The 57671-nt window shown below is 69.0% G+C and carries 48 protein-coding genes, 1 pseudogene and 1 riboswitch (2 of these 50 cut by a window edge); of the genes and pseudogenes, 27 read left to right on the top strand and 22 right to left on the bottom strand.

Annotation, left to right across the window (positions count from 1 at the left end):
* From ACYVKA_RS01780 to ACYVKA_RS01755, 6 genes are all read left to right on the top strand, one after another.
* On the top strand, positions 1–509 hold the end of the coding sequence (locus tag ACYVKA_RS01780; RefSeq protein WP_460702515.1) for an aminoglycoside phosphotransferase/kinase family protein. Its footprint begins 718 nt before the window's first position; the window shows 509 of its 1227 coding nt (coding positions 719–1227); the start codon falls outside the window, past its left edge; the stop codon is at positions 507–509.
* Between the two features lie 142 nt (positions 510–651).
* A complete protein-coding gene (locus ACYVKA_RS01775) occupies positions 652–1770 on the top strand; it encodes a BMP family lipoprotein (protein ID WP_460702513.1) in 1119 nt (372 codons plus the stop codon).
* Positions 1771–1928: 158 nt separating this feature from the next.
* Positions 1929–3488, top strand: coding sequence for an ABC transporter ATP-binding protein (locus ACYVKA_RS01770; RefSeq protein ID WP_460702511.1), 1560 nt, complete (start codon positions 1929–1931; stop codon positions 3486–3488).
* Complete coding sequence (locus ACYVKA_RS01765) at positions 3485–4714, top strand: ABC transporter permease (protein WP_460702509.1); 1230 nt, start codon at positions 3485–3487, stop codon at positions 4712–4714. The genes ACYVKA_RS01770 and ACYVKA_RS01765 overlap by 4 nt, the downstream gene beginning before the upstream one ends.
* Positions 4711–6069 (top strand): ABC transporter permease, encoded by a 1359-nt coding sequence (locus ACYVKA_RS01760; RefSeq protein WP_394276101.1) that lies wholly within the window; start codon positions 4711–4713, stop codon positions 6067–6069. Before ACYVKA_RS01765 ends, ACYVKA_RS01760 begins: the two co-directional genes overlap by 4 nt.
* Positions 6069–6491 (top strand): cytidine deaminase, encoded by a 423-nt coding sequence (locus tag ACYVKA_RS01755; protein WP_460702507.1) that lies wholly within the window; start codon positions 6069–6071, stop codon positions 6489–6491. The genes ACYVKA_RS01760 and ACYVKA_RS01755 overlap by 1 nt, the downstream gene beginning before the upstream one ends.
* A gap of 9 nt (positions 6492–6500) precedes the next feature.
* Here ACYVKA_RS01755 and ACYVKA_RS01750 read toward each other — a convergent pair whose 3' ends face one another.
* Entirely contained in the window at positions 6501–8633 is a 2133-nt protein-coding gene (locus ACYVKA_RS01750; protein ID WP_460702505.1) for an acyltransferase family protein, read from the bottom strand.
* 107 nt (positions 8634–8740) lie between these two features.
* Between ACYVKA_RS01750 and ACYVKA_RS01745 the strand changes: the two genes are divergently transcribed.
* Positions 8741–9805: an adenosine deaminase gene (locus ACYVKA_RS01745; protein ID WP_460702503.1), complete on the top strand. Its 1065-nt coding sequence runs from the start codon at positions 8741–8743 to the stop codon at positions 9803–9805.
* A 34-nt stretch (positions 9806–9839) separates the two neighbouring features.
* On the opposite strand, the gene ACYVKA_RS01740 is transcribed toward ACYVKA_RS01745, so the two are convergent.
* Entirely contained in the window at positions 9840–11162 is a 1323-nt protein-coding gene (locus ACYVKA_RS01740) for an LCP family protein (RefSeq protein ID WP_460702501.1), read from the bottom strand.
* Between the two features lie 83 nt (positions 11163–11245).
* Between ACYVKA_RS01740 and ACYVKA_RS01735 the strand changes: the two genes are divergently transcribed.
* Both ACYVKA_RS01735 and ACYVKA_RS01730 read left to right on the top strand, forming a co-directional pair.
* A complete protein-coding gene (locus tag ACYVKA_RS01735; protein ID WP_460702499.1) occupies positions 11246–12151 on the top strand; it encodes an RNase H family protein in 906 nt (301 codons plus the stop codon).
* 114 nt (positions 12152–12265) lie between these two features.
* A complete protein-coding gene (locus tag ACYVKA_RS01730; RefSeq protein WP_460702497.1) occupies positions 12266–13483 on the top strand; it encodes a hypothetical protein in 1218 nt (405 codons plus the stop codon).
* Positions 13484–13588: 105 nt separating this feature from the next.
* On the opposite strand, the gene ACYVKA_RS01725 is transcribed toward ACYVKA_RS01730, so the two are convergent.
* Entirely contained in the window at positions 13589–14455 is an 867-nt protein-coding gene (locus ACYVKA_RS01725; RefSeq protein ID WP_460702494.1) for a hypothetical protein, read from the bottom strand.
* A gap of 93 nt (positions 14456–14548) precedes the next feature.
* Between ACYVKA_RS01725 and metG the strand changes: the two genes are divergently transcribed.
* The gene (metG, locus tag ACYVKA_RS01720; RefSeq protein WP_460702492.1) at positions 14549–16354 is read left to right on the top strand and encodes a methionine--tRNA ligase; all 1806 of its coding nucleotides are present in this window, start codon (positions 14549–14551) and stop codon (positions 16352–16354) included.
* Here metG and ACYVKA_RS01715 read toward each other — a convergent pair.
* Positions 16344–17258 (bottom strand): lysostaphin resistance A-like protein, encoded by a 915-nt coding sequence (locus ACYVKA_RS01715; RefSeq protein WP_460702490.1) that lies wholly within the window; start codon positions 17256–17258, stop codon positions 16344–16346. The genes metG and ACYVKA_RS01715 overlap by 11 nt on opposite strands.
* Positions 17259–17317: 59 nt before the next feature.
* On the opposite strand from ACYVKA_RS01715, the gene ACYVKA_RS01710 reads away from it, so the two are divergent.
* A complete protein-coding gene (locus tag ACYVKA_RS01710) occupies positions 17318–18187 on the top strand; it encodes a Sir2 family NAD-dependent protein deacetylase (RefSeq protein WP_394275837.1) in 870 nt (289 codons plus the stop codon).
* On the opposite strand, the gene ACYVKA_RS01705 is transcribed toward ACYVKA_RS01710, so the two are convergent.
* The 4 genes from ACYVKA_RS01705 to ACYVKA_RS01690 all read right to left on the bottom strand — a co-directional run bounded on the left by ACYVKA_RS01705 (position 18168) and on the right by ACYVKA_RS01690 (position 23220).
* Positions 18168–18794, bottom strand: a complete 627-nt coding sequence (locus ACYVKA_RS01705) for a uridine kinase (protein ID WP_394275833.1) — start codon at positions 18792–18794, stop codon at positions 18168–18170. The two genes, ACYVKA_RS01710 and ACYVKA_RS01705, sit on opposite strands and share 20 nt — an antisense overlap.
* A gap of 19 nt (positions 18795–18813) precedes the next feature.
* A complete protein-coding gene (locus ACYVKA_RS01700; RefSeq protein WP_460702488.1) occupies positions 18814–20664 on the bottom strand; it encodes a DUF2207 domain-containing protein in 1851 nt (616 codons plus the stop codon).
* 73 nt (positions 20665–20737) lie between these two features.
* Positions 20738–22393: a phospho-sugar mutase gene (locus ACYVKA_RS01695; RefSeq protein WP_460702486.1), complete on the bottom strand. Its 1656-nt coding sequence runs from the start codon at positions 22391–22393 to the stop codon at positions 20738–20740.
* 2 nt (positions 22394–22395) lie between these two features.
* Positions 22396–23220, bottom strand: coding sequence for a purine-nucleoside phosphorylase (locus ACYVKA_RS01690; protein ID WP_460702484.1), 825 nt, complete (start codon positions 23218–23220; stop codon positions 22396–22398).
* A 72-nt stretch (positions 23221–23292) separates the two neighbouring features.
* Between ACYVKA_RS01690 and ACYVKA_RS01685 the strand changes: the two genes are divergently transcribed.
* Positions 23293–24726, top strand: coding sequence for an NAD(P)H-quinone dehydrogenase (locus ACYVKA_RS01685; RefSeq protein WP_460702482.1), 1434 nt, complete (start codon positions 23293–23295; stop codon positions 24724–24726).
* A gap of 85 nt (positions 24727–24811) precedes the next feature.
* A complete protein-coding gene (locus ACYVKA_RS01680; RefSeq protein ID WP_460702480.1) occupies positions 24812–25912 on the top strand; it encodes a hypothetical protein in 1101 nt (366 codons plus the stop codon).
* Position 25913: 1 nt separating this feature from the next.
* On the opposite strand, the gene ACYVKA_RS01675 is transcribed toward ACYVKA_RS01680, so the two are convergent.
* From ACYVKA_RS01675 to ACYVKA_RS01665, 3 genes are all read right to left on the bottom strand, one after another.
* Positions 25914–26774 carry an alpha/beta hydrolase gene (locus tag ACYVKA_RS01675; RefSeq protein ID WP_394275827.1) on the bottom strand — a complete coding sequence of 287 codons (861 nt, stop codon included), beginning with the start codon at positions 26772–26774 and terminating at the stop codon, positions 25914–25916.
* Between the two features lie 36 nt (positions 26775–26810).
* Positions 26811–27650 (bottom strand): hypothetical protein, encoded by an 840-nt coding sequence (locus ACYVKA_RS01670; RefSeq protein ID WP_460702478.1) that lies wholly within the window; start codon positions 27648–27650, stop codon positions 26811–26813.
* A gap of 99 nt (positions 27651–27749) precedes the next feature.
* Positions 27750–29525 carry an acetyl/propionyl/methylcrotonyl-CoA carboxylase subunit alpha gene (locus ACYVKA_RS01665; RefSeq protein WP_460702476.1) on the bottom strand — a complete coding sequence of 592 codons (1776 nt, stop codon included), beginning with the start codon at positions 29523–29525 and terminating at the stop codon, positions 27750–27752.
* Positions 29526–29712: 187 nt separating this feature from the next.
* Here ACYVKA_RS01665 and ACYVKA_RS01660 point away from each other — a divergent pair, with 187 nt between their 5' ends.
* Together ACYVKA_RS01660 and ACYVKA_RS01655 are read left to right on the top strand one after the other, a co-directional pair.
* Positions 29713–30225, top strand: coding sequence for an NUDIX hydrolase (locus ACYVKA_RS01660; protein ID WP_460702474.1), 513 nt, complete (start codon positions 29713–29715; stop codon positions 30223–30225).
* A gap of 4 nt (positions 30226–30229) precedes the next feature.
* Complete coding sequence (locus ACYVKA_RS01655; RefSeq protein ID WP_460702473.1) at positions 30230–31156, top strand: magnesium transporter CorA family protein; 927 nt, start codon at positions 30230–30232, stop codon at positions 31154–31156.
* 78 nt (positions 31157–31234) lie between these two features.
* On the opposite strand, the gene ACYVKA_RS01650 is transcribed toward ACYVKA_RS01655, so the two are convergent.
* Both ACYVKA_RS01650 and ACYVKA_RS01645 read right to left on the bottom strand, forming a co-directional pair.
* Positions 31235–31969, bottom strand: a complete 735-nt coding sequence (locus ACYVKA_RS01650; protein ID WP_394275326.1) for a polysaccharide deacetylase family protein — start codon at positions 31967–31969, stop codon at positions 31235–31237.
* The gene (locus ACYVKA_RS01645) at positions 31966–33000 is read right to left on the bottom strand and encodes a glycosyltransferase family 2 protein (RefSeq protein WP_460702471.1); all 1035 of its coding nucleotides are present in this window, start codon (positions 32998–33000) and stop codon (positions 31966–31968) included. Before ACYVKA_RS01645 ends, ACYVKA_RS01650 begins: the two co-directional genes overlap by 4 nt.
* 17 nt (positions 33001–33017) lie before the next feature.
* Positions 33018–33146: riboswitch (cobalamin riboswitch) on the top strand.
* Positions 33147–33175: 29 nt separating this feature from the next.
* On the opposite strand from ACYVKA_RS01645, the gene ACYVKA_RS01640 reads away from it, so the two are divergent.
* From ACYVKA_RS01640 to ACYVKA_RS01630, 3 genes are read left to right on the top strand one after another with little or no spacing between them, the layout of a single operon-like run.
* Positions 33176–34324, top strand: a complete 1149-nt coding sequence (locus ACYVKA_RS01640; RefSeq protein WP_460702469.1) for a CbiQ family ECF transporter T component — start codon at positions 33176–33178, stop codon at positions 34322–34324.
* Between the two features lie 13 nt (positions 34325–34337).
* Positions 34338–35942, top strand: coding sequence for an ABC transporter ATP-binding protein (locus tag ACYVKA_RS01635; RefSeq protein WP_460702467.1), 1605 nt, complete (start codon positions 34338–34340; stop codon positions 35940–35942).
* Positions 35935–36744 carry an ECF transporter S component gene (locus ACYVKA_RS01630; RefSeq protein ID WP_460702465.1) on the top strand — a complete coding sequence of 270 codons (810 nt, stop codon included), beginning with the start codon at positions 35935–35937 and terminating at the stop codon, positions 36742–36744. Before ACYVKA_RS01635 ends, ACYVKA_RS01630 begins: the two co-directional genes overlap by 8 nt.
* Positions 36745–36794: 50 nt before the next feature.
* On the opposite strand, the gene ACYVKA_RS01625 is transcribed toward ACYVKA_RS01630, so the two are convergent.
* Together ACYVKA_RS01625 and ACYVKA_RS01620 are read right to left on the bottom strand one after the other, a co-directional pair.
* Positions 36795–38003, bottom strand: coding sequence for an IS110 family RNA-guided transposase (locus tag ACYVKA_RS01625; protein WP_460702463.1), 1209 nt, complete (start codon positions 38001–38003; stop codon positions 36795–36797).
* 536 nt (positions 38004–38539) lie between these two features.
* A complete protein-coding gene (locus ACYVKA_RS01620; RefSeq protein WP_460702461.1) occupies positions 38540–40471 on the bottom strand; it encodes a DUF4209 domain-containing protein in 1932 nt (643 codons plus the stop codon).
* On the opposite strand from ACYVKA_RS01620, the gene ACYVKA_RS01615 reads away from it, so the two are divergent.
* From ACYVKA_RS01615 to ACYVKA_RS01605, 3 genes and pseudogenes are all read left to right on the top strand, one after another.
* Positions 40470–41180 (top strand): helix-turn-helix domain-containing protein, encoded by a 711-nt coding sequence (locus ACYVKA_RS01615; RefSeq protein ID WP_460702714.1) that lies wholly within the window; start codon positions 40470–40472, stop codon positions 41178–41180. The two genes, ACYVKA_RS01620 and ACYVKA_RS01615, sit on opposite strands and share 2 nt — an antisense overlap.
* Before the next feature lie 715 nt (positions 41181–41895).
* Positions 41896–44526, top strand: a complete 2631-nt coding sequence (locus ACYVKA_RS01610) for a hypothetical protein (RefSeq protein WP_460702459.1) — start codon at positions 41896–41898, stop codon at positions 44524–44526.
* A gap of 492 nt (positions 44527–45018) precedes the next feature.
* Positions 45019–46018: pseudogene (locus ACYVKA_RS01605) on the top strand (ISL3 family transposase); the annotation flags it as partial.
* 78 nt (positions 46019–46096) lie between these two features.
* Here ACYVKA_RS01605 and ACYVKA_RS01600 read toward each other — a convergent pair.
* The gene (locus ACYVKA_RS01600) at positions 46097–46786 is read right to left on the bottom strand and encodes an SDR family oxidoreductase (protein WP_460702457.1); all 690 of its coding nucleotides are present in this window, start codon (positions 46784–46786) and stop codon (positions 46097–46099) included.
* 54 nt (positions 46787–46840) lie between these two features.
* On the opposite strand from ACYVKA_RS01600, the gene ACYVKA_RS01595 reads away from it, so the two are divergent.
* From ACYVKA_RS01595 to ACYVKA_RS01580, 4 genes are all read left to right on the top strand, one after another.
* Positions 46841–47269: a hypothetical protein gene (locus tag ACYVKA_RS01595; protein WP_460702455.1), complete on the top strand. Its 429-nt coding sequence runs from the start codon at positions 46841–46843 to the stop codon at positions 47267–47269.
* Between the two features lie 271 nt (positions 47270–47540).
* Positions 47541–48389 carry a MetQ/NlpA family ABC transporter substrate-binding protein gene (locus ACYVKA_RS01590; protein ID WP_460702453.1) on the top strand — a complete coding sequence of 283 codons (849 nt, stop codon included), beginning with the start codon at positions 47541–47543 and terminating at the stop codon, positions 48387–48389.
* On the top strand, positions 48386–49378 hold the full coding sequence (locus ACYVKA_RS01585) for a methionine ABC transporter ATP-binding protein (protein WP_394275317.1): 993 nt from the start codon (positions 48386–48388) through the stop codon (positions 49376–49378). Before ACYVKA_RS01590 ends, ACYVKA_RS01585 begins: the two co-directional genes overlap by 4 nt.
* Before the next feature lie 28 nt (positions 49379–49406).
* Positions 49407–50078 (top strand): methionine ABC transporter permease, encoded by a 672-nt coding sequence (locus ACYVKA_RS01580; RefSeq protein ID WP_460702451.1) that lies wholly within the window; start codon positions 49407–49409, stop codon positions 50076–50078.
* Positions 50079–50088: 10 nt separating this feature from the next.
* On the opposite strand, the gene ACYVKA_RS01575 is transcribed toward ACYVKA_RS01580, so the two are convergent.
* From ACYVKA_RS01575 to ACYVKA_RS01560, 4 genes are all read right to left on the bottom strand, one after another.
* The gene (locus ACYVKA_RS01575) at positions 50089–50703 is read right to left on the bottom strand and encodes a Maf family protein (RefSeq protein WP_460702449.1); all 615 of its coding nucleotides are present in this window, start codon (positions 50701–50703) and stop codon (positions 50089–50091) included.
* 60 nt (positions 50704–50763) lie between these two features.
* Entirely contained in the window at positions 50764–51423 is a 660-nt protein-coding gene (locus ACYVKA_RS01570) for a DUF937 domain-containing protein (protein WP_460702447.1), read from the bottom strand.
* A gap of 162 nt (positions 51424–51585) precedes the next feature.
* The gene (locus tag ACYVKA_RS01565) at positions 51586–51825 is read right to left on the bottom strand and encodes an acyl-CoA carboxylase subunit epsilon (RefSeq protein ID WP_394275964.1); all 240 of its coding nucleotides are present in this window, start codon (positions 51823–51825) and stop codon (positions 51586–51588) included.
* A 28-nt stretch (positions 51826–51853) separates the two neighbouring features.
* A complete protein-coding gene (locus tag ACYVKA_RS01560; RefSeq protein ID WP_460702445.1) occupies positions 51854–53437 on the bottom strand; it encodes an acyl-CoA carboxylase subunit beta in 1584 nt (527 codons plus the stop codon).
* 81 nt (positions 53438–53518) lie between these two features.
* Here ACYVKA_RS01560 and ACYVKA_RS01555 point away from each other — a divergent pair, with 81 nt between their 5' ends.
* Positions 53519–54313 carry a biotin--[acetyl-CoA-carboxylase] ligase gene (locus ACYVKA_RS01555; protein WP_460702443.1) on the top strand — a complete coding sequence of 265 codons (795 nt, stop codon included), beginning with the start codon at positions 53519–53521 and terminating at the stop codon, positions 54311–54313.
* Between the two features lie 25 nt (positions 54314–54338).
* Here the strand turns inward: ACYVKA_RS01555 and ACYVKA_RS01550 are convergent, their stop codons facing one another.
* Together ACYVKA_RS01550 and ACYVKA_RS01545 are read right to left on the bottom strand one after the other, a co-directional pair.
* On the bottom strand, positions 54339–55238 hold the full coding sequence (locus ACYVKA_RS01550; protein WP_394275967.1) for an extensin family protein: 900 nt from the start codon (positions 55236–55238) through the stop codon (positions 54339–54341).
* Positions 55239–55294: 56 nt separating this feature from the next.
* Positions 55295–56590 (bottom strand): MFS transporter, encoded by a 1296-nt coding sequence (locus ACYVKA_RS01545; RefSeq protein ID WP_460702441.1) that lies wholly within the window; start codon positions 56588–56590, stop codon positions 55295–55297.
* 262 nt (positions 56591–56852) lie between these two features.
* Here ACYVKA_RS01545 and ACYVKA_RS01540 point away from each other — a divergent pair, with 262 nt between their 5' ends.
* Positions 56853–57671, top strand: the 5' portion of a protein-coding gene (locus ACYVKA_RS01540; RefSeq protein ID WP_460702439.1) for a metallophosphoesterase family protein. 684 nt of this gene lie beyond the right edge of the window; only the first 819 of its 1503 coding nucleotides appear in the window; its start codon is at positions 56853–56855; the stop codon falls past the right edge of the window.

The raw sequence follows: 57671 nt of genomic DNA, 5'->3' as shown, positions 1-57671 counted from the left end.
GCGAGCTGGAACTGCGCCCGTCGTGGAGTGAGTCGGTGGAGCACTATGCCCGGATCATCGGCGAGAGCCTTCCCGAGCAGGAACAGCGGCTGACCTGGATGGCCGCGACCATCACCCAGGGGCTGGCAGGCCTTCCGGCCGGCGACGAGCCCACCCACGGGGATCTTCACGAGGGGCAGCTGCACGTGGCCGGCGGGCGCATCGTGGGGCTGCTCGACGTCGACACCCTGGGTCCCGGCCGCCGGGCCGACGACCTGGCCTGCCTGGTGGCGCACCTGACCACCGTGCAGCGCATGGATGCCATCCAGACCGGGCGGGTGCACCACCTGATCCGCACCTGGGTGCCCGCCTTCGACGAGCGCGTCGATCCCGCCGAGCTGCGACTCAGGACGGCAGCGGTGGTCATCTCACTGGGCACCGGACCGCGCAGGGGCCTGGAGGACGACTGGGAGGCAGGCACCGTGGCGATCCTCGACGCGGCCGAGGCCCTGGTGCGCCAGGTCGGCTGAACGAGCCACCTTTTCCTAGCGGGTGGACGATCGCGGGGCCAGCCCGGTCCCGGCGGCGTGTCGCGGGTGAACGGCAGGTTACGATGTGCGCGCGCCCTCACCCCAGGAGCATCCACAGTTCAACTGCTCAGGAGGCAGTCCAGTGAAGAAGTCCCTCGTTGCGCCGGCAGTGCTGTCGGCCCTCGCCCTTTCCATCGCCGGGTGCGCGAAGGCCCCCGATGCCACCAGCACCACCACGACCACCGCCACCAGCACCGCCAGCGCCGGCGGGTCGGCCGCCGCCGGTGACTTCAAGGCCTGCATGGTCTCCGACGAGGGCGGCTTCGACGACAAGTCCTTCAACCAGACCTCGCACGACGGCCTGGTCAAGGCGGTCAAGGACCTGCAGATCCAGACCGGTGAGATGCAGTCGGCGACTGCCAGCGACTTCACCAAGAACCTGAACCAGATGATTGCCGCCAAGTGCGACATCGTCGTCACCGTCGGCTTCATGCTGGGCGATGCCACCGTCTCGGCCGCCAAGGCCAATCCCGACGTGCAGTTCGCCATCGTCGACTGGAACGACCCGTCCAAGACCGCCGGCCTGAAGAACCTCAAGCCGCTGATCTTCAACACCGCCGAGCCGAGCTTCATGGCCGGCTATGCCGCGGCCGCGATGAGCCAGAAGGGCTCGATCGGCACGCTGGGCGGCCTGAACATTCCGACCGTGACCATCTTCATGGACGGCTTCCACCAGGGCGCCACCTACTACAACACCCAGAAGAAGAAGAACGTCAAGGTGCTCGGCTGGGATCCCAAGAACCCCAAGGGCGGCCAGTTCGTCGGCAACTTCTCCGACGTCGCCGGCGGCTCGCGGATCGCCCAGACCCTGACCAGCCAGGGCGCCGACATCATCTTCCCCGTCGCAGGCCCCGCCGGCGAGGGTGCGCTGCAGGTGGCCCAGAAGTCCGGCGGCAAGGTCAACGCCGTCTGGGTGGACACCGACGGCTGCGTCTCCTCGGCCAACTACTGCAAGTCGATCATCACCTCGGTGGAGAAGGCCATGGACGTCGCTGTCTACGACGTCATCAAGGCGGCCAAGGAGGGCAGCTTCTCGGCCGATCCCTATGTCGGCACCCTGAAGAATGACGGAGTGAAGCTCTCCGGCTTCCACGAGTTCGAGTCGAAGATGCCCGCCGAGCTGGAGGGCGAGCTGGAGACCATCAAGGCCGACATCATCTCGGGCAAGATCACCATCGAGTCTGCCTCGCAGCCGAAGTGACCCCCTCCGGGACCGCGAGTCCCGGCATGCAGGACCCCAGGACCGCCCCGACGCAGCCCGGCTCCGTCGGGGCGGTCCTGTCACGAGAATGTGGCACCATCCTTCTGGGAAGGTCCCACCACGACCAAGGACAGTTCTGTGGAGAGCAGGGAATGCGCGTGACCACCACCGACAGTGCCCCGAGCGGGGCAGGCCTGCAACTGCGGGGCATCACCAAGCGCTTCGGCAACCTCGTCGCCAATGACGGCATCGACCTCGACATTCACCCCGGCGAGATCCACTGCCTGCTGGGCGAGAACGGCGCCGGCAAGTCCACCCTGATGAACGTGCTCTACGGCCTGCTGCAGGCCGACGAGGGGACCATCAGCGTCGACGGCAAGCCGCTGGCACTGGGCAATCCCAAGCAGGCGATGGCCGCCGGCATCGGCATGGTGCACCAGCACTTCATGCTGGTGGAGGTCTTCACCGTGGCCGAGAACATCGTGCTGGGCCGCGAACAGGGCCCCGCCGGCACCGTCGACATGAAGGCCGCCCGCGCCAGGGTGCGCGAGCTCTCCGACCGCTACAAGCTGGCCGTCGACCCCGATGCCGTCATCGAGAACCTGCCCGTCGGCGTCCAGCAGCGCGTCGAGATCCTCAAGGCGCTGGCCAATGACGCCACCTACCTGGTCTTCGACGAGCCCACCGCCGTGCTCACCCCGCAGGAGATCGACGAGCTGATGGACGTCATGGTCGCGCTGCGTGACGAGGGCAAGGCAATCGTCTTCATCACCCACAAGCTGCGCGAGGTGCGCGCCGTGGCCGACCGGATCACCGTCATCCGCCGCGGCAAGGTGGTGGGGCAGGGCAGCCCCGAGATGAGCGAGGCCCAGCTGGCCGAACTGATGGTCGGGCGCGCCGTCCGGCTGCACGTCGACAAGGGAGAGCCCACCCTCGGCGAGGAACGCCTGCGGATCGAGGACCTCGTGGTCGCCGCCCCCTCTGGCGCGGTCATGGTGGACCACGTCGACCTGTCCGTGCGCGGCGGGGAGATCCTCTGCCTGGCCGGCGTGCAGGGCAATGGGCAGACCGAGCTGGCCGAGGCGCTGCTCGGCACCACACCGGTCACCAGCGGCACCATCACCGTCGACGGCACCGACATCACCCGGATGGACCCGCGCCAGAGCCTGGCGGCAGGCATCGGCTTCGTGCCCGAGGACCGCCAGAAGGACGGTTTCGTCGGCCCCTTCAGCGTCGCCGAGAACCTGGTGCTCAACCACGTCGACCAGTTCTCCAAGGGCCTGGCGCTGGACCTGGGCAAGATCCGCGCCAATGCCACCAGTCGCGTCGAGGAGTTCGACATCCGCACCGCCTCGATCGACCTTCCGGTGGCCAGCCTGTCGGGCGGCAACCAGCAGAAGGTGGTGATGGCCCGCGAGCTCAGCCGGCCGCTGGGCGTCTTCGTGGCCAACCAGCCCACCCGCGGAGTCGATGTCGGCGCCATCGAGTTCCTGCACCAGCGCATCGTCGACGAACGCGACCGCGGCACCGCCGTGGTGATCGTCTCGACCGAGCTCGACGAGGTCGACGCCCTGGCCGACCGCATCGCGGTGATGTATCGCGGCCGCATCGTGGGCATCGTGCCCCCCGACACACCCCGTGACGTACTCGGCCTGATGATGGCCGGCGTTCCGCAGGCCGAGGCGCTGGCCGCGGTCCAGGAAGGAGAGCGGGCATGAGCACCGCAGCACCCGAACAGCCCCGGCCCGCAGGCACGGGCCCCGCCCGTCGCCACGCGGTCCCGTGGGGAGAGGTGACCACCACCGTGGCCGCCTTCGTCCTGGCCTTCCTGATCGGCGCCATCCTGATGGTGGCCGCAGATCCCGAGGTCAGCGGCAAGTGGGCCTACTTCCTCGACCGTCCCGGTGACGCCCTGGGCGCTTCCTGGGAGAAGGTCGCAGGCGCCTACGGTGCCCTCCTGCAGGGCTCGGTGGGCAGCTGGAAGGCCATCACCGAGACCACCGCGGCAGCCGCCCCGCTGATCTGCGCCGGCCTGGGCATGGCACTGGCCTTCCGCGCCGGACTGTTCAACATCGGCGCCCAGGGCCAGGCCATCGTCGGCGCCACCCTGGCCGCCTATGCCGGCTTCGCCATCACCGGGCTGCCGCTGGTGGTGCACCTGCCGCTGGCGCTGGCGCTCGGCGTGCTCGGCGGCGCCCTGTGGGGTGGCTTCGCCGGCTGGCTGCGCGCTGCCACCGGCGCCCACGAGGTGATCGTCACGATCATGCTCAACTACGTCGCCTCCCTGGGTCTGGCGTGGCTGCTGTCCACGCCCGCCTTCCTGCGCCCGGGACGACAGGACCCGATCGCCCCCGAGGTGCAGTTCAGCGCCACCTTCCCGCGCCTGGAAGGTGGCCAGCTGCACCTGGGCTTTGTGCTGGCGCTGCTGGCCGCAGCCGGCGTGTGGTGGCTGATGGAACGCTCCACCGTGGGCTTCCGCATCCGGGCTGTCGGTGCCAATCCCGACGCCGCCGCCACCGCTGGCATGAGCGTCGGCCGCACCACGGTGGTGGCCATGACCCTGTCGGGTGCGCTGGCCGGGCTCGCCGGGGTGCAGGCCGCGCTGGGCCCCAGTGACTTCGGGCTGCCCACGCCGCTGTCGGCGGGCCTGGTGGGGTCGATCGGCTTCGACGCCATCACCGTTGCCCTGCTGGGACGTTCCAAGCCCTTCGGCGTGGTCCTGGCCGGCCTGCTCTTCGGCGCCATGCATGCCGGGGGCCTGGCCATGCAGTCCCAGGCCGACACTCCGCTGACCCTGACCACGGTGCTGCAGGCACTGATCGTGATGTTCGTCGCCGCACCCATGCTGGTGCGCACCTTGGTCCCCTTCCTCAAGGCCCGCAAGGCGCGCCCCGCCGCGCTGGTGGGCGAGGCCAGCGTCGTCGAGAACGGGGCGACGGCATGAGGGCCACATACTTTCCACAGCAGCAGCCGAAGGACCGCGACGTGACCGATGACAGCCCTTCCGTGCTGGGCAGCGCTTCTGGCCAGGAGGTGGTGCTGCGCACCACCGAGAGCGCCGAGGCCCGTCGCACCCGCCACACCACCGGCGCCCTGGTGACCCTCTTCGGCCTGGCCCTGCTCGCGCTGGCCTTCACCACCCACGGCACCGCCCGCTTCGCCCTCTCCGATGCCTTCGACCCCGTCGTGCTGCCCACCATCTCGCTGCCCGGCCTGGCCACCGTCCTGCTGTGTGGCCTGGTGACGCTGCTGGCCGGCCTCGGATACCTGTCGGGTCGCCTGCACGGCAAGGCGCCGGCCCTGGCCGGTACCGCCGCGGCCCTCGCCGTGGTCGTCGGCTTCTTGGCCTGGGCCGTGGCCGGACGCGACCTGCCCTTCCCGGTCAGCAACCAGCTCAACGGCATGATCGCCATCGCCACCCCGCTGGTGCTGGGTGCGCTGGCCGGTGTGATGTCTGAGCGCGCGGGCGTGGTGAACGTCGCCATCGAGGGCCAGTTCCTCGTCGCCGCCTTCGCTGCCGGCCTGGTCGGCTCGATCACCAAGTCGATCCCGATGGCGCTGCTGGCCGCCGTCATCGCGGGGGTGTTGATGGCCGCCCTGCTGGCGCTGTTCACCATCACCTACCTGGTGGACCAGGTGGTGATGGGCGTGGTGATCAACCTCTTCGCCGCCGGCATCACCGGCTTCCTGTTCGACCAGTTGGTGCAGCCCCGTTCGACCACCTTGAACCAGGCGCCGCAGATGAGCCCGCTGGAGGTGCCGGGCCTGTCCCAGATTCCCTTCTTCGGCCCGGTGCTCTTCCGCCAGACCGCCCTGGGCTACCTGGCGATCGCCTCGGTGGTCGTGGTCTGGTTCCTGCTCTACCGCACCCGGTGGGGCCTGCACGTGCGCGCGGTCGGCGAGCACCCCAAGGCCGCCGACACCGTGGGCATCAATGTGGCCCGCACCCGCTGGTCATCGGTGCTGGTCGGCGGCATCTTCGCCGGCCTGGGCGGCGCCTTCTTCACCGTCGGCTCCACCGGCGCCTTCGCCAAGGACATCACCGTCGGCAATGGCTTCATTGCCCTGGCCGCGCTGATCATGGGCCGCTGGCACCCGGTACTGGCCGCGCTGATGGCACTGTTCTTCGGCTTCGTGAAGCAGATGGCCTCCAACCTGTCGGCGCTCAACACGCCCGCCCCCAGCCAGCTGCTGCTGATGCTGCCCTACCTGGCCACCATCATCGCCGTGGCCGGCCTGGTCGGCCGGGTGCGTGCCCCGGCGGCCGATGGCGAGCCCTACGTCAAGGAGGGCCACTGATGGCTGGCGTGCACTCCCAGGAGGCGATCGACTGGGACCGGCTGCGCTCCACCGCCCGGGAGGCCTGCGCCCGGGCCTATGCGCCCTGCTCGCGCTATGGCGTGGGGGCGGCGGCCCTGGTCGACGACGGCCGCGTGGTCAGCGGCTGCAATGTGGAGAATGCCGGCTACGGGGTCACCCTGTGCGCCGAGTGCGGCCTGGTCAGCGAGCTGGTGCTCGGGGGCGGGGGCCGTCTGGTGGCCTTCACCTGCTGCAACCACACCGGCGAGGTGATCATGCCCTGTGGCCGCTGCCGGCAGCTGCTGTGGGAGCACGGCGGTGCCGAGCTGCTCGTCGAGACCCCGGAGGGCATCGTGCCGATGGACCACGTACTGCCGCAGGCCTTCGGCCCCCAGCACCTGGACCGTCCGGCAACGGCCTGAGCACCTGCCTCAGCGCTTCGGTGTGCGCGCCAGCTCGTCGGCCAACACCGGCTGCAGGATGCGGGCCGTCGCCGAGGTCACGTGCGTGTAGTCGCGGTAGAGCACGTTGTTGAGCGTCGACATCGGGCACTGCTGCTCCGTGCACAGGATCGCCGACAGGTCGACGTAACGTCCGCCGAGGTCCTCGACGGCCTGCCGGCTGGACGTCTCCGCCCGCGCCACCTCGGGCACCCTGGAGGGAATGCGGCACTGCTGCGGATCGTCCACGTGCCGGGTCAGGCAGGAACCGGCCGGCGGCATCTCGCTCTGCTGGGCCGAGTAGGACGGCGAGTCGCCCAGGTAGAGCAGGCGGGAACTGTCAGGAAGTCCGGCCAGCGCGGTGCGGATCGAGCCCTGCCAGCGATCGGTGAAGCCGGCCTGGTCGGGGGAGAAGACGAAGTACTGGTTGATGGTCTGTGCGACCACGACCACATCGGGGTCGAGCTCCTGGATGGCGGCGCCAGCAGCCTGCCGGAAGGCGGCGCACTGCGTGGCATGGGCCTCGGAGAGGTCACTGGGGACCTCGCCCAGGTCATTGACGGTGCAGGCATTGCGCGTCAGTGCGAGCACCCGGTAGTGGTCCTTGCGACCGATGGCGTCGAAGGCCGGCCACCAGTGACTGGCGTGGGAGTCGCCCAGCAGCACCAGGACCTTGTCCGCTCCTGGGTCGCCGCCCCAGCAGCGGGCGGTGGCGGCAGCCTCGCGGTTGCCGCTGCACCCATTGGTCTGGACCGTGCTGAGGTCGGACTCGAGTGCGTCCAGCGAGGGCGTCAGGTGTGCAGGCTCAATCACCTGCCCCGTGGCCGAGACCGACTCGTTGGCATGCCGCGCCAGCAGTTCGGAGGGCACCTGCTGCAGCCGCTCCTCCAGGGCGGGGATGCGGGTGCTGGTGGTCTGGTCCTCCATGGCCCGGCGCGCGGTGGCCGCGCTGCTGTTGGCGGCCAGCACCAGCGCGGCCGACATCATCAGGCTGGTGGTGAAGACCATCGCCCTTCGTCCTTCCACCGCCATGTGCTGGAAGCCTTCCTCGATGGTGGCGTGGCTGAGCCAGGCCAGCAGGATGGACGCGGCGGCCAGGGCAATGTTCGTGCGCAGGTCCAGACGGTGCCCGGCCAGCGCGGCGGGCAGCACCAGTACCGGCCAGTGCCACAGGTAGAGCGAATAGGAGATGTCCCCGAGCCAGACCATGGCGCGGTTCTCCAGCAGCAGCCGGGAGAGCCGGCAGGTGGCGCCGTTGCCGGCCACCAGCATCGCCGCCGACCCCAGGACGGGGGCCAGGGCGGGCCAGGAGGGGAAGGGCGTGGCGGCGTCGTAGAGCAGGACGCTGCCGACGACTGCCAGGGACCCCACGGCGAGCAGGACCGTGCGCTCCCGCTCGGCCAGCGAACCGCCCAGCCTCGGCAGGCAGGCGAGCAGCGCCCCCACCCCGAGCTCCCAGGCGCGGGTGTGCAGCAGGTAGAAGGAGGGCGTCGGGAAGCGGGGCGTCAGGACCACCGCCAGGACGAAGGAGACCACGACGATGCCCGCCATCAGCAGGCCCACGCGTCGGCGCAGCAGGCCCTCGGCCCGGGGAAGGTGCCGTCGCCCCCAGCGCAGCACCAGGAGGACCAGGAACGGCCACACCAGGTAGAACTGTTCCTCGACCGCGAGCGACCAGAAGTGCAGGACGGGGGAGGGGTCGGTGCCCTCGGCGAAGTAGCCGGTGGTCCTGCCTGCGAAGACGACATTGGCGACGTAGAGGGCAGCGCCCACCAGGTCGGGCGTGAACCGGGCCACGTACAGGGGAGGCAGGAAGCAGACCATGAAGCCCAGGGTCAGCGCCAGCACCGTGAGGTAGACCGGCGCCAGGCGCTTGAGGCGTCGCGCGTAGAAGTCCAGGAAGTCGATCCTCCCGGTGCGCTCGGCCTCGCGCAGCAGCAGGCCGGTGATCAGGAAGCCGGACAGCACGTAGAACAGGTCGACGCCCACATAGCCGCCCTCCAGGCCCGGCAGGCCGGCGTGGAAGAGCAGCACGGACAGCACGGCGATCGCGCGCATCCCTTGGATGTCGGGACGAAAGCCGGTCCTGCGCCGGGAGCCGGGGGTGCGGGTGGTGTCAGTCACTGTGGCCTGTCAGTCGGGGAGAACCCTGCCCACGCTACCGATCGGGCACCCCGATCGCGAAGCGCCCGCCCGGGGATCCGCGGGCGGGAGCTGGATATCCTGTGCCGATGATGCTCGATCGCCAGGCGCTGGTCCGCCTGCCCAAGGTCAGCCTGCACGACCACCTCGACGGCGGCCTGCGCCCCCAGACGGTGGTGGACCTGTGCCGTGAGAACGGCCAGCCGCTGCCGACCTCGGATGCCAGTTCCCTGCAGGAGTGGATCTTCGAGCAGTGCGATGCCGGGTCCCTGGTGGACTACCTCAAGCCCTTCGAGCTGACCGTCGCCGCGATGCAGACCGCCGAACAGTTGCAGCGCGTCGCCGAGGAGTTCGTGCTCGACATGGCCGCCGACGGTGTGGTCCACGCCGAGACGCGCTGGGCCCCGCACCTGCACCAGCGCCTCGGGCTGGGGCTCGACGAGGCGGTGCTGGCCGTCGCCCAGGGCCTGGAACAGGGCATGGCCCGTGCCGAGGCAGCCGGAACACCGGTGGTGGCGCGGCAGATCCTCGCCGCGATGCGCCAACAGGACCGCTCCCTCGAGGTGGCCGAACTCGTGGTGCGCCACCGTGACGCCGGGGTGGTGGCCTTCGACCTGGCCGGCCCCGAGGACGGCTTCCCTCCCAGCAGGCACGCTGCCGCCTTCGCGCACCTGCGCGAGCACGACGCCCACTGGACCATCCATGCCGGCGAGGCCTACGGGCTGCCGAGCATCCGTGAGGCGGTGCACGGATGCGGCACCCGACGCCTGGGCCACGGGGTGCGGATCGTCGACGACATCGACCGCAGCGGTGAGGTCCCGGTACTGGGCCCGCTGGCGGCCTGGGTGCGCGACGAGCGGGTGCTACTGGAGGTGGCCCCGAGCTCCAACCTGCAGACCGGCATCGCGGCCACGATGGCCGAGCACCCGGTCGGGCTGCTGGCCGAGCTGGGCTTCCGGATCAACATCAGCTGCGACAACCGCCTGATGAGTCGCACCACCCTGTCGCAGGAGCTCGGCCACCTGGTGGAGGCCTTCGGCTGGGACCTGGCGATGCTGCGCCGCGTGGCGATCGACTCGATGCGTGGCGCCTTCCTGCCGCACCCCGAGCGCGAGGCCGTCGTCGAGCAGGTCGTGGTGCCCGCCTACGCCTGAGCGCCGCGGGCCGGGACGACTGGCGACGGCCCGCTCACGGCGCCGAGACGGGGATCTTGGGCGAGTTGTGGAAGGCCTCGGTGGGGGTCATCGGCACGCCATTGATCTCCACCGTCTTCTGCGTGCTCACCGCGGCGCAGCCGGTGCTCTCCGAGGAGACCTTCACCTTGCCCTCCTGGGCCTGCGAGGCCTGGTCCTCGGGATCGGCCGAGGGGGAGGCCGAGGTGCTGGGCGTCGTGGCCTGCGAGCTTGCCGAGGCCTGGGGGGCACTGCTGGCAGGTTCGGACGCGTCACTGGCCGACGCGCTGGGCGAGGGGGAGGGGTCCACCAGCGGCTGGTCGGCCCGCAGCTTGGCGAAGATCGCCTCCGCCTTCTCGGCCGGAACCACCGTGTTCGGATTGTTGGGATTGGGCGCGGTCGGCAGGGTCAGGAAGGCCGTCGAGGAGGAGGGGATGCGTCCCACCGTCGTGGCGACCTGCGCCAGGTGGCCGACGCTGTCCAGGCCGGAGTCGACGGTCAGGGCCTTGGTGGCGGCATCGGCCAGCCGGTAGACCTTCTGCGGGTTCAGCAGGGTGCCGGCGCTCTCCAGCTTGCGCTGCAGGGCCGACAGGTACAGGTGCTGGGCGACGGTGCGGCCCAGGTCGGAGCCGTCGCCGAAGCCGTGGCGGCTGCGCACGAACTGCAGCGCCGCCACCCCCTCCAGCGTGTGGTCGCCCTGGGCGAGCTTGAGGTGGGAGTAGGTGTCGTAGACGTCGGCATTGACGCACACGTCGACGCCGCCGACGGCATCGGACAGGCTCACCACGCCGCTGAAGTCGATCATCGCGAAGTGGTGGATCGGCAGCCCGGTCAGGTCATGGATGGTGCGCAGGGTGCAGTCGATGCCGTAGTTCAGGGTGCCGTTGATCCGGTCACGCCCGGCCTCGCGCTTGTGCCCATTGCCCTCGCAGGCCGGCAGGTCGACGGTGGTGTCGCGCGGGATGCTCATCACGCTCATCGAGTCGTGGTCTGCCGAGATGTGCACCAGCATGATGACGTCGGCGTTGGTGTCCCCGTCGATCTTGGCATCGCCGCAGGAGCCGCCCAGCTTGCAGTCATTGGGGTTCTGCCGCGAGTCGGTGCCGATCACCACGATGTTCTGCGCCACGCCCTTCGGCAGGCCCGGGAGCGCAACCTGGGAACCCTGGATGTCGGTGGGCAGCTCCACCGTCTCGAGGTTCTGGTTCAGGTGGCGGTAGAGCCCTACACCGCCGAGCGCCAGCACGAGCCCCAGCACCAGCAGCGCCAGCAGGATCCTTCGGCCTCGGTGCCGGGGACGTGCAGGATGCACCAACCTGTCGTCCACCTCGTGGGTCATGTCAGCTCGTCGCACCCGCCCCATGTTAGGCGCTCGGGGCGCAGAACCGCGTCGTGTCGCTGGGCGGCTGGCACACTGGGGGAGTGATCACAGCTTCTGCCGATGGCTCCTGCCTGTCCAATCCCGGCCCGGCGGGCTGGGCCTGGTATGTCGACGAGGGCAACTGGGCGGCCGGCGGGTGGCCCCGCGGCACGAACAACATGGGTGAGCTGATGGCCGTGCTCAACCTGCTGCAGCAGACGGCCGTGCTGCCCGACGAGCCGCTGCACGTGCTGTGCGACTCGCAGTACGTGATCAACTCCGTGACCAAGTGGATGGCCGGCTGGAAGCGTCGCGGGTGGAAGAAGGCCGACGGCAAGCCGGTCATGAACGTCGAACTGCTGCAGGAGATCGACAGGTTGCTGGTGGGGCGCACCGTCACCTTCGAATGGGTCAAGGGCCATGCCGGGCACGTGATGAACGAGGCCGCCGATGCCCGCGCCCAGGCCGCAGCCCGCGCCTACCGCGACGGCACCCAGGTGCCCGCCGGGCCCGGCTTCCAGGGGGCGGGGGAGCAGGCCGCCACCAGCCTGGACGTGGGCCCGTCCCGCCCCGCCCCGGTGGAGCTCGACCTGTTCAGCCTCGACGAGCCGGACGAGCCGGACGAGCCGCCCGAGGCGCAGGACGTCATCGCCCTGGAGGAGTCGCTGCTGCTCGACAGCGTGCGCAGCGATCCCCGGCGCGTCGAGGCCCTGCTGCACCCCGACTTCACCGAGGTGGGAGCCTCGGGCCGGCTGTGGAGCCGGGCGCGGATGCTGGCCAGCATCGCACCGCTGACCAATCCGACCACCCTCGAGGTGATCGGCACCGACCGGCTGGCCGAGGACGTGGTGCTGCTGCGCTGGCGTTCACGCAGCCGTGGCGCGATCGCCCTGCGCAGCTCGGTGTGGGTGCGCACCCCGCAGGGCTGGAAGCTGCGCTTCCACCAGGGCACCCCCGCCGACCTCTGACGGGGATGAAGTGACGGGATTCCTCCGTCCGATTGACGGAGTTCATCCTGTCGTCGGATCACTCAAGGGTCGTTGACGGCAAAACTGGTGCACATCCCACCCAGGAGGAATCCCATGCACCATGAGCATCCGACTCGCACCAGGACCGCTGCCCTCGCCGTGACCCTGGCGCTGGGCACCGGACTCGGGCCGGTCCTCGCCAGCCCCCAGGCGCAGGCTGCCCCGGGCCTCACCCCCACTCGGGCCAGCAGCCCCGCCAAGGCCGACGCCACCAGCACCCGCAGCCAGCAGGCCCTGCGCAAGGCCCGCAGCGCTGCCGTCAAGGCAGGCGTGGAGAAGAAGGTGCGTGCCTTCCTCGCCGAGCACGACGTGCCCCTGCCCGAGCGTCCCCTGCTGGCCGCAGACGGGGAGGCCTGCCAGCGCGAGACAGAGGTGACCCGCTATGTGGAGGGGCAGGCCGCCGGCATGACGTTGCTCGACCAGGTCTTCCTCACAGTGACCGCCGCCGACATGCTGCCGCTGCTGGAGGCCGTGCAGGCCCAGGACCCGAAGGCCAACAATGTCGACGTCACCGGCAAGGGCGACCAGCTGCGGACCTCCTTCGCAGAGCTGCAGCACTTCTGGGACATCGACGGCCCGTCGATCCAGCTCAAGGGCATGACGGGGCAGATGCTCGCCGATCCGGATCGGGTCCAGGCGGTCTACGAGGGTCTTGGCATTCCCACCGGCCTGGCATCGGTGCTCGGTCAGGCCGTTGCCACCTACACCCAGCTGAGCCCGGGCCTCGACCACGGACGCAACCCGCTGCTGACCTTCAATGCGGTGGCCATCCCTGGATCGTCGGAGGCAGGAACCGGTGACCGCATCGTGATGGGCGAGGGGATGCTGCGTGCCTATGACGCCCTGGGGCACGGGGAGATCGCGCCGCAGGTGGTGCTGGCCCACGAGTACGGCCACCAGGTGCAGTTCGCCACCGGGATGATCACCCCGGAGGACCAGCAGGCGCCCACGGCGCAGAAGACCCGTTACACCGAACTGCACGCCGATGCATCAGCCGCCTACTTCGTCGCCCATCCCCGCGGCGGGAAGGAGTCGAAGGCTGCGCTGTCCGAGGTGGACGACGTGCTGCTCGGCATCGGTGACTGTCAGGTGGACTCGGCCGGGCACCACGGCACTCCCGCCCAGCGCGGTCGGGCCGGCACCTGGGGGATGGCACAGGCAGCGGCCAAGCCGTCGAAGGTGATGCCCGCTGCCGACTTCCGGGCTGCCTATGACAAGACCCTGCCGACGCTGCTCGGGTCGGCGAAGAAGCCGCAGCTGGACCGTCGCTGAGCACTGCGGGGACGCTGCTGCTGCAGCAGTGGGCGCTGTGACGTGGCGCCTCGGGTGGGCCCGGGGCGCCACGTCACAGCGTCCTGTCAAGGCTCGGGCGCGCCTTCAGTCCATCTCCGCCAGGCGGGCGCGGATCGCGTCGAAGGCGGTGGCACCCATGTCCTCGCGACCACCCTCCAGCCAGGTGAGGGTGTTGGCGTCACTGGTCAGCACGATGCGGCCGTGGTCGGTGCCGTCGGCCGACTTCTGGGTGTACTGGGTCCAGCGCTGCTCGGACTTCGGGCTGTCGACGGGTGCACCCAGCGTGTAGTCGGAGACCGTGCAGCCGTCGAGGGCCGTGCGCAGGGACTCATACGCCTTCTGGGCGCTGGACTGGTCGGCGAAGCGCCAGGTGTAGGCGCCCCAGCCGCGGTCGCTGTTGGCCACGACCGCCTGGCTTGCGGGGGCGACCGCCGCGTTCAGCTTCGGAATGCAGTCGGTCTCGCCCTTGAAGACCTGGACCGGGACCTCGTCGGCGAACTGGTAGCCGGCCGCACCGACGGTCAGTGGCGGCTCGTAGAGACTCTTGGCCGAGGCCACCGGACCGGGAGCGGCGGCGGGCCCGAACCAGCGTTGGTAGCCGAACCAGCCGCCGGCGGCCAGCAGCGCCAGGGCCAGCGCGGCCGCGACCCAGGCCGGCCAGCGGCGCTGCGGGGGCAGGGAGCGGGTGGCGGGCTGAGGGGGAGCCAGGCCCGGCTCGGGCAGGTCGGGGTCCTCGACCGGCTCCACCTGCTGTCCCGTGCGTGACCAGTCGGTGCTGGTCCACGGCTGCCAGTACTGCGGCGGCGGGGGCGTGGGGTAGCCGTAGCCGTCGCGGTAGAACTGGAATCCCGGTGGGGCCGGCGGCCACGACGGGTCGGGTCGCCAGTCGGGCGTCGGCAGGTATCCCTCGGGCGGGTCGGGCCATCCGGGCGGGGTGTGGAAGGTGATCACCAGTGGGGCTCCTCGTCAGACGCCGCCACGATACCCGCCGCCACCGCGGCTGGCCGTTCTGGCCGGTGGTGGCGCAGGGATAGGCTGTGCCCCATGTGCGCTCATGTTCTCGCTGCCGTCGCGTGGCCCTATGCCAATGGTCCCCGTCACATCGGACACGTCTCCGGTTTCGGTGTCCCCTCCGACGTCTTCGCGCGGTACATGCGCATGAGCGGGCACGACGTGCTGATGGTCTCGGGCACCGACGAGCACGGCACCGCCATCCAGGTGAAGGCCGACAAGGAGGGCCTGACCGCGGAACAGACCGCCGACAAGTACCACCGCATCATCGCCACCGACCTGCAGGGCCTGGGCCTGAGCTACGACCTCTACACCCGCACCACCACCGACAACCACCGCCAGGTGGTACAGGAGATGTTCACCGTCCTGCACGACAACGGCTACGTGGTCAGCAAGACCGAGATGGGTGCCATCAGCCCGTCGACCGGCCGCACCCTGGCCGACCGCTACATCGAGGGCGAGTGCCCGCACTGTGGTTTCGGCGGCGCACGCGGCGACCAGTGCGACAACTGCGGCCGCCAGCTGGAGCCGACCGAGCTGATCAACCCGCACAGCAACATCGACGGCGAGGTGCCGAAGTTCGTCGAGACCGAGCACTTCTTCCTCGACCTGCCCGCCTTCGCCGAGGCGCTGGGCGACTGGCTGGAGACTCGCCAGGACTGGCGCCCCAATGTGCTGCGCTTCAGCTCCAACTTCGTGAAGGAACTGCAGCCGCGCGCCATCACCCGCGACCTCGACTGGGGCATCAGGATCCCGCTGGAGGGCTGGGAGGACAACGACCTCAAGCGCATCTACGTCTGGTTCGACGCCGTCATCGGCTACCTGAGCGCCTCCATCGAATGGGCCAGGCGCACCGGCGACCCCGAGGCGTGGAAGACCTTCTGGACCGGCGGGCAGGCCAAGGGCTACTACTTCATGGGCAAGGACAACATCGTCTTCCACTCCGTGATCTGGCCCTCCATCCTGCTGGGCGTCAACGGCGAGGGCGACAAGGGCGGCCGCACCTCGCAGTGGTTCGGCAAGCTCGACCTGCCCACCGAGGTGGTCAGCTCCGAATTCCTCACCATGGGCGGCTCCAAGGTGGCCAGCTCGCGCGGCGCGTCGATCTTCGTCGGCGACTTCCTGCGCGAGTTCGGCCCCGACGCCCTGCGCTACTTCATCGCCGTGGCCGGTCCCGAGAACCAGGACACCGACTTCACCTGGGACGAGTTCGTGCGCCGCACCAACTTCGAGCTGGCCAATGAGTGGGGCAACCTGGTCAACCGCTCCATCTCGATGGCGCACAAGAATGTCGGTGCGATCCCGACCGCCGCAGGGTTCACCGCCGAGGACCAGGCACTGCTGGACGCCGCCGCGAAGGGCTTCGAGACCGTCGGCGAGCTGCTGGGCCTGTGCAAGTTCAAGGCCGCCATCACCGAGGCGATGCGCATCGTCAGCTTCGCCAACAAGTACCTCTCGGACCAGGAGCCGTGGAAGCTCAAGAGCGACCCGGAGCGCCGCGACACCGTGCTGCACGTCGCGCTGCAGGCGGTCAGCGACTGCAACACGCTGCTGACCCCCTTCATGCCGCACGCGGCACAGAAGGTCCACGAGGCGATGGGCAACACCGGCGTGTGGGCGGCGCAGCCCGAACTGGTCGAGGTGACCGAGAAGAACGAGGACGGCCGCGAGAAGAGCTACCCGGTGCTTCAGGGCGACTACGCCAAGGAGGCCGCCACCTGGCAGCGCCGCGAGATCGTGCCCGGGACCCCGCTGTCCAAGCCCAGCCCGATCTTCGCCAAGCTCGACGAGAAGCTCGGCGAGACCGGACCCGAGTGGGCTCCGATCGTCAAGGCCTGACCGACTGCTCCTGCCAGCTGCGCTCCAGCGCGCGTCGACGCCACCACGGCAACACGACGCGTCCGCTGGGGCGCAGCTGCGTCACCAGCCAGGCGGAGAAGGCGCACCACAGCAGGACCGAGACCAGCGAGGCCTCCAGGCCGAAGGTTCCGCCCGAGAGCAGCTCCGGCCCCACCGGGTAGGAGACGACCAGGCCTTCGCCATTGGCCGTGGCCCCCGAGACCGCCGAGCCGAGCACCGGGCCCTGCACCACATTCCAGGCGGCGTGGACGCCGATCACCACCCACAGGCTGCGGGTCAGCGCGTAGAGCAGCGCGAACATCACGCCGGCCTCCAGGGCGATCGCCACCGCCCCCCACCAGGTACCGGCCGGATTGCCCAGGTGGACCAGACCGAAGAGCAGCCCCGACAGGCCCGCCGCCCCCCAGGTACCCAGGCCTCTCTCCACCAGCCTGAAGAGGATCCCTCGAAAGACCAGCTCCTCGGCCACCCCGGCGGTGAGGCCCATCATCAGGACCGGCTGCACCAGCGGCGCCCGCGGATTGGTGCCGGTGACCTCACGCAGCCCCAGCGCCCAGCACAGGCCGAAGACCAGCGCCATGCCGAAGGCTCCCAGGGTCAGGCCGTACAGCAGGCCACCGGCCCGATGAGGGTCCAGTTCGACGGGCGGGCGACGCCCCTCCAGCCCCATCGTGACCAGCAGGTAGGCGAGCACCACCGAGACCAGCTCCACCGCCATCAGCCACGGCCCACCCAGACCCAGCGAAGCCAGCGCCAGGCCAACCGTCACCGCACCTGCCGCCAGCAGCACCAGGAAGCAGACCAGCCGCGTCAACGGGTGGCGCCACCAGCCGGCCGGCAGTGGGGTGTCGGGGGTGTGGGGCAGGGGGGAGGCGATCAGCATGCCCCGGATTCTTGCACTCATGGCAGTTCGGTGCGGCCGCATAGAGTGGCGGGGTGCAGATGAAGATCCGGCAGGCCACGAGGGCGTGGGAACCGACCGAAGTGTTGCGGGGGAGCACCGCCGACGCCCGCGAACTGCTGGAGGAGCTGGATCGGGTGGTGGTGCTCACCGGCGCCGGGATCTCCACCGACTCCGGCGTGCCCGACTACCGCGGGCCACGGGCCCAACGCGCCACCCCGATGCTGTATGCCGAGTTCGTCGGTGACCTGGCCAACCGCCGCCGCTACTGGGCCCGCAACTACCAGGGCTGGGCCCACCTGGGCCATGCCGAGCCCAATGCCGGGCACCGGGCGCTGGCCCGCTGGGGGGCCGGTCAGGGGCCGTGCGAAATGGTCGGGCTGGTGACGCAGAATGTCGACGGGCTGCACGAGGCCGCCGGTCAGGACCCACTGGTCACCCTGCACGGACGCTCCGCCGAGGTGGTCTGCCTCGACTGCGGCGACGTGAGCTCCCGCGAGGCGCTGCAACCCCGCTTGGCCGAGCTGAACCCGCAGGTGGAGCCGCGTCAGGACATGGGCCATGCCGAGCTGCGCCCTGATGCCGACGCGGTGGTTGACGAGTGGGAGGACTTCGTCGTGCCGCCCTGCCTGGTCTGTGGGGGTGTGCTGAAGCCGCACGTGGTCTTCTTCGGCGAGCCGGTGCCCACGCAGCGCGTCGCACAGGCCTTCGCGTGGTGCGACCGCGCCGATGCCCTGCTGGTGGCCGGCAGCTCCCTGACCGTGATGAGCGGATTGCGCTTCGCCCGTCACATGGCAAAGGCCGGCAAGCCGGTGCTGGTGGTCAACCATGGCGCCACCCGCGCCGACGAGCTCGCCACGGTGCGGCTCGACGGCAACACCTCGACGGTGCTCAGCGCCCTGGTCGGCTGACGTGGTCCTCGCCCTGCAGCTGCTGGACGCCCTGCAGCTGCTGGACCAGGGCAATGGCCTGGCGCATCCCGATCGGCCGGAAGCCCAGCTCGACGGCCCGGCGGCGCTTGTCGGGCTCCTCGCGCCACAGTCGGCGGCCGCGTTCCAGCAGCACCCGCGGCGGCTTGCGCTTGCTGGCCAGGTCGCGGCGCAGCCGGCGCGAGAAGTTGGCATGGCGCGAGCGGTCGAGCCACAGCGCGGTCACCGCGATGTCGCGCTCCCGGCAGGCGGCCAGCAGGTCGGGGGCGAAGATGCCCTCGGCGATCAGGACCCGTCGGGTGCCCAGCTCGACGCGGTGGCTGCCCTGGGCGCGGCTCAACGAGATCGAGTAGTCGGGGGCGGTGCAGCCGCCGGTGCGCAGCACCTCGTCGAGGGCGTCGAGGGCGGCCTCGACGTTCCACGAGTCGACGTGGTCCCAGTCGACGAGCCCGTCGGGGCGTCGGGGCAGGCCCGGGGCGTCGTGGTCGAGGTAGAAGTCGTCGAGCCGCAGCTGGGCGGCACCGCTGGTCCTGACCAGGCGCGACTTGCCGCTGCCCGAAGGGCCGGCCAGCAGGATGACGGTACGCACGAGGGGTCAGTCTACCGACTCACCAGCCGCCGCCACCGCCACCGCCGAAGCCGCCGCCACCGGCGCTGAAGCCAGAACCACCACCCGAGCCCTTCATCGAGTCGGCCTCGGCGGCCTGCATCGAGGAGTTCATCGAGCTGGTCAGCGTCTCGCCGATGGAGTTCATGGCGCCGTAGAAGTAGCCGTGGGCGAAGGCCATGTCATTGCCGACGTACCAGGTGGGGTTCAGGTCATAGCGGCCCTCGGCGGCCAGCTGTTCGAAGAGCCTCGTCCACCGGTCGGCGACGCCGAGCATCACGGCCCAGGGCAGGTAGCGGCTGAAGATGTCCTCGCCCTCCTCGAAGCGCAACTGGTCGGCCTCGGCGGTGCGCAGGTAGAGCTCGAAACCCTTGGCCTGGGCCAGCACGGCCGAGCCTTCGGGGGTGCGGGCCGGGGCGAAGCTGGCGCAGCCCATGATCGCCAGGCCGACCAGGGCGAGGGCGATACCGGGCAGCGACATCCGGGCCAGCAGGCCACCCAGGGCGAGCACGATCCCGATGCCGGCCACCAGCACGCCCACCATGACCCAGGTGCTGCGGATCTTGTCAGGGTTCTGGCGGAACCAGCGCCGCTCGCCGGTGACCTGTTCGTAGAGTTTCTCCTGCGCGGTGGGCACCAGCTTGGCGTAGCGCTCCTTGCGCAGGTCCTTGGTGGTCACCGAGGAAGCCTTGTGGAAGAGGTCGGCCATCAGGCGCTCCTCCGGGAGGCTGAGGGGTGCGTCGTGGTCGAGGCGCACGAAGCGCCAGTGCTTGGTGCCCTGCTGCTCGATGCGGATGTGGCCGCGCACGGCCAGGTCGAGGATCATGGCGACGACGTCCTTCACGTCGGCCTTCTCGTCGATCAGGGTGCCGACCTCGCCCGGGCCGGTGCCGCTGGGCGGGGTGAACTGCACGGCCACCGGCGCCTTGCGACGGGCAGTGCGGACGGCGGGACTGTCGCCGCCAGTCGGGGTCAGGCCGGGGGTGATGCCCACATAGGCCTCGTCGCGCCCATGGCGCCGCACCTGGCGCAGCACCAGCGCTCCGCCGACCAGGGCCAGGGTGGCGGCGGCGATGCCATTGGCGCCGTCCCGGCTGGTGGGCGACAGCGATCCGAGCGGGTTCACGCGGGGTGCCAGGCGCGGCTCGGCGCCGGTGAAGGTGCCGGCGGGCAGGCCGGCGACGACGCGCAGCGGGGTCTCGGCCTCGAGCTGGTCCTGTTCGAAGGTGACGGTGCGCCCCTGCTGTCCGGTGGCGGTGCAGGGGTCCGACTCGTCGACGAAGCAGGCGATGCGCTCGGTGCCACCGGGCAGGTTCAGCGTGGTCCTGATCCCTGACAGCGGCACCTGCCATGCGCTGCCGACCACATTCCAGTTCACCTCGTCCAGGCCGCTGGTGGCATTGCGGGGGTCCACGATGCCGTGCAGCGTGTAGTCGACCACATAGGTCTGCAGCCCGCTCACCTCGCGGTCGGGGTCGCCGATGCGCAGCAGCATCGCCCCGTCCTCGGTCTCGGTCTCGAAGGGGGTGGGGGCGCCGGTGGGGCTGCTCACCTCGATCTTGCTGATGTCGATGGAGCGCCAGTGGTCGGGGTCGTCCTTGATGGCCTGGCGGGTGACGAAGGTGATGAAGGGTCCGTGGCCCGCCTCGCCGGCGAAGTCGAAGTCGATGGTGGTGCGCACCTTCGCCTCCCCATTGCCGGCGATGTGGGCGGTGGTCTCGTAGCGGGTGATGTGCCAGTCGGAGGGGACATCGTCGGAGGCCCGTGCGGGGGCGGCCGCGAACCCGACCATGCCCAGCACCAGGGCCAGGCAGGCCAGCAGGGACAACAGACGGCGGCGCAAGATCTCCATGCCCCCACTCTAGGAGGGGGACCCGCCGGGGCGGATCCCCCGTGCGACGGACTTGTGGTGCCGATCGTCGGGGTCAGACCCCCAGGGCGCGAGCCATCTCGTCACGGACCTGGGTGAGCATGCCGGCGGCCTGCTCCCGGGCCGACTTCAGGTCGGCGCCCGAGCTGGCGGCGTCGACGCGCACCTCCAGGTAGCACTTGAGCTTGGGCTCGGTTCCCGACGGGCGGGCCACGACGTGCACGCGTTCCCCGGCGAGCTCCACCGCATCGGTGCCGGGCAGTTCGTCGCTGCCCTGGGTGAGGTCGCGCACCTCGACCGGCGCGCCCAGCAGGGTCGCTGGCGGGTTGGAGCGAAGGCGCGCCATGGCGTCGCGGATCAGCTGCAGGTCGTCGACGCGCACCGAGAGCTGGCTGGTGGTGTGCACGCCGTGGGTACGGGCGATCTCGTCGAGGCGGTCGCCGATGGTGCGGCCCTCGGCCTTGAGCGCGGCGGCCAGGCGCAGGATGGCAAGGCAGGCGGTGATGCCGTCCTTGTCGGGGACGTGGGCGGAGTCGCAGCAGTAGCCGATGGCCTCCTCGTAGCCGAAGGCGAGGTCGGGCACTCGGCCGATCCACTTGAAACCGGTCAATGTGGTCACGTGCTCACGGCCGGCGGCCCGGGCCATGGTGCCCAGCAGCGTGGAGGAGACCACCGAGTTGGCGAAGCGGCCCGGCACCTGGCGACGGATCGCGTCGTCGCCCAGCAGGCTGCCCAGTTCGTCGCCGGTCAGCATCCGCCAGCCGACGCCGGGGAAGGGGGCGGCGATGGCGCACCGGTCCGCGTCGGGGTCATTGGCGACGACCAGGTCCACCTCGGTCTGCTCGGCCAGCTCCAGGGCCAGGTCAATGGCGCCGGGCTCCTCCGGGTTGGGGAAGGCGACGGTGGGGAAGGTGGGGTCGGGGTCGTGTTGCTGCCCGACGGGGATGGCGGCGGGGAAGCCGGCGGCCTCGACGGCCTGCTCGACGACCCGGGCTCCGACACCGTGCATGGCGGTGTAGACCCAGGCAATGTCGCGCGGGGCCTCGGCGGGGACCAGGGCGGCGGCGACGCGGCAGTAGTCGTCGACGAGTTCTTGGCCGACCATGCGGTACCTGGTGCTGCGGGGCAGCTGGTCGACGGGACCCGCGGCGGCCTCGGCGATCAGGGCGGCGATCTCGGCATCGGCGGGCGGGATGATCTGGGAACCGTCGCCCAGGTAGACCTTGTAGCCGTTGTCGGCGGGCGGGTTGTGGCTGGCGGTGACGACGATGCCGGCCACACAGCCCAGGTGCTTGATGCCGAAGGCCACCACCGGGGTGGGCACGTTCTGGTCGCACAGCAGCGGCTCGAAACCGGCACCGGCCAGCACCTCGGCGGTGTCGCGGGCGAAGACGTCGGAATTGGTGCGGGCGTCGTAGCCCACCAGCACTGTGCCCACCTGGCCCTGCTGGCGCAGCCAGGCGGCGAAGCCGGCGGCGGCCTGGCTGACCACCACGCGGTTCATCCGTCCGGGTCCGGGTCCCAGGGCGGCGCGCAGGCCGGCGGTGCCGAAGGTGAGGGGGCCGGCGAAGGCGTCGCTGATCTCGTCGGTGGCGGCCCGGTCCCCGGCGTCACTGGCGGCCAGCAGTGCAGTCAGGCGCTGTTGGGTCTCGGGGTCGATGTCCTGCGCGATCCAGGCGAGCACCTGGGCGCGGGTGGTCTGGTCGATCATGGTCACAGTCTTTCCAGCAGGGAGTTCAGCAGGGCCGCGAGCCGGGGTCCAGCCTGCTTGCCGGCCTCGATCACCTCGGAGTGGTCCAGCTGCTCACCGGTGATACCGGCGGCCGCATTGGTGACCAGCGAGATACCCAGCACCTCGAGTCCGGCCTCGCGGGCCGCGATCGTCTCCAGCGTGGTGGACATGCCCACCAGACTCCCGCCCAGCGTCGCGGCCATGCGCACCTCGGCGGGCGTCTCGTACTGGGGGCCGGCGAACTGCACGTAGACGCCCTCGTCGAGCGACGGCTCCACCTCGCGGGCCAGCGCGCGCAGCCTGGGCGAATAGGCGTCGGTCATGTCGATGAAGGTGGCGCCGCGCAGGGGAGTGGCTCCGGTCAGGTTGATGTGGTCGCCGATCAGCACCGGCGTGCCGGGGGCCCAGGCCGGGTCGAGGCCTCCACAGCCATTCGTCAGGACCAGGGTCGAGGCACCGAGCGCGGCGGCGGTGCGAACCCCGTGCACGACGGGCTCGACGCCACGGCCTTCGTAGAAGTGGGTGCGCCCGGTCATCACCATCGCCACCCGCCCGGTGCTGGTGCGGGCCAGGCGCAGCGAGCCGCCATGGCCGGCGACGACCGGCTTGCTGAAGCCTGGAACGCAATCCAGGGCTATGGTGACCACCTCGTCACCGAGGCTGTCCACCCCCTGGTTCCAGCCCGAACCCAGCACCAGGGCGATGTCGATGCCCTCCAGGCCGGCGGGTGCGAGCAAGTGCTCGCGCACATACTGGGCCGCCTGCTGCGCGGCTGAGGTCGGGTCGCTGAAGTCGAGGTTGCTCACCGACACACAATAGGGCAGCTGGGTGGCGGCACGTGACTTCGGCAACGGCGATAAGTCTGGAACAATGGCCGCGTGACCAGAGTCGTGATCATTGGCGGAGGCCCCGGAGGATACGAAGCTGCCCTGGTGGGAGCACAGCTCGGAGCGGAGGTGACTCTCGTCGAGCGCACAGGCCTCGGTGGAGCAGCGGTGCTCACCGACTGCGTGCCCTCGAAGACGCTCATCGCCACCTCCGAGGTGATGACCATGATCGAGCGTGCCGGCGAGTTGGGGCTCAAGATCTCCAGCTCGGGCGAGGATGACTCGATTGCCTCCTCGGTGGAGGTGGACCTGGCGCAGGTGAACAAGCGGGTGCTCGACCTGGCCCAGGCCCAGTCGGAGTCGATCTCCACCAAGCTGGAGCAGTCCGGTGTGACGGTGCTCAAGGGCAGCGCACGCCTGGACGGGCCGCAGGCGGTCATCGCCAGTCTCGACGGCACGGAGAAGCGCCTGGAGGCCGACATCATCCTGCTCGCCACGGGCACCACGCCGCGCGAGCTGGACACCGCGCCCTGTGACGGCGAGCGCATCCTGAACTGGAAGCAGGTCTACAACCTCACAGAGCTGCCCGAGCGGCTGATCGTGGTCGGCTCGGGCGTCACCGGTGCCGAGTTCGCCAATGCCTATGACGCGCTGGGCGTCGACGTGGTGCTGGTCAGCTCCCGCAACCAGGTACTGCCCGGCGAGGACCAGGACGCCGCGGCCGTGCTGCAGGACGTCTTCGAGCGTCGTGGCATGGAGATCTTGAGCGAGTGCCGTGCGGTGGCAGCCGCCCGCGAGGGCGACGAGGTCGTCGTCACGCTGGAGGACGGGCGCGAGGTGCGCGGATCCCACTGCCTGATGGCCGTCGGCTCCACCCCCAACACCGCGGACCTGGGCCTGGAGGAGGCCGGGATCGCCCTGAACGAGCGCGGCCAGATCGTGGTCGACAAGGTCTCGCGCACCTCGCAGCGCACCGTCTACGCTGCAGGCGACGTGACCGGCGTCTTCGCCCTGGCGTCGGTGGCCGCCATGCAGGGCCGCATCGCAATGTGGCACGCCTTGGGCGATGCCGTCTCGCCGCTGGACCTGAAGTCGGTGAGCTCCAATGTCTTCACCGCCCCCGAGATCGCCACCGTTGGCGTCACCCAGGCGCAGGTGGACGCCTCGGAGCAGAAGGTGGCCCAGATCATGCTTCCGCTGGCCGGCAATGCGCGGGCCAAGATGCAGAACGTCTCCGACGGTTTCGTGAAACTCTTCTGCCTGCCCATCACCGGCATCATCGTCGGTGGCGTGGTGGTGGCCCCGTCGGCCTCGGAGCTGATCCACTCCATCTCGCTGGCGGTCGCGGAGAAGATCACCGTCGACCAGTTCAGCCACGACTTCACCGTCTACCCGTCGATGTCGGGCTCGATTGCCGAGGCGGCACGCCAGCTGCACCTGCACTCGCATCCCGAGCAGGAGAAGGCCTCCAAGACGCAGGCCTGACGCGGGTGTGCAAGAGCCCCGGGCGCATGCAGATGCAGAGGCGGGTCCGGGGCGTTCGTATTGGAGGCTAGCAGGCGGGTGGCCAGTGGAACAAGAGCCGGTTCGCGCGATGTTGTCGGCCCTGCCGCGGGCACGGCTGTCGTCCTTCTTCGAGGAGGCACAGGGCGATCCCGACCTGACCCTTTCCCTCTACCAGTGGCACTCGGAGATGGCAGCGGCTGCCTTCGAGTTGGTCGGCCATCTGGACGTCCTTCTGCGGGAAGCGCTTGACCGTGTCCTGCGTGAACACACGAGGGAGGCCGAGCGTGGGATTCCCTGGTTCCTGTGCGACCCCTACCGGCATGTGGGGTCAGACGCTGTCGAGGTCGTGAGGGAGCGGCTGCGGCCTCAGGGCAGGGAGACGCGGGACCAGATCGTGGCCGGGCTGTCCTTCGGGTACTGGACTGGCTGGCTTTCGGTTCGCCATGAGGAACTTTGGCGCAGTGTCTTGCGCCATGCCTTCCCGAACGGGAATGGCACGCGCAAGCAGGCGGCCTTGTTGGCGGACCAGATCCGTCGCTTCCGAAACCGTCTGGCCCATCATGATTCGTTGTTGCGTGTCGACGTGCTCCTCGAAGTGGGCAAGGTACTCCAGCTGGCGGAGTTGATCGACCGCGGTGCTGTTGAATGGATCAAGACGGTCAACAGGACTCGCGAGGTCCATCAGCGGCGGCCTGTGCTGGCCAATGACACCGTGGTGATCCCTTCGGGGGATGCCTGGCCGTTCTACCAGAAAGCAGGCGCCTACATTTGCCAGACGGGTAGAACCTTCCGCCCAGTCGAGCATCTGGCCTTCTACGATTCCAAGCAGATCCATCCCGAGGTGCCGCAAATCCTCCAGCGGCTTGATCCAGTGATCTGGAATGAGGAGCGCGCTTCGCAGCTGTTGTCCAGCGCGGACCGAGATGAACGAAGGTTGGGAAAGGTGATGAATAAGGGCCTCGCGGCGGGATGGACCGCGGGCGTCTACCAAGTCTTCCTCTTGACCTCTCCGCAGGACCCTCGCACGCGACGGCTCGACCAGCCGGTTGTGCACGAGGCCACGGGAAAGGGTTCGGCGTACGTGAGGAGACAGCGTTACACGAGTCTGCATGAGCTCGTGGCGGCACTCACCACAGCAGACATGTTGGGAGCCAGCAAGGAATGACTCAGCGCCCCAGGAATCCCGCCACCCGGTCGATGTAGCCGGGCCGGTCGGCGAAGTAGGCGCCGCAGTGGTCGACACCCTCCACGATGCGTAGTTCGCAGCCGGGCCCGGCGGCCGCGGCGAGCCGGCGCGAGTGCTCGACGGGGATCACCGAGTCCTCGGTGCCGTGCAGGATGAGCAGGGGCCGGGGTGCGATCCGAGCGACGACGTCGAGGGGCTGCACGTCACCGAAGCGGTAGCCGTAGCGCCAGCCGGTGATGCGGTCCACCAGGCCCACCAGCGGTACCGGCGGAAGGTGCATCCCGCGGGCGGCGGCCTCGATCACGCCGTGCATGTCGGCGAAGGGGGAGTCGGCGACCACCTGGGCGACCCGCGGCTCGTCGGCGGCCACCAGGATCGAGGTGGCGGCGCCCATCGAGAAGCCGACCAGGTCGATCGGCAGGCCCGGCCGCAGCCCGCTGACCAGGTCGATGGCGGCCCGCAGGTCCTGCTGCTCGTAGTGGGCCAGCGACTGCGGTCCGTCGGCCGAATCGCCATTGCCGCGAAAGTCGTAGAGCAGGACGGCCCAGCCCTCGCGCCACAGTCCCGGGCCGATGCCGAGCATGTCGGACTTGGAGCCTCGGTGGCCGTGGCTCACCACGGCGACGCGGGTCGCCTCGGGCCGGTCGAACCACCAACCGGCCAGGCGGGTGCCGTCGGCGGCGGTGAAGGTGACGTCGGTGGCTTCGACCCCCACCTCGAAGGGACTCAGGGCGTAGTCGAGGCCGGGGCGCTGCGGGCCACTGATCTGGCGGGCGGCAGCGACAGCGCCCAGACCGATGCCGAGGGCGCCGGCGGTGAGGAGTCCAGGCAGGCGTGTCATGGGGTTGATCACTATCGGCGGATCAGTATCACTGGGTCAGTCGCCGAACATGTCGCCGAGACCGCCGAACATGTCGCCGATGCCGCCGCCGATCTCCTCGAAGCCGTCGCCGATGCCGCCGAACATGTCGCCGACGCCCGCGCCGAGCTCACCCAGGCCGTCGCCCATGCCGTCCATCATGTAGGGCAGGCCGCTCATGCCGTGGAAGATCATCGAGCCGATGGCGATGTCGCGGATCAGGTTGGAGCCCTGCCAACCGGTGTAGTAGCCCTGCGCCCACGGGGCGTAGGCAGGTCCGCCCTGCCAGTAGGGGACGCGCTGGGCGCCCACCTGGACGGTGCGGATGTAGGGGTCGGCACCGGCGAGGACACGCTCGGCGTCGGCGGCGCAGGCCGGGATGTCGCGCTCGGCACCGCCCGGCGGTGTCCAGCGGACGTTCTGCGTGGAGGGCCCGTGGGCAGGGTTGAAGAAGCACGGCGGACGCTTCTGGGGCAGCGGGTCCCCGGCGACGCGGGCATTGACGCACGCGATCGCGTAGCGGCCGTCTTCCAGGATCTCGGTGACATGCTTGATCTCGTCGGGTCTCGTCACGGCATTGAGCGACTTCTTCGCGTCCTCGTAGGCGTCCAGCGCGCGCTCGTAGTCCTGGCGCATCGCGTGGTCCAGCGGGTGCCCGGCCACCTGCGAGTCGAGTCGCTGCAGCTCCTCGCCGAACTTGGTGACGTCCTCGTCGGCGGCCCGGCGCGAGGTGGTCAGTGCGGCCTCGAGCTCCGCGGTCTGCTGGGCCTCGATCGCCCGCTTGCGGCGACTGGACTGGACCAGCCCCCACACGGTGAAGGCCACCATGAGGAGGATGAGGATCTCGAAACCGTTCATGGATCCAGTCTGGTGCATGACACGAGGCGGGCCCAAGTCCTGAACCCGCCTCGTGGCATCTTCATGGCCGTTTCACAGCCTGCTGTCACCAGCAGGGCGTCACTCGGCGTCCTCGATCTCGCACAGCACGGAGCCGGCGGTGACGGTGGCGCCCGCCTCGGCCGCGACGGCCTTGATGACGCCGGAGCGGTGCGCGGTGACGGGATTCTCCATCTTCATGGCCTCCAGCACCACCACCAGGTCACCCTCGGAGACCGTCTGGCCCTCCTCGACGGCCACCTTCACCACGGTGCCCTGCATCGGGGCGGTCACCGAATTGCCGCTGGCCTCGCTGGCCTTGGCGCCGCCGCGGTCACGCTTGGTGGGACGCTTCATGCGCTTGCCTCCACCTTTGGCAGCGACGGCCAGGTCGCCGGGGAGCTTGACCTCCATGCGGCGGCCGTTGACCTCGACCACGACGGTGGTCGGCTCGGCGACGTCCTCGCGCTCACCCAGGGCACCGGTGTACGGGGCCACCTTGAGGTCGGCCTCGGTCTCGATCCAGTTGGTGTAGACGCCGAAGCCCTCGCCGTCGCCCTTGAAGGCCGGGTCGTCGAGGACGGCCTGGTGGAAGGGGATGACGGTGGGCATGCCCTCGAGCACGATCTCCTTGAGCGCGCGGCGCGAGCGGGCCAGCGCATTGTCACGGTCGGTTCCGGTGACGATGAGCTTGCCGACCAGCGAGTCAAAGGAACCGGGCACGGTCATGCCGACGTGGTAGCCCTCGTCGACGCGCACGCCGGGGCCGGTGGGGGCGACCCACTTGACCAGGGTGCCGGGGGCAGGCATGAAGTTGCGGCCCGCGTCCTCGGCATTGATGCGGAACTCGATCGAGTGGCCGCGGATCTCGGGGTCGTCGAAGCCGAGCTCCTCGCCGTTGGCGATCCGGAACATCTGGTGCACCAGGTCGAGGCCGGTGACCTCCTCCGAGACGGGGTGCTCCACCTGCAGTCGGGTGTTCACCTCGAGGAAGCTGATCAGGCCGTCCTGGCCCACCAGGAACTCGCAGGTGCCGGCGCCGACATAGCCGGCCTCCTTGAGGATGGCCTTGGAGGAGGAGTACAGGCGCTCCACCTGCTCGTCGCTCAGGAAGGGGGCGGGGGCCTCCTCGACGAGCTTCTGGTGGCGGCGCTGCAGCGAACAGTCGCGGGTGGAGACCACCACGACATTGCCGTGCTGGTCGGCCAGGCACTGGGTCTCGACGTGGCGCGGCTTGTCGAGGTAGCGCTCGACGAAGCACTCGCCACGGCCGAAGGCGGTGACGGCCTCGCGGGTGGCGGAGTCGAACTGCTCGGCCACCTCCTCCATGGTGCGGGCAACCTTCAGGCCGCGGCCACCGCCACCGAAGGCGGCCTTGATGGCGATCGGGAGGCCGTGCTCCTCGGCGAAGGCGATCACCTCGTCGGCGTCCTTGACCGGGTCGGGGGTGCCGGGGACCAGCGGGGCACCCACCTTGAGGGCGATGTGGCGGGCCTGGACCTTGTCGCCGAGCGACTCGATGGCCTTCGGCGGCGGGCCGATCCAGATCAGCCCGGCGTCGATGACGGCCTGGGCGAAGTCGGCATTCTCGGCCAGGAAGCCGTAGCCCGGGTGGATCGCGTCAGCGCCACTGTTGGCAGCAATCGTGAGGATCTTGTTGATGTCGAGGTAGGTCTCGGCGGGCGTCGCACCGTTCAGGGCGAAGGCCTCGTCGGCGAGCGTGACGAAAAGGGCGTCCGCGTCGCTGTCCGCGTAGATGGCAACGCTGCCGATTCCGGCATCGGCTGCCGCGCGGATCACTCGGACGGCGATCTCGCCGCGGTTCGCCACGAGCACCTTGGTGATCTGGTTTCCCACTGTTCCTCCTTGAACGGGCCACGGTCCTGGCCTTCCAGATCGGAGTCTAGGGCCTCAGGCCCTGCTTCGGCAGCCCGTGCGCCTGCCCAACCACGATGCGGAACGCGGATCGCGCCTCTCGTGCCGGGCCGCCCACACCCTCATGGATGCCCGGGTCCGCCGGTTGCTGCGCCACTAGGCTGGCGCCATGCCCACACCGGACTTCATCCTCGAACTTCGCAAGCACGTCGGACACAGCCTGCTGTGGCTGCCCGGCACCACGGCCGTCGTGCTGCGGCCCGGTCCGCGCGGCGAGCAGGTGCTGTGCGTACAGCGTAGTGACGACGGCAGCTGGACCCCCATCTGCGGGATCGTGGAGCCGGGGGAGGACCCCCACCTGGCGGCCGTCCGCGAGGCCCAGGAGGAGGCCGGCGTCGAGATCGAGATCGAGCGGCTGGTGTGGATGAGCCCCACCGGACGCATGCAGTACGACAATGGCGACCAGAACGACTACCTGGACCACACCTTCCGTGCCCGCTGGGTCAGCGGAGAGCCGGCCGTCGGCGACGATGAGTCGGTGGCGGTCGGATGGTTCGACGTCGACCAGCTGCCCAGCCCGATGAGCCAGACCCAGCAGCGCCGCATCCGCATCGCCGTCCTCAACCCCAATGACGTCGTGCTGGGCGTGGACGCCGCCGCGAAGCTCTTGGGCGAGGACTGAGGCGGTGGCAGGACTGCCCGACGCTGCCTGGACCGACATCGACCTGGACCGTCCCGGCGCCGCCGATGAGCTGCGTCGCCTGGCCGCCGAGCTGAAGGTCGCGCCCCAGGTCGTCGCCGACGCCCTGGACGGTGTGCAGCGGCCCCGGGTGACCCGCCACCACGGGCACCTGTTCGTGCACGTCCACGTCCTGTCGTTGGCGCAGGAGGCCGGTGAGGACCATGACTCGCGGCTGAGGACGGCACCCGTCTCGGCGCTGGTCCTTCCCGACCACCTGGTGACCGTGCACCGCGCCTCCCAGTTCCCGATGGACCGGGTGGTGGAGCACTGGCAGGAGGACATCGAGGCCGGCAGCCGCGACGTGGCAGCACTGCTGCACGGCCTGCTGGACGAGGTGGTCGACGGGCACGCCGACCTGCTGCAGGACCTGGAGGACCAGGCCGAGGCGCTGGAGGACGACCTGTTCGGTGACCGGGGCCGCGCCGGCGGGATGCAGCAGGTCACCTACCGGCTGCGCAAGGAGGTGGTGCAGACCCGCCGCGCGGTGCTGCCGATGCGCGACGTGGTGGCGGCCCTGTTGCGCAGCGAGGACGACGGCTTCGTCGTACCCCGCAGCCTCCAGGGCCGCTACCAGGACCTGGCAGACCTGGCCCAGCACGACGCCGAGCGCACCGGGGGGCTACGCGAGATCGTCAACAGCATCTTCGAGACCAACCTGTCGCTGCAGGATGCCCGACGCAACATCGTGATGAAGAAGCTCGCCGGCTGGGCGGCCGTCATCGCCGTCCCCACCGCGGTGACGGGCTGGTTCGGCCAGAACATCCCCTTCCCCGGCTTCTCCAGTCCCTGGGGGCTGGCGGCCTCCACCACGCTCGTGGTGCTGGGCACGCTGGCGCTCTACCTGGTGCTGCGCCGCCGCGACTGGATCTGAGTCGTTGGGACCGGACCTGGGTCGTCGGGACTGGACCTGGGTCGTCGGGACCGGACCTGAGCGGCGACGGCGCCCGCCTCAGCGCGAGAAGCTCAGCCGGTTGACGGCGCTGCCGTGGTCCAGAGCTTCGGTGAGCGTGACGCAGCGCAGCCCGCGCTCGGCGAAGCCGGTGAGCACCTCGTCGAGCAGCCGCGGCTTGTCGACGCCGGTGACGGCCTCCTCGCGCGCCAGGTCGGACGCATCGGCGGCGCCGTCATGGGCCAGCAGGATGGCGCCGGGGCGGGCATCGGACATCGCCTTGGCGACGCGGTGTTCGTGGCTGACGTCCTTCCAGTCCCAGGTGGTGCCCGACCACAGCACCGTGCGCATGCCCAGTCGCCCGGCCATCACGCGGGTCAGCGGACTCTGCGCGCCGTGCGGGGGACGGAACCAGTCCACCCGGCTGCCCAGCACGTCGGTGAGCTCACCGCGCCCCCGCTGCAGCCAGTCGAAGGCCTGGCGGGGAGCCATGCTGCGCACCTTGCGGTGGTCCAGGCCGTGCAGGCCGATCTCGTGGCCAACCGCGGCCAGCTCCCGCACCAGACCGGGATCGCGCTTGACGCGGGTGCCCAGGACGAAGAAGACCGCCTTGGCGTCGTGCGTGGCCAACACCTCGGCCAGCGCGTCGGTGGTGCCCGGCAGGGGACCGTCGTCGAAGGTGACGACCAGCTCCGGGCGCTCGGTGCGGATGCTGGCAATGGAACCGACGGCGGGGCCGGCTGCGGCCTCCAGCGGGCCACGGACCAGCTGCTTGACGCGGGACGAGGTGGTCATCGGGAGCTCTCCTTGCGGTGGGCGGACTGTGGGCGAAGGTCGTCGGGGATCGGCGCCAGGCGCTCGCGCCAGCCACCGTCACGCACGTATTCCTGGTAGCGCAGGCCGGCAGCGGCCAGCACCATGCCGGCGCCACGGGCCGCGGCGCGGCTGCCGCGGGCCTGGTGGGTGAGGTCGTGGCGGGCGCGTCCCAGCAGCGACCGTCCGCCCCCGGCGACCATTCGGCCCAGGCCACCGGCCAGCAGCTTCGGACGGGCCAACCGGTCCCCGGCCAGCATCAGCGTCAGTACGCCGTGGGTGTTGCCGTGGCTCAGCGAGCGCAGCAGCACCCACTGGCGGGTCATCCGGTCGGTGGTCACCAGGTCCACCACGACCGCCTCGGGGCAGGCGACGATGCGCCCACCGGCGGCGACGATCTGGCGGGTGAGCAGCGTGTCCTCGCCACCACCCATCCCCAGGCCGGTGGAGAAGCGCCGCGCGCCCAGCTGGTGCAGGTCGAGCAGCAGGTTGCCGCAGGCCGCGGCCGGCAGCTCCCGCCTCGACTCCCAGCGGCGGCGGGTGAAGAAACCCCCGGCGTGGATCCACGGGTCCACCTCACCGGGGTAGCGGGTGTCGACGAAACCGGCGACGGCGGCCGGCCGGCTGGCCAGCCAGCAGTCAAGCATCAGCTGCAGCCATCCCGGCCCGGGACGGCCGTCGTCGTCGAGGAAGAGCAGCACGTCGCTGCCCCCCTCGACCCCGTCCTGGCGGCCGGCCGAGGACTGGGCCTCGTCGAGCGCACGATTGCGCGCCGCCGCGATCCCGGGGGTCGGCTCCACCACGAACCGCACCCGGTCCAGTCCCATCGCCTCCACGGCATCACGTCCACTGCCGGCCGGGTCGTTGTCCACCACCAGCACCTCGCCGCTCCACGGCGCCTGTAGCGCGGAAAGCTGCTGGTGCAGCATTTCGACGGTCTGGACGATCTGTTCGGGCCGGTGGAAGGTGAGCACGCCGATGGTGGCGTGCAGGCTCTGCTGGGTCTCGTGCATCGTCCAAGAATATGGCTTCGTCCCACCCGTCCAGTAGCGTGGCCGGGTCGTCGACAGGGGAATCCGGTGCAAGTCCGGAGCTGACCCGCAACCGTCACGGAGCTGCGCTCCCGAGCCGGAATGCCTGCCCTCGACCGGACTCACCAGAACCGTCGAGGCTGCGGAAGGAGACCCGATGCCGGCGCGCGCTGTCACCCCGCACGATGTCCTGTCACGGGGGCAGGGTGCCGTGCTCGACGCACCCCCGGTGCGGAAGCTCGGCCGGCTCGTGCACCCGATGGCCTGGTGGGCCTGGGCGATCGGCGCGGCCGTGGCGGTGAGCCTGGTGACCAATCCGCTGCTGGTGCTGCTGGTGGTCACGACGGTGTGGATCGTGGTGCTGGAGCGCCGCACCGCCGCCCCCTGGGCCCGCTCGGCCGGCGTCTACCTGTGGCTGGCGCTGGTGGTGATCGGCCTGCGGATGTTCTTCCAAGTGGTGATGGGCGTCAACCGCAGCGGCCAGGTGCTGTTCACCCTGCCCAGCCTGCAGCTGCCCGGCTGGGCCGCCGGGATCCGCCTGGGCGGTGAGGTCACCCTCGACGCCCTGCTGTTCACCCTCTACGACTCGCTGCGGCTGGCCGGCATCCTGCTGTGCGTCGGCGCCGCCAACTCGCTGGCCAATCCGCGGCGTGCCCTGCGCGCCGTGCCACCCGCCTTGTACCAGCTCAGCGTCGCGCTGGTGGTGGCCCTCAGCGTCGCACCCCAGCTGGTGGAGAGCATCCAGCGGGTGCGACGGGCCCGTCGCCTGCGCGGGGGTCGGTCCACTGGCTGGCGGGCGGTGCGCGAGGTGGTCGCGCCAGTGCTGGAGGACGCCATCGACCGTTCCCTGCAGCTGGCCGCGGGCATGGAGTCGCGCGGCTACGGACGCACCCACAGCGGCCAGCCCGTGGGCCGCGGCACCACCGTCGCCCTGCTCGGCTCGCTGGTGCTGGTCACCCTCGGCACCTTCCTGCTGCTCGGCGTGCCCAACTCCTCGCCGTGGTCATGGCTGGCGCTGGGCTGCGGGGGAGTGCTGGCCTGGCTGGGGATCCGTGTCTCGGGTCGTCGGCTGGCCGTCACCCGCTACCGCCCCGACCCGTGGCAGCGACCCGAGTGGACGCTGTGCGCAGCGGCGGTGGTTGCCGTCATCAGCAGTGCCGTCCTGGTGCGGCTGTCCCCGCAGATGGTGCTGCCCAGTCCCTCGCCGCCGTCCTGGCCGGGGCTCGACGTGCGCGTGCTGCCGCTGCTGCTGGCCGTCGCGGCACCCCTGTTCTGCACGCCCCGACCGCCCGCCGGGGAACTGTGATGTGTGTGAGGAGATGTCCATGATCGACTTCCGCGAGGTCGGCTTCCGGCATTCCGGGGCCGAGCGTCCGGTGCTGGACGGGGTGAGCCTCACCATCGAGGAGGGCGACCTGTGCCTGGTGGTGGGCCGCACCGGCACCGGCAAGTCCACCCTGCTGGGCGCCATCAACGGCCTGGTGCCACACTTCACCGGTGGCCACCTGTCCGGCGAGGTGAGCGTCGCCGGGCGCTCCACCCGCACCCACCGGCCGCGCGAGATGGCGGAGCTGGTCGGCTTCGTCGCCCAGGACCCGTTGGCGGGCTTCGTCACCGACCGCGTCGAGGACGAGGTGGCCTATGGCATGGAACAGCTCGGCCTCTCGCCGCTGGCGATGCGCAAGCGCGTCGAGGAGACCCTCGACCTCATGGGCATCGCCGACCTGCGCCGCCGCGCACTCACCGAGCTCTCCGGCGGCCAGCAACAACGGGTCGCCATCGCCGCCGTGCTCGCGGCCCAGCCCCGGGTGGTCGTCCTCGACGAGCCCACCAGCGCGCTGGACCCCACCGCCGCGCAGGACGTGCTGGCCTCCATCACCACCCTGGTGCACGAGGTGGGCCTGACCGTCGTGCTGGCCGAGCACCGCATCGAGCGCGTCATGCACGCCGCCGACCAGGTGTTGTGGCTGCCGGGCGACGGCAGCGCCGTGCTGGGTGATCCGGCCGAGGTCTTCGCCCGCTGCGATGTGGTACCGCCGCTGAGTGCACTGGCCCGCGAGATGGATTGGCCCGAGGTACCCACCAGCGTGCGCGATGCCCGTCGCAGGGTGCGTCGTGAGCAGGTCACGCTGCGTGCGCCCGAGGCCGAGGGGCCGAGCACCGTGGTGGCAGGGCCGGTGGTGGCCCGCACCGACAAGCTGCGGGTCAGCTACGGCGAGGTGCTGGCCGTCGACGACATCACCATCGCCCTCCACCCCGGCACCGTCACCGCGCTGATGGGGCGCAATGGCTCGGGCAAGTCCTCGCTGCTGTGGGCGCTGCAGGGGGCACTCGACTGCTCCGGCCTCGTCGAGGTGGACGGCATCGACCCGCGACGGGTGGCGCCCGCCCGGGCCCGCGAAGCGGTCAGCCTGGTGCCGCAGACCGCCGCCGACCTGCTCTACCTGCCCACCGTCGCCCAGGAGTGTGCCCAGGCAGACCGGGAGACTGGTTCTCCGGCCGGCACCACCGCCGGGCTGCTCGATGAACTGGGCGCCTGCCTCGACCCCGAACGCCACCCGCGCGACCTCTCCGAGGGACAGCGGCTGGCCCTGGTGCTCGCCATTCAGCTGGTCGCGCGCCCGACCGTCGTGCTGCTCGACGAGCCCACCCGCGGTCTGGACTACCGGATGAAGGAGGAGCTGGCCCAGATCCTGGCCCGGCTCGCCGCCCAGGGCAGCTGCATCGTGGTGAGCACCCATGATGTCGAGTTCGCCGCCAGGGCCAGTGACCGCACCCTGGTGATGGCCGAGGGTGAGGTGGTGGCCGACGGCCCCACCCGCGAGGTGTGCACCAGTTCGCCGGTCTTCGCGCCGCAGGTGAGCAAGGTCTTCCACCCCGAGGACGTGCTCACCGTCGCCGAGGTGGGATGTCGCCGTGGCTGAACGGGATCCCGGGCGACGAGGCCGTCGCCCCTCGGTGCTGAAGGTCTCGCTGCCCTCGGCGCTGGCCCTGGGCGTCGCGGCCGCCATGTCACTGCTGGCCTTCTGCTGGCCGCTGCTGTGGACGCCGCGCAGAGGACCCGGTTCCGACATGGCCGGCGGCCAGACCCCGCTGGTCTTCGCGCTGGTGCTGCCGGTGGTGATCGCGGTGGTGATGACGCAGCTGGGCCACGACGACATGGACGTGAAGGCGCTCGCGCTGCTCGGGGTGCTGACGGCCGTGGGGGCGGGGCTTCGTCCTCTCGGCACCGGCACCGCCGGCATGGAGCTCATCTTCTTCCTGATGATTCTCGCCGCCCGGGTCTTCGGTCCCGGTTTCGGTTTCGTCCTGGGCACCACGACCCTGTTCTGCTCTGCGCTGCTCACCAGCGGCATGGGGCCCTGGCTGCCCTTCCAGATGCTGGCCGCGGGCTTCGTCGGGCTCGGAGCAGGACTTCTGCCGAGGCTTCGGGGCCGTGCGGAGGTGGCGATGCTCGGCCTGTACGGCGTGCTGAGCGGTTTCGTCTACGGCTGGCTGATGGACCTTGCCTTCTGGCCCTTCGCGCTGGGCAATGCCTCGGCCCTGTCCTTCGACCCGACGATCGGCCCCTGGGCCAATCTGCACCGCTTCGTGCTGTTCAATGCCGCCACCTCGATGGGCTGGAACCTGGGCCGGGCACTGACCAACCTGGTGCTGATCCTGGTGCTGGGCCCGTCGGTGCTCAGGATCCTGCGTCGGGCCTCCCGCCGGGCCAACTTCGAGTAGTAGGCATACCGTTCAATGAAGATCTCCGGGTCTGATGCTCCTACCTGGTGTCAAGCGGCTTTGAGCCATTCGCGGTAGTTGTGGGCCAGCGTGTCGTCACGGCGTTTGCCGAGTTCGAGGTCGGAGATACGGGCGGGCCAAACGTTGAAGTGTTGGGCGGCGGTGGTGAGGGTGAGGTTCTTGGCTTGGCGGGTGGGGCGCAGGTCGGTGTAGTTCGGGATCTGGCAGTGGCCGGTCAGGGCGCGGACTACTTCTCGGACGAGTGCCCGTTTGAGGGAGCGGTAGACGGCTGCGAGTGTCCAGCCGGCGTCGAGGTGCTTGTCGCGGTAGCCGCGGGTGCGTTGGTCGTGGCTCATGCGGACCTTGATGGCTTGGTGCAGCGCCCAGTTGGCTTGTCGGTCGCCGCCGCGGGACAGGCGGTGGCGTTGGGTCTTGCCTGAGGAGACGGGGATGGGGCTGGTGCCGCAGAGCGCTGCGAAGGAGGCGGGGCTGCGCAGCCGGTCGGGGTTGTCTCCGGCGGTGGTCAGCAGGACTGCTGCCAAGGCTGGGCCGATGCCGTGGATGGCGCGCAGGCCGGGGTTCTTGGCGGTGGTGTGGGTGTCGAGTTGGGTGTCGAGGTCGTCGATCTCGGCGCGCAGGAATAGGTGGCGGCGCGCCAGGCTGCGCAGGGCTCTCAGGGTGGTGGCGTCGGCGAGGTTGTGGACCTGGTCGGGTCGGCTGGCGGCGAGGAGGTCTACGAGCTTGTCGCGGCCGGTTTCGCGGTATTTGTCGCGTAGTGCGGGGCTGGCGTTGACCAGCAGTGAGCCGATCTGGCGCCAGCAGGCCTGGAGGGATTTGGTGGCGCCGCGGCGGGTGATGACCAGGGCGCGTAGGGGTTCGATGGTGTCGTGCTTGGGGTGGGTGGTGGCTTCTCCGGACAAGACGCAGCGGGCGGCGCGGTAAGCGTCGAGGCGGTCGGTCTTGCCCTGTTTGCGGCGATCGGCGGGGCGGGTGCGGTTGACCTCGACGACCTGGATGCCGTTGCGGCGCAGGGCGGCGGTGATCCCGACGCCGTAGCTCGAGGTGCCCTCGATGCCGACCGCGGCGACAGGTCCGTGGTTGGCCAGCCAGGCGACGGCTCTGCGGTAGCCGACGGTGGTGGTGGCGAACTCGTGATCGGCGACTTCCAAACCAGTAGCAGTGATCACCGCGATGTGGATGGTGTCCTTGTGGGAGTCGATCCCGGCGACATGGTCGCCGGGGTTTGTCATCATGGTCATGGCCCGTTCCTGATCGTTGGTGTGGGTCAGGTGGCGGCCGTCTCGGTCAGACAGGACATACACCGGACTCGCGATCAGGCTCGTATTAGGTCATGGCCGGGCGGTCGTCACCCAGGCCTTGGAGAGCCGGACTGATCAGTTTGTCGGTAGCCCAGCAGGGCACCAGTCAGAGGCAGGGTCACGACTCCCCAAGGCTCTTACCATCATGTATGTCAGGTCAGGGGTCGTGAAGGTAGCTTTGTCCATGTCGAGGTCTTTGGCGATGGCTGTGTAGGAACTTCCATCATCCAAGGACCTCGATCCCTGTCACCACCCGGGGCCCGCTACCGAACTACACCCTCATCTGTGAAGAGCCTCGAATCGTTGCCTGAAGAACTCCGATTCTCCGCGCTACGCAAGGGCATTCTCCCGGCACGCTCACCCAACCCACCTCATCGGTGGATCGAGGCTTACGTTGCAACCTGCGTCCCGTTGGCGACACCGATGTGGGTACGTCGGCGACCCAAGGGGCTTGACCACCTCTGGCCTGAACCGATCTAGCCTTCGCGCTGCTGGTCTTCCGCCAAATCTCCCGCTTCGATGTCAGCTGCAGTCTGCTTCGTCGGCTTGATGTCCGCGCCGCCGGTTGCCATTGAGTCTTCGCTGGACTCTGCTGACTGGGTCCGAGCGTGGTCCATCATCTCGATGACCGGCCACGTCACCAGCCGAAGGCAGAACCACCACATGTAGAGCGCTGAGTAGCTCCACGCCGAGTTGTCATCGAGAAGGCCGTGCGCGACGTCGTTGCGTAGGTTCGGACCACCTTGGACGACCAGCATTGCCTTCATCTCCATGACCATCCCTGCACCAAAGACGTCCTCGGTCTCGGTCATGTCGAGAAGCGCCTTCAAGCTCTTCTCACTCTCCACGCCCTGCTCATCGACGAACAACGTGTACACGTCGTGCCGCCTCAACATGACGCGCACGACCTGCTCCAACTGCGGGACCAGAACAGAGACCGCAGCGCCGAAGTTTCCGCCCAAGCCGAGCGCCAGCCCGTCGCCCCACAACGTCTCGTGCCCCTCGGGCACTGTTGGCGACTCCACGCACAGCGACTCCATGTACTGCCGACTGAACCGGTGCTCAGTAGTCAGGACCTCTTGCGCAGGCTGGATGATGCCCTTTCCGAGCAATTGGGAATGAAACAACACCGTGTGGACCATCTCGGCCCACACCGCGTCCTCATCGGCTTGACCTGAAGACCCGGGCCTCGATGCGATCTTCCGGAAGTCAGAGGAAAACGTAGATGATCCAAAGAGGTGCCTGATGCCGCCCTCCAGCATCTTCGCGGCGTTCGCGCGCGTACTGGCTTCGTCTAGCGGCGGTGCGAGCATGGCAAATGCAGCGAGCGCGTCGAACTTCTCTGCGTGACCCGAGACTTGCGACCGTGCGTAGGACACTGCCTCAGTCAGATCGACCGGGTCCGACTGGATACGCATCATCTGCTCCATCGACGACTCCCGGCTCTCACGCAGCCGAATGCGGAGGTCGTCGATGAGCTCGTCGAGTCCGTTCTCGAGCCGGTAGGAGCGAGAGATGGTTCGGAGGACTGCGATGGCCTTCTCCAGAAAATGGCCCTCGGCCAGCACGCCTGCCTTCGGGTCGTCCTGAACGCGGGCATCGGCTTCAGCAATGTATGTCCGCGCAATGCGCTCACTCGCTGCGTTCGCCGCCGCCGGGTCCGAACCACCAAGCCATGCGAGTGCCTCACGCTCGAGGTGGCGTGACAGGCGCGGCGCTCTCGACGATGCCTGTGCCGCGATCGCGAAGAGCGCTTCGCGCACCTCAGCGCGCCCAGCAGCGTCGACACGACCGTGCTGGCGCAAGGTTTCCGCGAACCCCACTGTTCTGAAGTTGTCTGTCACCCGCCCGGCCAAGACCTGAGCCTTCAGCGCGTCCGACATGTCCTGTATCCGGGCCTGTCCGCCCGCACCGCGCCGCGCTGCAAGCGCGAAGGCCCGAACCCACGCGTCCTTCCCCACGCTGAACCACACATCGTCCGTCAGCGGCGCGGCCCAATAAGCGTCAATGGCCCGGTCCAACATCGCAACGTCCGATCGCTCCCCATAGACCCAGGCGACATCAGCGACCCGAGCCCGCAGATCATCACGTTCGACGAGAGGAGCGATACGCGCCAGCAACGCCACCTGGTCAGCATCCAAGTCCGCCGGTACCACAGTCCGCTTACCACCGAACTGCATCACAGGTGTGAACGGCTCCAGCCAGTCCTCAGCGTTCAGCATCGCCGACGACACCATCGCCAACACGTGTAGCACCAGTTCGCGAAGCCCTGTGACAGACGGATCGGCAGCCGCCTGCTCGAGATGCAATGACAACAACTCTGGCGGCTCATAGGGGTCATCAAGCGACGCCGCTGCCAGTACGTCCTCCCACCACGACGGGTCGATTGCCTCGCTCACCGTGTCCATGTCCGCTCCTGCGTCTCTCTCAACTAAGCCCGCCGCCATCAAGTGCACAAACTCTACATGTATGTATACTTTTGTTGTGAATGATGCCGCTCCTGAGTTTCTGAACGTGCGCGAGACAGCGAGGCGACTGGCCGTGCACGAGAACACTGTGCGGTCGTATGCCAAGCAGGGATTACTACCGGATTCCCGGGTGCCAGAGACGTCGTTCTACAGGTTCCGTGCGAGCGACGTGGAGCGCCTCAAAGCGCAGCGCGGAGCACCGGCCGTGAGTCTGGCTGCCGAACGACGGACCGCCAGTCCCGAATATGCGACTGCGAGCCAGCTCGCGCTCTGGCCCCAGACCAATGCCCGAGAAGCTCAGCATCGGCTTCCAGAGTTGGTGCGCAGGCTGTTGTTCGAGACCCCCGGGGCTGGCCAGATCTCGATACGGACAGGCGATGGGGTTGCTCTGGCCGGTAAGGACGGGGTAGCGACCCTCGGGGGGGCAGACACACTTGCTGCCGGCCGGACAACTATGGTTCGAGTTCGGCACCGACAAGGACTCCAGGCGCAAAGCCACCAAGGACTACGACGGACGAAAGGGCGAGGCATCGCAAGATGTCACCTTCGTCTTCGTGACCGTTCGTCGATGGCAGGGCAAGGACTCGTGGGCCGCCGAGCGACGGGCCGAGAAGCTCTTCAAGGATGTCCTCGTCCTCGATGCGGATGACCTCGAAGCTTGGCTGCAGGTTGCGCCCGCCGCACACCTATGGGTCTCGGAAACTCTCGGTCTTCGGCCCCGGGACGCGCTAACTCTGGAGACATGGTGGGGCCGCTTCTCCGCTGCCACCGAACCAGTTCTTCCGTTGAATCTTTTCGTCGCCGGGCGAGCAAAGGAGGCGCAGCGACTGCGCTCCTTGCTTAGTGAAGAACCGAGGATTACGTCGATCCAGACCGAGTGGGTCGACGATGCCTTGGGGTTCTTACATGCGTGTCTCACGCCAGACGACGACAAGTCGAGTGAGCCTGGCACTGTCACAATCGTCCGGTCAACAGGCGTCTGGGATCGAGTAGTGGCACTCCCAGGGTCCGGAATTCTGGTGCCCGACTTCGACAATGCAGACGTAGCACGTGCCCTTGCTAGCGGTAGGCATGTCGTCTCTATCGCCGATAGCGGCTCTGCCATGCGCCGCAGCGTCGACATCCGCCTGCCGAGGGTTGGCCGGAACGAGGCGGCCGAGGCATTCAGAGTAGGCGACCTCGACTGGCGTCAAGCCGATCGTCTCGCGGTACTTGCTCGTCGGAGTATGCCCGCATTGGCCCGGCGGCTTTCACGCTCGCCTCGCGTGCAGCAGCCAAGGTGGTCTCGGCCGCCGTTGGCCACCACGCTCGCCGCACTGATGCTGGCCAGTCGGTGGACCGATCGACCCGAGGACCTGCGAGTCATGAGTGAACTGGCCGCCGTTCCCTCAGTCGACCTACGGCGCGCTATCACCGACGCCAGTCGCGGATCGGATCCGGCGATCCGGAACGTGCGGAAGGTCTTTGTATTCACCTCCCTAGAGGAGGCGTTCCTCGAGTTTGGCAACCTAGTGTCATCAGAACTGGCATCGCGATGGGCAGCGATCGCAGTCAGCGTTCTCCTAGACCCAAATCCATATGAAGGCCTCAGATCTCACGAGCGGATCGCCGCTCAATTGAAGGGGCAACGGAGAACATATTCGCCTGCTCTACGGCACGGTATCGCCGAAAGTCTCGCCCTAGCGGGAGCTATGGAGTCAGGCTCTGGTGACACTAATCTGGCATCCGCAGCGGCCAAACGTGTTGTGCATGACGTGCTGCGTCAAGTCACTACCGGCACCGAGGGGCACACTTGGGGAGCGATCGCCGACGTGCTTCCGCTTCTTGCCGAGGCCGCTCCAGACACCTTCCTTTCGGCGTTGGAGGATGACCTTGCAACCAGAAACCCAACCGTCGGCCGCATGTTCCAGGTCGCTGACGATCCGCTAGCACTTGGGCCTTCGGGTCAACAGCATCACCTGTTGTGGGCCTTGGAAGTGCTCTGCTGGTCACCCGACCACCTCGTTCGCGCAACGCAGATCCTGACCGAACTCTGCCGCTATGAACTGCCGAAGAATTCGGGCAACAATCCACTCGCAAGCATTTCGACCGTCCTTTGCGGATGGATTCGGAACACTGGTGCAGATCTTGCGACCCGGCTCCAAGCGCTCGACGCCTGCCGGATCGTAAGTGAGACGACAGGTTGGGCTTTACTCAAGGCCCTGTGGCCCGACAGTAGGGCCTGGGTCTCGCCGCCCAATGAGCCTCGCTATCAACTCTGGAAGCCCCCCAGCGACCGGATGCCGAACAGCGAATGGTTCGCGTTCACGACGAGCTTGGTCGACCGAGCAATCGAATGGGCCAAGGCAAATCGCACTGCTCTACCATGGCTGGTGGAAGCACTGTGTACGGTTGGCGCGGATGAAGCGAGTCGGATCATCGAGTTTCTCGAGAACGAGGCCTCGCGCGGCGACTTGGATGAGGACGTTCGACTGGCCTTGTACGAAAAGGTCCGAGAGACCGCGGTCCGGCACGAACGTTTCCAGGACGCGGACTGGGCAATTCCGGCGGAGCGACGTGCCCGCTTACACAAACTGGCCGAATTGCTCCGACCTGCTGATGACCTCCGCCGGTTCGCGTATCTCTTCAATTGGCGCCCGGACCTGTCGGGTGCAGACCTGAACGACTACGAGCGCTACCGGACAGCGCTGGAAGTCAAACGGCGCGAAGCACTTGATGTTCTGTTTGCCCGCCCCGACGCGTGGGAGCAGCTCGGCTCAGTAGCGGTCCGTGCTGAGGCTCCGACACAGGTCGGCTGGACTCTGTCAACCTACGAGCCGATTGATGCTCTCGACACCATGCTGGGTTGGCTGGCATCGGATAGCGCAGCGCTTCAGGAAGCCGCGACAACGTGGGTCCGCAGCCGCCTCACCGTCGATGGACCAGCGGACCTCAGGCGAGCGCTCCAACGGGGCGACGTGGAGAGCGAGGCCATGAGAAGGTTTGTGCTCAGCGTCCCGACGGAGAGCCGGTTCTGGGAGGTTCTCCGCGAGTTCCCAGCCGCTGAAGACCTCTTCTGGTCCGAGGCGCCATTTGAGGTCGTTCCCCATGAAGATCTCACCAGAGCTATCGAGTTGCTCCTTGAACGAGCACGGGCTTGGTCGGCAATTGTGATCGCGAGCCACGGCACCTTCAACCCGACAGCAGACCAGAAGAAGCATCTCCCAAGCGCAACGCTAGTCCTATCCGTCTTGCGCGCGGCGATCACCCAGGACCCAGGGCGGGCGGGAATGTCACAGATGACTGGCCACTATGTCGGGACATTGCTGGACCACCTAGCCGCAGCCGACGTGCCAGTTGCCGACCTCGCATCTCTGGAGTTCGGCTATTTCAGGCTCCTCCAGCACAACCGCGAGCCACGTGCCCTTAACCAGGCTCTCGCATCGAACCCTGTCCTGTTCGTTGATCTCGTTCAACGCACATTCCGGGGTGCAAACGAGCCTCACCGTCAGAGCAAGAGCGCGGATCCGCTAACCGAGCATGCTTGGTGGGTCCTTCGCGGTTGGCACGGCTTCCCGGGACGACGGGAGGACGGCACACTTGATGAAGCTGCGATGCAGGAGTGGGTCAAGCAGGCTCGTCTGCAACTATCCGACCTCGACCGAGCGGACATCGGTGACGAACTGATTGGCCAAACTCTTGCCCGCGCGCCTGTTGACGCGGATGGAATCTGGCCACCGGCTCCAGTTCGAGATCTCATCGAGTCGATCGGGAGTCGCGACCTAGAGAACGGCGCAATCACCGGCCGACTGAACAGTCGCGGTCTCACGTGGCGCGGCGTCTACGACGGCGGCAGCCAAGAGAGAACGCTGGCTGAGCAGTACAAGCAATGGAGCCTGGCGGTCCAGGTGCATTGGCCCCGAACTGCGCGCATCCTGCGCGCCATTGCAGAGTCCTACGAACGTGATGCCGTTCGTCAAGACGAACGAGCTCAACTGGACCAGGATCTGGACTGAAGCCGCTGGCAGCCGTGGCAATGAGCACCGTGGCCGTCGCCACGTCATCCTCGCTGCACTGGTCGAGTTTCGTTGTCAGGTGCTGCCGCCGCTCCAGCTCAGCCTTGGAAGCGGCGGTGGTGGGTGGTGGCAAGGATGGTCACGGTCGGGGTGCCGACATAACGGAGGTAGCACTGGTTGTGCTCGCCATAGAGTGCCTCGAAACCTTCACGGCCAAGTACCTCATTGACTTGCGCGACCGCGTGAGGACGATCGGCCCCAGCCGTGCGGCCCGGTGGGAAGTCAGAGCAAGTCTTTCGTGTGCGTCCAGACGGTCATCCGATGCACGTTGAACCGCCAACAGATCGTGACCACGCTCTCGCCGTTCGTGCGGGCAGTTTGGAGGCTCTTCACAGATGAGGGTGTAGTTCGGTAGCGGGCCCCGGGTGGTCACAGGGATCGAGGTCCTTGGATGATGGAAGTTCCTACACAGCCATCGCCAAAGACCTCGACATGGACAACGCTACCTTCACCACCCCTGACCTGACCACGTTCTGCCGTCTCGATGACCTCGGCCTGGCCGTCACCGGTCAGCACCTCACCGGCAAGCGCGCCGTCCTGGCGTGTCGCCCGGTCCAGCCTGATCACTGGTGCCACCGCTGCGGCTGCCACGGCCAGCCGCGTGACAGCGTGGTCCGGGACCTGGCGCATGTCCCGTTCGGTTGGCGCCCCACCATATTGCGGGTCCGGCTGCGCCGCTACCAGTGCACCGGTTGCGGGCATGTCTGGCGCCAGGACCTCACCGGCGCAGCGTCGCCGCGTTCCTGCTTGTCACGAGGTGCATTGCGGTGGGCGCTGGAAGCGCTGGTGGTCAACCACCTGTCCATGACGCACATCGCGGCCGCGCTCGACGTGGCGTGGAACACCGCCAACGACGCCGTCCTCGCCGAAGGCCAGCGGATGCTCATCGACTCCCCCGGCCGCCTCGAGGGCGTCACAGTGGTCGGCGTCGACGAGCACGTGTGGCGCCACACCCGCCGCGGCGACAAGTACGTCACCGTGGTCATCGACCTGACCCCCGTCAGCACCGGGACCGGAGCGTCGCGGTTGTTGGCGATGGTCGAAGGCCGTTCGAAGCAGGCCTTCAAGACGTGGCTGTCGCAGCAGCCCCAGACTTGGAGAGATGGGATCCGGATCGTGGCGATGGACGGGTTCACCGGCTTCAAGACTGCCGCGGCCGAAGAACTGCCGAAAGCTGCCACGGTGATGGATCCCTTCCATGTCATCCGGCTCGCTGGGGATGCTCTGGATGTGTGCCGCAGGCGGGTCCAGGTCTCGCTGCACGGCAGTCGGGGGCGCAAGCATCATCCGCTCTACCAAGCACGGCGAACGCTTCATACCGGCGCTGATCTACTTACTGACAAGCAACAACGCCGCCTGAATGCCCTGTTCGCTGATGACCGGCACGTTGAGGTCGAGGCCACTTGGGGCGTCTACCAGGCCATGATCTACACCCTGGATTGTGAAGAGCCAGGAAGGCTCCTCACAGATGAGGGTGTAAGTCGATGGGAGCCCCGAGTCTGGATGACGCTCAGGACTGGACGACGGGCCGGATCGAGATCTCGTCCAGGTTCGCCTCGGGGCTGGCCAGTACCGCCAGTGCGACGGCCTCGGCCACTGACTGGGGACGCAGGTGGTCATCGGGGGCGTAGTCACGGCCCAGCTCGGCCCACATCTCGCGCTGCATGTCGGTGTCGACCCGTCCGGGATGCACCGAGCTGACCCGCACCGTGCCGCGCTCCTCCTCACGCAGGGCGTCGGTGAAGGCGCGCAGTGCGAACTTGCTGGCCGAGTACACGCCATTGCCGGGCTTCGACGTGAAGCCCGAGCCGGAGTTGATCGTCACCACCATGCCGCGGGACTCACGCAGCAGCGGCAGCGCCAGCCGGGTGAGGCCGACAACGGAGAACAGATTGGTCTGCATCACCCGACGCCACTCGTCGAGCGGCGTCTCGGCCACCGTGCCGCCGGCGGTGATGCCCGCCGAGAGCACCAGCACGTCGAGGCGCTGCACCCGTGACATCGCCTGCTCCACCGCCTCGGTATCGTCCAGGTCGCAGCAGAAGGGCTCGGCGCTGGGCAGCTGGGAGGCCACCTGCCGCGTCGTCTCCGGGCTGCGGCCGCCCACCAACAGGTGGTGGGTGCTGGCGAGGCGGTGGCAGACGGCCAGGCCGATACCGCGGGAACCTCCGGTGACCAGGGCGACGGGAAGGGAAGTCATGGCCCCAGCCTAGGGCCCCGACACTGCCTTGGCCCTCGACAGTAGGCTGGGTGGGTGATCGACGTGAGAGCCGCCGTGGCGGTGCTGGCCTGCGCCGGACTGCTGGCCGGGTGCCAGGGTGGCACCGAGCCTGCCGCGACGGGCACCGTGCCGAGCATCCCGTCCAGCATTCCCGCCGACTCGACCACGCTGGCCCACCGGGGCTTTGTCCACGGACCAGGAGAACTGCTGCTGCCCGCCGGGCTGTCGATCACCAGCCGCATCGACCAGCCCAATGTGGTCACCCTCACCATGCCCACCACCGACGGCGACGTGCTCGAGCAGTGGTTCACCACACGGCTTCCCGATGGCTGGGTGGTCGAGGCTGCCCGGGGCAGCTCGGTGCTCTTCCACGGACCGGAGCAGGACCACAGCCGCTGGGAAGGGGCCGCCACCTGCTCGGAACAGACCTGCGCCCTCGCGCTGCGCCACCAGCGGCGCTGAGCCGCCCACGGGGGGTGGCCACATCGTGGACGAAATTGCCGCCCGATGTGGACCCGCGATAGATTCCAGGCCATGCCGTGCAAGTGCGAGAAGATGACGGGCCACACCATGCCCGTCATCTGCTGTGCCTGCATGATGTGCCGAATGTTCGGCTGACAACGCCCTTCGCTCCTGTCCCCATAGGGACGGTCCGGTCGAGCCAGCTCCCGGTGGCGTTGTCAGGAAGCCCGAAGACTCCGACGCCCAGCCTGCCCTCCAGAAGGACACATCCATGAACACCACACGACGCTCCCTGCTGACCGGTACCGCCGCACTGGCCGCGCTCGCCCTCACCGGCTGCGGCCTGGGCGGAGGCAGCTCCACCGACGGCCCCCTCGTGGTGATGGCCGATGCCACCCCGCACACCGAGATCCTGAAGAAGGTGCAGGAGCTCGGCCTGCTCGGCGAGACCAAGATCGAGGTCAAGGGCATCACCGGCGACATCGACCCGAACCAGCTGCTGGAGTCCGGCGATGTGGACGCGAACTTCTTCCAGCACGTGCCCTACCTCACCTCGTGGCAGAAGGAGAAGGGCGTCGACGACCTTGCCGTCGCCGCCACCACCCACGTCGAGCCCCTGGGCATCTACTCGAAGAAGCTGACCGACCTCAAGGACGTGCCCAACGGCGCCACCGTGGCCCTGGCCGCAGATCCGACCAACCTGTCGCGCGGACTGCTCCTGCTCCAGGACGCCAAGCTGCTCACGCTCAACGTCAAGTCCACCGACAAGGACCTCGACTACGCGCAGATCACCGAGAAGAACATCACCGCCAACCCCAAGGGCCTGAACTTCCTCAAGATCGACCGCCCGCAGCTGCCGGCCACCCTGGACGACCAGCAGGCCACCATCAGCGTCATCAACGGCGCCAACGCCCTCGAGGCAGGCCTGAAGCCATCCACGGATGCAATCGTCAGCGAGTCGACCGTCGACAACCCCTTCGCCAATGTCGTGGCGGTCAAGGCCGAGAAGAAGGACGACCCGCGCGTGGCCAAGCTCGCCGAAGCCCTGCAGAGCCAGCAGCTGCAGGACTGGATCAAGAGCAACTACCAGGGCAGCGTCCTGCCCGCCAAGCAGTCGTGATCTCCTTCGACCACGTCTCCAAGGTCTACGACGGGCGGGGCCGCAATGCCTCGCCCGTCGTCGCCCTCGACGACGTCAGCCTGACCGTCACGCAGGGGCAGATCTTCGGCATCCTGGGGCGTTCGGGTGCGGGCAAGACGACCCTGTTGCGCTGCCTCAACCACCTGGAGCCGGTCACCAGCGGCACCATCACCGTGGCGGGCACCGACTGGACGGCGCTGGGGGACAAGCAGCTGCGCGTCGCCCGGCGACAGATGGGCACCATCTTCCAGCACTTCAACCTGCTGGCCAGCCGCACCGTCTTCGACAATGTCGCCTTTGGCCTGGAGCTGGCCGGAGTCGACGCGCGCACCATCGCGCCTCGCGTCACCGAACTGCTGGAGCTCGTCGGCCTGCCCGACAAGGCCGGTGCCTACCCGTCCCAGCTCTCCGGAGGGCAGAAGCAGCGCGTCGGCATCGCCCGGGCGCTCGCCACCCGACCCAAGGTGCTGCTGATGGACGAGGCCACCAGCGCGCTCGACCCGACCACCACCGAGCAGATCCTCGACCTGGTCAAGGACCTTCGAGACCGGATGGGTCTCACGGTGCTGCTCATCACCCACGAGTCGGAGGTCGTGCGTCGCATCTGTGACGCGGCGGCACTGATGGCCGACGGCCGGGTCGTCGAGAGCGGCACGCTGCTGGACCTCGTGGCCGACCCGGCCTCCCGGATCGCGGACCAGCTGATCCCGCTGGGGCGCGTCCCCGAGGGCCTCGACGTGCCCAGCCAGCTGCTGAGCTTCGTCAACCAAGGCGTCAGCGAACCCCTGCTGAGCACCTTCACCCGCCAGACCGGCATCGACGTGTCGATCCTCGGCGGTTCGGTGGAGCAGATCGCCGGCCACAAGGTGGGACGGCTGCGCGTCAGCTTCGACCACCCCCACAGCGATCTGGACGATGCCGTCATCACGAAGTTCTTCACCGAGCGCGGAGTGAGCGTGAGCGAATGACCCCCCGATTCCCTGTGAGCGTGAGCGCATGAACAAGACCAGCATCGCCGAGTCCCTCCCCGAGCTGGGGAAGGCACTGGCCGAGACGGGATGGATGGTCCTACTCAGCTTCCTGATCACCCTCGTCCTCGGCACCCTCACCGGCATCCTGCTGCGGGTGACTGATTCCGACGGACTGGCCCCCAGCAAGGGCTTCAACAAGCTCTTCGGCGGACTGGTCAACATCTTCCGCTCGCTGCCCTTCCTGATCCTGCTGATCGCGGTGATCCCGCTGACCCGCCTGGTGGTGGGCACCGCCTACGGGCCGACGGCCGCCGTCGTCCCGCTGGCCATCGGCGCCATCCCCTTCTTCGGGCGCGTCGTCGAGTCGGCGCTGCGCGAGGTGGCCCCGGGCAAGATCGAGGCCGCCAAGGTGATGGGGGCCAGCAATGGCCAGATCGTGCGCAAGGTGCTGCTGCCCGAGGCGATGAGCCCGCTGGTGGCCGGCGCCACCCTCACCCTGGTGATGCTGATCGGCTACTCCGCGATGGCCGGCACGATCGGCGGCGGCGGCGTGGGCGACTTCGCCATCCGCTACGGCTACCAGCGCTTCAACACCCCGGTGCTGCTGGTCTCGGTCGTCGTGCTGATCATCATCGTGCAGCTGATCCAGTCCATCGGTGACGCCATCGTGCGCGGAATGGCCCACAAGCGCGACTGAAGCCGGGCGCTCAAGCCTGGGTGGGTGCCTGCCACAGCTCGTGCCAGCCGATGCCCAGGTCGAGCAGTACCTGGCGCAGCAGCGGCAGCGAGATGCCCACCACGGTGTGGTGGTCGCCGCGGATGCTGGTGACGAAGGGCCCGCCGAAACCGTCGATCGTGAACCCGCCCGCGCACCGGGCGGGTTCACCCGTCTCCACGTAGGCAGCGATCTCCTCGTCCGAGAGGTCGGCGAAGGTCACCTCCGCCGTGGCCAGGCGGGTCACGGCGCGCCGATCGCCTGCGGTGTTGACCACGATGTGGTGGCCGGTGTGCACCCGGGCGGTGCGTCCCCGCAGCCGTCGCCACAGCGCCTCGGCCGAGGCCGCGTCACCCGGCTTGCCCCAGGTGCGCTGGTCGAGGTCCAGCAGCGTGTCGCAGGCCACCAGCACCCAGTCAGCGTCGGCATCCAGACTGGGCGCCACCGCCTCGCCCTTGGCGCTGGCCAGGATGCAGGTCAGCTCACCGGCGCTGGGCGCGGTGAAGGCGTCCTCGTTGACCTCGGGACGGACCACGTCGGCCTCGACCCCGGCACGGGAGAGGGTCCTGAGGCGGGCGGGGGAGGAGCTGGCAAGAACGAGGCGCACGCCCCCAGCCTAGGGTGCGTGCGCCTCACCGAGTGACGCCTGGTCCTGCAGGTTGACCGCTCAGTTCTTGAACAGCCCGCCCAGGATCTGGGAGACGATGTCGCCCCCGCCGGCCTGCGCCTGCTGGTGCGTGGCCTGCGCCGTGGACGGGTCGAAGGGATTGCCGGCCGGGGCGGCCTGGCCACCCAGCACACTGCCCAGCACCTGGGACAGCACGCCGCCGAGCATGCCCGTGTTGCCGGCACCGACACCGGCACCGGCCTGCTGGCCCGCACCGCCGAACACCTGGCCCAAGATGTTGCCGGCGGCGGAGTTCCCGCCACCCAGCTGCTTGGCCAGGTAGCCGAGCACCACGGGGGCGAGCAGCGGTAGGAGCTTGCGCACCAGGTCGCTGGAGACACCGGCCTGCTGCCCCAGCGACTGGGCCACGCCGGTGGACTGGTTGCCGAAGACGTGGTTCACGATCTTCTCGCCGTCGGCAGGGTCCACCCGGTCGACATCAACACCGCCGTCGCGCACCAGGTCACGTTGCTGGTGCTGCTGCAGGGCCTCGGCCAAGGAGAGCTCGCCCTCGGGCGACTGGGCATTCTGCGTCAAGCCGCCCAGCAGGCTGGTGACCGCCGGGCCGGCGGCCTGCTGCACCGCCGCCGGGTCCTCACCGAGCTGCTGGGCCAGTCGCTCGACGGGCAGGGCCGCCAAGATGTCGTCAAGTGCGTTCATGGGTCAGTCCTTTCACGATGGTGACCGCGGGGGATACCCCACCAGAATTCCACAGGACATGTCATCCACAGGTGCATTTCCCCTGATGGCGGACAGGACGGGGCCCGGCAGGCCCGTCTGGCCTGCCGGGCCCTCATGGAGTTCGACCGCTACCCGTGCCCGTCAGGGACGGGCGCTGTAGCGCCAGGCCTCCCGGCCCGGGTTGTGCGGGCGACGCAGCACCCGGTTGTAGGACTTCCAGCCACCGGCCAGGGGACGGTCGTCGTTCTCCTCGGCCAGCGCAGCAGGGGCAAGCGCCGCCTGGATCACCGTGAGCACCGCAGCCACCTCGTCGGCATCGGGATTGCCCTTGCCGAACTGGTAGACCTGTGCCTGGGCGGCCTCGGTTTCCTCTTCGCTCATCGTCCTGACTCCTGGGTCCTCGGGTGCATCACAGCGGGATGTTGCCGTGCTTCTTCGGCGGCAGCACCTCACGCTTGGTGCGCAGCAGGCGAAGCACCCGGATGCACTCGGCGCGGGTCTCGTGCGGGTAGATGATCTGGTCGACGTAGCCGCGCTCGGAGGCCACATAGGGATTGGCCAGCTCGTCGTTGTACTCGTCGATCAGCTCCTTGCGACGCACCGCCTTCGCCTGGTCGTCCTCGATCTCGGCGAGTTCCTTCTTGTACAGGATGTCGACGGCGCCCTCGGCCCCCATCACGGCGATCTGGGCGGTGGGCCAGGCGAGGTTGATGTCGGCACCCAGGTGCTTGGAGCCCATGACGTCGTAGGCGCCGCCGTAGGCCTTGCGGGTGATCACGGTCAGCAGCGGCACGGTGGCCTCGGCGTAGGCGTAGATCAGCTTCGCACCGCGACGGATGATGCCCTGGTGCTCTTGGTCGACGCCGGGCAGGAAGCCTGGGGTGTCCACGAAGGTGAGCACCGGGATGTTGAAGGCATCACAGGTGCGCACGAAGCGGGCGGCCTTCTCCGACGCGTCGATGTCGAGGCAGCCGGCGAACTGCATGGGCTGGTTTGCCACGACACCGATCGAACGCCCCTCGATGCGGCCGAAGCCGCAGATGATGTTCTGCGCGAACAGCGGCTGCACCTCGAGGAACTCGTCGTCGTCGAGGACGGTGCGGATGACCTCGCGCATGTCATAGGGCTGGTTCGGGGAGTCCGGGATCAGCGTGGTGAGCTTGCGGTCGTGATCGGTGATGGTGAGGTCGACCTCTTCGTCGTCGAAGACGGGCGGGTCCTCCAGGTTGTTCTGCGGCAGGTAGCTCAGCAGCTCGCGCACGTACTCCAGCGCGTCGTTCTCGTCGGCGGCCAGGTAGTGCGCGGCACCGGACTTGGTGTTGTGGGTGCGGGCGCCGCCCAGCTCCTCGAGCGTCACGTCCTCGCCGGTGACGGTCTTGATGACCGCGGGACCGGTGATGAACATCTGCGAGGTCTTGTCCACCATGATCGTGAAATCGGTCAGGGCGGGGGAGTAGACGTGGCCACCGGCCGCGGCGCCCATGATGAGGCTGATCTGCGGGATCACGCCCGAGGCGTGGGTGTTGCGACGGAAGATCTCGCCATACAGGCCCAGCGAGACCACGCCCTCCTGGATGCGGGCGCCGCCACCCTCGTTGATGCCGATCAGCGGGACGCCGGTCTTGATGGCGAAGTCGATGATCTTGACGATCTTCTCGCCGTAGACCTGGCCCAGCGCGCCACCGAAGATGGCGACGTCCTGGCTGAAGACACAGACCGGGCGGCCGTTGATGGCACCCACACCCACGATGACTCCGTCGCCATAGGGGCGCTTCTCCTCGAGACCGAAGGCGGTCGAACGGTGGCGAGAGAACTGGTCAAGCTCGGCGAAGGTCCCCTCGTCGAGCAGGGCGAGCACTCGCTCGCGCGCCGTCATCTTGCCCTTGGCATGCTGCTTCTCGACGGCCGCGGGCGAAGCGGCATTGACGGCAGCGTCAATGCGGCGGCCCAGATCGGCGATCTTTCCAGCTGTGGTGTGGATGTCGATCTCCATGGGGCTGACCCTAGCGGCTCAGCGGCTGCTGCGCACCGCTCCGGCTGGGCAATTCCATCCTGCGGGACTACCGTGCGCTGCATGCCCGCCTGCGACGCGACCGATCCCGAGCTCCTGCGACAGCTGTTGGAGCGTGTCACCCTGTGGAACGAGGTGCGCTGGGTGCCCACCACTGGCAGCACCAATGCCGACCTCGCGGTGCTGGCCCGCACCACCGACCTCGACGGCTTGGTGCTGGTCAGCGAGGAACAGACCGCCGGCCGCGGCCGTTTCGAGCGCCGCTGGGAATCACCCGCCGGGGCCTCGGTCGCCTTCTCGCTGCTGCTGCGCCCCACCCGGCCATCGCTGGACTGGGGCTGGCTCTCGCTGCTGGCCGGGATGGCCGTGGCGACGGGGATCGAACAGGCCACCGGCGCCGAGCCCGGCCGCGTGGAGCTCAAGTGGCCCAATGACGTCCTGGTCGACGGGCGCAAGATCTGCGGCATCCTGTCCGAGCGCATCGACGGCGACCACGGGGCCGCTGCTGTGGTGGGCATCGGCATCAACTTCTCCCTAGACGAGTCCGAGTTGCCCGTCCCGACCGCAACCTCGCTGAGGATCGCCGGGCTCGAGGCTGGCAAGAGCGAGGTGCTGGCCAGCCTGCTGACCGAGTTCGCCCGGCTCTACGAGATCTGGGAGTCCGAGGGGCAGGTGCACGAGGAGTACGAGCGGCGCTGCGCCTCCATCGGCTCGCCACTGCGGGTGATGGTCGACGAGCACACCCATGTGCTGGGGACCGGAGACCACGTGGACGACTTCGGACGGCTCGTGGTGCGCACGCCCCAGGGGCTGCAGCCCTTCAGCGCCGGCGACGTCTTCCACCTGCGGCTGCAGTAGCGGCTCCTGGTCGTCGCTCAACCGCTCAGCCGCGCTGGACGCTGGCACGCAGGAAGGCCTGCCAGGTCTCCTGGCGTCGCAGGTCCCGCAGACCCAGTTCGGCCAGGACGGGGCCCGCCTGGTCTCGGGTCTCGTCCCACTGCCCGGTCACCTCGCCCTGCTGGCCCCAGATCGACTGGCAGATCGCCTGGACTGCCTGGTTCTGCACCCGCGAACCACGGCTGAAGCTGCTCATGCCGCTGCCCGAGAGGCCGTTGTCGACGTGGATGTGGTTGCGGTGCTCAGGGTCGAAGTGGTGGGTCAGCACGTAGGCGAAGTGCAGGTGCAGTGAGGCCGCGAGCGTCCAGTAGCGGCGCCGCAGCTCGGCCTGGCGCTCGGCGCTGGCCTCGTGCCACAGGTCCTCGCGGGCACTGACCACTGGTGTGGAGCCGATCCGCAGCCTCGAGATGTCGAAGGCGCGGCCGTTGGCATGCCAGGAGCGGCACTGGTCCTTGACGACGTGGGCGCCATAGCTCCAGACCTCGGTGCTCCCGCCGTAGCGCGAGGTGGCCTCGAAGTCGGCCATCCAGGCCTCCAGCTGGCCCAGGAAGCCGGCGTCGAAGCGCATGGTGGCGGGTTTCCCGGTCGGCTCGTAGATGATGCGGGCCCGTCCGATCCGTGAGGCGGACGCCAGCTGTGAGGCGTCCAGACAGGTGGGCTTCCCACGCGGCCCGACCCCGCCCCCAATGCCCGGCAGTCCGGGGCCGGTGCGCAGGGTTTCGAGGCCGGCCAGTCCCAGACCAGCCAGGCCCAGCGTCGCCGCGCCGCCGACGAGCAGCCCGCGACGCGAGCTCCTCGGCCGACCGGGCGGGGGCGTGGCTGGGTGGCTGCCGGAGGCCAGGGGCTCGCGTCCGTGCAACCAGTCCAGGTCCTGCCTGCTGGCCATCGCGCCTCCTGTTTCCTGCCCCTGGCGGCCGGGACTGGGGCAACACTAACCGTCGCTCAGGCGGGGGTCGCCGTCACCGGACCGCGGGGGCGGCGGTCGAGCAGCACCAGCACCGCGGCGCCAAGGCACAGGGCCGCGGTGAGCATCCAGGCGCGGGTATAGGTGCCGTCGGCCGAACGCAGCAGCCCCGAGACGCTGGCACCCAGGCCGGCCCCGACCATGTGTGCGGCATAGACCCAGCCGAAGACGACGCCCGAGCGTCGGATGCCGAAGTGTTCCCGGCACAGGGCGATGGTGGGCGGGACGGTGGCCGTCCAGTCCAGCCCGTAGAAGACCACGAAGAGCCACAGCGCCGGGGTCATGTGCGCCTCCAGCATCTGGTTGATCGGAATCAGCGAGAGCCCCCGGAGCCCGTGGTAGACGGCCAGCAGCCACCGCGGGTCATAACGGTCGGTGAGCCAGCCGGAGGCGACGGTGCCCAGCACGTCGAAGATGCCGATCAGCCCGATCACGCCGGCAGCCGTGGTGGCCGGCATCGAGTGGTCATGGGCCGCGGGCACGAAGTGGGTCTGGATGATGCCATTGGTCGACCAGCCGCAGATGGCGAAGCTCACCAACAGGATCACCATGGCTGGCCGTCGCCAGTTCCTCGTCAGGGCCGAGACCGCACTGCGCAGTGGTTCCCGCAGGCCGCGCGGACACTCGTCGGTGGGCTGCGCAGTGGGGACGGAGCCCGGCCGGCCGGTGCCCAGCGCTTCCACACCGGCCTGTCCAGGCCAGTCACGCACCACGCGCCAGCACAACACGGCACACAGCAGGGTGAGCGCGGCGATGGTGCCCACCGCCACTCGCCAGCCCGGCCCTGCCACCGCCTGGGCGACGACGGGCACGAAGAGCACCTGCCCGGCGGCCGTCGCGGCACTGAAGGCACCAGTCACCAGGCCCAGGTGGCGGGCGAACCACCGGTTGGCGACGATCGCCCCGAAGGTCAGCGCCAGGGCGCCCGTGCCCAGTCCGATCACCAGCCCCCACAGCAGCCACAGCTGCCATGCCTGGTCCATGAAGAGGCTGGCCACCGCCGCCAGGCCCACCACCAGCAGCGAGGCCGAGACGGTGCGTCGCGGCCCCCACAGCTCCATCACGGCGGCCGCGAAGGGAGCGGCCAGCCCGTAGACCACCAGGTTGAGGCTGGCCGCACCGGAGGTCGCGGCGCGGCTCCAGCCGAACTCGTCCTCGAGCGGCTGCAGCAGCACCCCGGCCGAGGACCGGAAGGCGGAGGCGACCAGCAGGCAGACCAATGTGACGGCGGCCACCAGCCAGGCCGGGTGGATGCGGGGGCGGGGACTGCTCACCGGTTCACGCTAGGTCCTTGCAGCCCTGTCCAGCCGGCCGTCCCCATCCGTGGACGTGGCCTTCGGGCGACCAGGCGGCGGCGAGCAGGTGACCGGTCGGAGTGGAGTGGTGAATTCCAGATGCAGAGTCGATGAACCCCCCCCCGCGCACGTGGTCCGGGAACGGTCGACGCCAGCCCTAGCGTCACACCTGGCCGCAACCCGCTGCGCCAGGACGATTCCCCGCAGAGCCCTTCCAGAGATCACCATCCAGGAGACCCTGATGAGCACCAGACACCTTGCAGCGCTGACATCCGTTGCCCTGGTCGCCGCCACCACAGCCGTCCAACCCGCCCTGGCCCTGGCCGAAGGCGCGTGCGACCAGCTCACCACCCCGCTCTACCAGCAGTTCTCCAGCGCCGTCGGCACCAGCCTGGTCAACCCTTGGAAGAATGAGTACGACAAGGCCGCCAGCTACCAGTTCACCCAGGCCGGCACCCTGGGCACGGTCAGCACCCGCGCCGCCGACGGCCTGGTGGCCGTGCACCGCCTGTCGAAGGGGGCCGACTTCGTCACCGCCGTCGCCAATGACGTGCCCAGCTGGACCAAGCGTGGCTATACCGACCAGGGCGTGAGATTCCACGCCGCGCCGCCGCACGCCACCTGCGGCGTGGTCATCCACCGGGTGGCGCGCGACGGCGTCCACCGCGAGGTCGCTGCCGGCGGCGTGGCGCAGTTGGTGGGCCAGGGCTGGGTCGACGTCGGCGCGAAGTACGTCGTGGGTGGTGCCCCGACTCCTGCTCCCCAGGTCACGGCCGCCTCTGGCGCCGATGCGGACGGCCGCTTCAGCCTGGCCGTCATCCCCGACACCCAGAACGAGAGCCTGCGTGCCGGAGCACCCCGAATGGTGGCACGCAACAACTGGCTGGTGGCCCGCAAGGGCGCCGACCAGCTCGACCTGCGGGCCGCCATCCAGGTGGGCGACATCGCCAACTGGGACACCCCCGACCACGACCAGTACGCCAATGCCGTCACCGGCATGAAGGTGCTGGAGCAGGCCCAGGTGGGCTGGATCGGCGCCGTCGGCAACCACGACTCCTAC

This window comes from Luteococcus sediminum, assembly GCF_054783495.1.
The sequence above is the reverse complement of the archived record's forward strand: the minus strand, read 5'-3'. Positions and strand labels throughout refer to the sequence as shown.

Excerpts from the sequence above, each read along its gene's own strand:
- ACYVKA_RS01765 (WP_460702509.1), top strand. The coding sequence starts at position 3,485 with ATGAGCACCGCAGCACCCGAACAGCCCCGGCCCGCAGGCACGGGCCCC.
- ACYVKA_RS01760 (WP_394276101.1), top strand. The coding sequence starts at position 4,711 with ATGAGGGCCACATACTTTCCACAGCAGCAGCCGAAGGACCGCGACGTG.
- ACYVKA_RS01755 (WP_460702507.1), top strand. The coding sequence starts at position 6,069 with ATGGCTGGCGTGCACTCCCAGGAGGCGATCGACTGGGACCGGCTGCGC.
- ACYVKA_RS01745 (WP_460702503.1), top strand. The coding sequence starts at position 8,741 with ATGATGCTCGATCGCCAGGCGCTGGTCCGCCTGCCCAAGGTCAGCCTG.
- ACYVKA_RS01740 (WP_460702501.1), bottom strand. The coding sequence starts at position 11,162 with ATGACCCACGAGGTGGACGACAGGTTGGTGCATCCTGCACGTCCCCGG.
- ACYVKA_RS01730 (WP_460702497.1), top strand. The coding sequence starts at position 12,266 with ATGCACCATGAGCATCCGACTCGCACCAGGACCGCTGCCCTCGCCGTG.
- metG (WP_460702492.1), top strand. The coding sequence starts at position 14,549 with ATGTGCGCTCATGTTCTCGCTGCCGTCGCGTGGCCCTATGCCAATGGT.
- ACYVKA_RS01715 (WP_460702490.1), bottom strand. The coding sequence starts at position 17,258 with ATGCTGATCGCCTCCCCCCTGCCCCACACCCCCGACACCCCACTGCCG.
- ACYVKA_RS01710 (WP_394275837.1), top strand. The coding sequence starts at position 17,318 with ATGAAGATCCGGCAGGCCACGAGGGCGTGGGAACCGACCGAAGTGTTG.
- ACYVKA_RS01700 (WP_460702488.1), bottom strand. The coding sequence starts at position 20,664 with ATGGAGATCTTGCGCCGCCGTCTGTTGTCCCTGCTGGCCTGCCTGGCC.
- ACYVKA_RS01695 (WP_460702486.1), bottom strand. The coding sequence starts at position 22,393 with ATGATCGACCAGACCACCCGCGCCCAGGTGCTCGCCTGGATCGCGCAG.
- ACYVKA_RS01675 (WP_394275827.1), bottom strand. The coding sequence starts at position 26,774 with ATGACACGCCTGCCTGGACTCCTCACCGCCGGCGCCCTCGGCATCGGT.
- ACYVKA_RS01670 (WP_460702478.1), bottom strand. The coding sequence starts at position 27,650 with ATGAACGGTTTCGAGATCCTCATCCTCCTCATGGTGGCCTTCACCGTG.
- ACYVKA_RS01660 (WP_460702474.1), top strand. The coding sequence starts at position 29,713 with ATGCCCACACCGGACTTCATCCTCGAACTTCGCAAGCACGTCGGACAC.
- ACYVKA_RS01650 (WP_394275326.1), bottom strand. The coding sequence starts at position 31,969 with ATGACCACCTCGTCCCGCGTCAAGCAGCTGGTCCGTGGCCCGCTGGAG.
- ACYVKA_RS01645 (WP_460702471.1), bottom strand. The coding sequence starts at position 33,000 with ATGCACGAGACCCAGCAGAGCCTGCACGCCACCATCGGCGTGCTCACC.
- ACYVKA_RS01640 (WP_460702469.1), top strand. The coding sequence starts at position 33,176 with ATGCCGGCGCGCGCTGTCACCCCGCACGATGTCCTGTCACGGGGGCAG.
- ACYVKA_RS01635 (WP_460702467.1), top strand. The coding sequence starts at position 34,338 with ATGTCCATGATCGACTTCCGCGAGGTCGGCTTCCGGCATTCCGGGGCC.
- ACYVKA_RS01625 (WP_460702463.1), bottom strand. The coding sequence starts at position 38,003 with ATGACCATGATGACAAACCCCGGCGACCATGTCGCCGGGATCGACTCC.
- ACYVKA_RS01615 (WP_460702714.1), top strand. The coding sequence starts at position 40,470 with ATGTCCGCTCCTGCGTCTCTCTCAACTAAGCCCGCCGCCATCAAGTGC.
- ACYVKA_RS01620 (WP_460702461.1), bottom strand. The coding sequence starts at position 40,471 with ATGGACACGGTGAGCGAGGCAATCGACCCGTCGTGGTGGGAGGACGTA.
- ACYVKA_RS01610 (WP_460702459.1), top strand. The coding sequence starts at position 41,896 with ATGAGTGAACTGGCCGCCGTTCCCTCAGTCGACCTACGGCGCGCTATC.
- ACYVKA_RS01600 (WP_460702457.1), bottom strand. The coding sequence starts at position 46,786 with ATGACTTCCCTTCCCGTCGCCCTGGTCACCGGAGGTTCCCGCGGTATC.
- ACYVKA_RS01590 (WP_460702453.1), top strand. The coding sequence starts at position 47,541 with ATGAACACCACACGACGCTCCCTGCTGACCGGTACCGCCGCACTGGCC.
- ACYVKA_RS01580 (WP_460702451.1), top strand. The coding sequence starts at position 49,407 with ATGAACAAGACCAGCATCGCCGAGTCCCTCCCCGAGCTGGGGAAGGCA.
- ACYVKA_RS01570 (WP_460702447.1), bottom strand. The coding sequence starts at position 51,423 with ATGAACGCACTTGACGACATCTTGGCGGCCCTGCCCGTCGAGCGACTG.
- ACYVKA_RS01565 (WP_394275964.1), bottom strand. The coding sequence starts at position 51,825 with ATGAGCGAAGAGGAAACCGAGGCCGCCCAGGCACAGGTCTACCAGTTC.
- ACYVKA_RS01560 (WP_460702445.1), bottom strand. The coding sequence starts at position 53,437 with ATGGAGATCGACATCCACACCACAGCTGGAAAGATCGCCGATCTGGGC.
- ACYVKA_RS01555 (WP_460702443.1), top strand. The coding sequence starts at position 53,519 with ATGCCCGCCTGCGACGCGACCGATCCCGAGCTCCTGCGACAGCTGTTG.
- ACYVKA_RS01550 (WP_394275967.1), bottom strand. The coding sequence starts at position 55,238 with ATGGCCAGCAGGCAGGACCTGGACTGGTTGCACGGACGCGAGCCCCTG.